Genomic DNA, 53,149 nt, shown 5'->3' with positions numbered 1-53,149 from the left:
GCTTCGCGAGCAGCGAGGAGACGTAGTTCTTGACCGTCTTCTCAGCGAGGTGGAGCTCTCGCGCGATCTGCCGGTTGGTCATGCCCTGGCCGATGAGGTCGAGGATCCGTCCCTCCTGGTCCGTCAGCGACTCGAGCTCCTTGTTGACCGGCGGACCCGACCGGATCCGGTCGAGGACCTGAGCGGTCACCGATGGATCGAGGGTGGACTGGCCGGCGGCGACGCGTCGGACGGTGTCGAGAAGGTCGTTGCCACGCACCTGCTTGAGCACGTAGCCCGCCGCGCCGGCCATGATCGCGGAGAAGAGCGCGTCGTCGTCGTCGTACGACGTCAGGATCAGTGCCTTGATCGACGGATCCTGGGAGCGCACATCGCGGCACACGTCGATCCCGGACCCGTCGGGCAGCCGCCCGTCGAGGATCGCAATGTCCGGCCGCAGGGCTGGAATCCGCCGCGCCGCCTCGGCGGCCGAGTCTGACTCGCCGACGACCGCGATGTCGCCCTCGCTCTCGAGGAGGTCACGAATGCCACGACGGATCATCTCGTGATCGTCGAGCAGGTAGACGCGGATCTGCTGGGCATCCTCGCGGACAACTTCCTCGCTCACACCGCCCACGGTATCCCGACCAGCCGGCACGCGGCGGGGACTGCGCACCTGCGGGTTCAGGACCTTGTGCTCTGCACGTCACGGCGTCCGGGACGAGACGGTGGAGGTCAACGAGCGACGAGGAAGGCAGCGACATGAGCGGTCGACTCGGTACCCGACCTGAGCAGGCACCGCCTGCGGTGATCGAGCGCCTCGTGTCGCTGGCCTGCCTTGCTCCGAGCGTGCACAACACCCAACCCTGGCGCTGGCGGTACGACGCCGGCGCACTCGAGTTATGTGCTGACCTCACCCGACGGCTTCCGGCCGAGGACCCGCGCGGGCGCAATCTCACCATCAGCTGCGGCGCGGCACTGCATCACCTCCAGTTCGCCGCCCGGGCCTTGGGCTGGGAGACGAGTGTCGCGCCTCTTCCCGCAGGGGGGCCCGACACCCTCCTCGCCCGCGTTGCCGTCTTCCGGACAGTGCGCCACGGCGTGGCGCGAGGCGACATCGACCTGCTGCGGTCGCGCTGCACCGACCGGCGCCGATTCACCGCGTGGCCGGTCCCTGCGGACCGGCTGGACGATCTGTGCGACCGCGCTGGTCCGTGGGGCGTGCACGCAGAGCCGGTCACCACAGACGCGGCACGATTCCGCCTGGAACTGCTCGCGAACCGAGCGCTGAGCTTCCTCGAGGTCGAGGGCCGCCGCCTCCTCGAGCAGGACCGGTGGATCGACCGCGACGGTCCGGACGGCATCCCGCTGGAGCTGCTGCCGGACGCCCCGGAACCCCTGCACGCCCGCTCCCGGTTCCGGACGGGCGTTCTCGAGGACACCCGCCTCGTCATCCACAGCGGCGATCGGGTGATTGCGCTCGGCGGTGCGCGCGACGACGTCGGCAGTTGGCTGCGCACCGGTGAGGCGCTGAGCGACCTGTGGCTCGAGGCGACCCGGGCCGGGATGTCGGTCATCCCGATGAGCCAGCCGATCGAGGTCGAGAGCACGCGTCACGAGATCGCCAGGACGGTGCTCACCTCCCGGTTCGAGCCCCACGTCCTGGTCCGAGTCGGCTGGCAGGCGATCGGACGACGGGATCTCCCCCGTACGCCCCGTCGTCCGTTGCACGACGTCTTCCTGCGATGAGGCTGACCTGGCCCGGCGCGAGCGACGCTGGCCTCACCGGCGCGGAGCGCATGCCTGCTCCCTGCTCGCCGAGTACCCGGCCCTGCAGTTCGATGATCCGACCGCGCACCTCGCCCACCCGCACGACGGAGGCAATCGCGTAGGAACTGCTGGCCGGTAGGGTGACCGCGCGGGCTGTGGATCGTCCGTGGCGCCGCGGGCTCGACCTGGTCGACCGGACGGTCCGGCTGAAACCGCGGGTCGAAGGTCCCTCCCGGTCCGGGGCATCGGCCCGTACCCCAGCGAGCGGCGCCGGACGACGCTCGACGCATGACCACTGACTCCAGCGACACCGTCGCCACGAACAGCATCGTCGTCGCCACCGACGGCTCCGACGATGCGGACCGCGCCGTCCGCTGGGCGGCCGAGCAGGCCTTCCTCGAGCGGCGGCCACTGACCGTCCTCTCCGTCGTGCACGGCCCCGAGGTGCCGACTGCTGCCTGGAACGGCATGAGTCCCGTCTACTCCTGGGATCCCGCCCAAGCCCTCGACGAAGCCCGGGCAGTGGCCCGCGAGGCCGCCGACGTCGCCCTGCACCTGCACCCGGGCCTGGACGTGTCGGTAGCGGCACGTTTCGGGCGACCGCGTCAGGTGCTCGTCGAAATCTCCCGCGACGTCACGCTTCTCGTCCTCGGCTCCCGTGGTCGAGGCGTCCTGCGCAGCAAGCTGCTCGGCTCGGTCAGCGCCGCGGTCAGCCGCGACGCTGGCTGCCCGGTCGTGGTGTGTCGCCCCCAGCGTCACCCGGAGCGGGCCCAGCAGGGCATCCTCGTCGGCGCGGACGGCACACCGGAGTCGCTGCCCGTCATCGAGTTCGCCTTCCAGCAGGCCTCGCTCATGGATCTGCCGCTCACCGTCGTGCACGCCGTGTGGGACGAGGTCGGGGCCGTGGAGGGCCCCGTGATGGTCTCGCCACGGGAAACGGGCTTGGAGCAGTACCGGGTCCTTCTCGGGGAGAGCGTGGCCGGGATCTCGCCGAAGTTCCCTGAGGTGCGTGTCGACCTCCGCCTCGCCCGCGGGATGGCCGAGGACTGTCTGAGCGACACCAGCGCGCTATGGAACCTGATCGTCGTCGGCCGACACCCCGTCGACTCCCTGCTGCGCCTGGTCACGGGCGCGGTCGCCACATCTGTCATCGAGCGGTCGCACACGACTGTGACCGTCGTACCGCAGGCCGACGCGCCGACCGAGAGCTGAGGAACTGAGATGAGCACCACCATCCGACCGGGCAGCATCATCGTCGGCGCCGACGGGTCCAAGCACGCCGCCCGCGCGATCGCCTGGGCCGCGGAGCAGGCCACCCTCGAACGACGCCCCCTCGTCGTGCTCAGCGCCGACGAGGGCACCGTGCACCGCATCAACGCCGAAGCCGTCCGGCTGGCGCGCGAGATAGCGCCGAACGTCGAGGTGGTCGGCCTGACAGCGGCCGACGACCCTCGCGGCACCCTGGTCGAGCTCTCCCGCGAGGCGCACCTGCTGGTCGTGGGCTCCCGGGGACGCGGCACCCTCCGCAGCATGCTTCTGGGCTCGACCAGTGCCACGGTCAGCAGGCTCTCGTACTGTCCCCTCGTCGTATGCCGGCCGAGGGCCGAGGAGCACCGCGGCAAGGGCGTGCTCGTCGGCGTCGACGGCACAGAGTCCTCGCTCGCCGTCCTCGACTTCGCCTTCGCACAGGCGTCGTTGCGCAAGCAGGCACTGACCGTCGTGCACTGCGTTTGGGACGTCGTCGCGGCCGTCGCCGGCCTCCGCAACGTGCGCGTCGAGGACGTCGACCTCGGACCCGAGGACGAGGCCCACCTGCTGCTCGCCGAGACCGTCGCCGGCTTCGGCGAGAAGTACCCCGACGTCGCGGTCGCCCTCCGGGTCACCCACGGGCTGGTCGACGAGGTGCTCGGCGGCCGCTCCGCCGCATGGGACCTCGTGGTCGTCGGACGACACCCTCTCGAGACCGTCGGCCGGATGGTCACCGGCTCGATCGCGACCGCCGTCGTCGAACGGGCACACACGACGGTCGCCGTGGTGCCTGAGCCCATGATCGTCCGGCCGTCATGAGCCGGCAGGTCCCCAGCGCGCTCGTCGTCTACGAGTCGCTCTTCGACAACACCGCCCAGGTGGCGCACGCGATCACCCGCGGCCTGCGCGACGCGGGCTTCGAGGCACACAGCGTCCCGGTGACCTCGCTGGCATCGACAGGCCCCGTCAGCGTCGACCTGCTGCTGCTCGGCGCCCCCACGCACGCCTTCTCACTCAGCCGCCCCGCGAGCCGGGCCGGTGCCGTCCGTCAGGGCGCGCCGCCGGACCGGGCGCGGATCGGTGCCCGGGAGTGGATCTCACACGTCGGCCCCGGCCGATTCGGGACCACCCTGGCCGCCGTCTTCGACACCCGGGTGGCGAGGGTACGCGGCTGGCCGCTGGCTGCCGGCACTACCGCTGGCCGGCTTCTGCACCGCCGCGGCTTCCGCCTGTTGCGCAAGCCCGCTGCGTTCCTGGTCGACGGCACCCAGGGCCCACTGCTTCCGGGCGAGGAGGCCCGCGCGGAGCGTTGGGGCCAGCTCATCGGCGCCGCCTGCCGCGACGAGCTCGAGCGCGCGGCCTGATCTCGCTGAGATCGCCCGAGGAAACAGGATGCGCAGGAGTGCGGGCTCCACCATGTCGTTCGCCGGGTGCCGCCTGGGGCAGACGCGCACGTGGCCCCTGCCTGCGTTTCCGCTGGTCAGGGGCCACATCACGATGGTGTCCGAGGGGGGACTTGAACCCCCACGCCCTAATACGGGCACTAGCACCTCAAGCTAGCGCGTCTGCCAATTCCGCCACCCGGACGAGTGCGGAGAAACCGTAGCAAAGGCGGGCCGAAGTCGCCGCATCGGGACCCCCTTCCGTCCGGCGGGCGGACGCCGCGCGGCGCTGTCGACACGCCCGGTGCCCTTGAACGAGGTCCGGTCACCTGCAACGGTGGGAAAGGTCTCTGACCTCAAATGAGAAGGCAAGCCATGCTCACCCTCACCGAGAACGCCTGCACGATCGTCAAGCAGATGACCGACGCTCCCGACGTACCCGACTCCGCGGGACTGCGCATCACCCAGGCCGAGGCCGGCTTCGCCGTCGCCGCGGCGGAACAGGCCGAGCCCGGCGACCAGGTCGTCGAGCAGGACGGCGCCACCGTCTACCTGGACGAGGACGCTGCCACCCAGCTCGACTCGATGGTGCTCGACGCGGGCATCGACGACACCGGAACCCTGCAGTTCGGGCTGATGACCCAGGCCTAGATTCACGTCCGCGGGCCGCTCTGGGATCGTGGGCGCATGCAGGACCTGCGCATCGCCTTCGCTCCCGGAGTGACCCCCGACAAGTGGGCGCGGGCCTGGCGGGAGCGCAACCCGCGGATCCGCCTCCACCTCCTCCCCATCGAGGAGGAGCAGCAGCGGGCCGTCCTCGACGACGGCACCGCAGACATGGCACTGGTGCGGCTGCCGGTCGACCTCGAGTCGCCGGCGCCGCTCCACTGCGTTCGGCTGTACGACGAGGTGCCGGTCGTCGTCGCCGGCCGCGAGCACTTCATCGCCGCCGCGGACCCTGACACCCCGATCCCTCTCGCCGATCTCTCTGACGAGCAGCTGGTCCTCCCCCACCGTTCGGGCTGGACGCCCGCGGTGGAGCAGCTGCCGTTCCCGGAGATGCCGGTCAAGGACGCGATCGAGGTCGCCGCCTCCGGCAGCGGCATCGTGATCGTCCCGATGTCCATCGCGCGCCTGCACCACCGCAAGGACGTCGTCCAGCGCCCGGTCGAGCTCGACCCGACCACGGTGGCCCTCATCTGGCTCCGCGACGCCGACAGCCCTGTGCACCAGGACTTCGTGGGCGTCGTGCGCGGACGCCGGGCCAGCAGCAGCCGCTGAGTCCGCCGCGCTCACGCCAGGTGCGTGGCCGCCCACTCCCCCAGGATCCGGGCGCTGCGGTCGACCAGGGCCACCCACTCGAGGGCGCTCTCGTCGGCGTTGTCGGACACGTGCTTGACCAGTCGGACCGGTACACCGAACTCCTGGGCGACGTACGCCACCGCGTAGCCCTCCATGTCGACCAACTGCGCGTCGGCGGCGAGCCGGGCCCGCACGACGGGATCGGTCACGAACACGTCCCCGCTGGCGAGGACCGTCTCCCCCGCGCCGACGACCAGCCGTTCACGCGGGTCGTAGCCGAGGGCGCGGATGGCGTCGGCGTTGATGTCGTGGTTGAGCACGGTGCCGATCTCGTAGAGGCCGTGCTCGGCGTCGAGCCCGTCGTGCAGGCCGCCGGCCGTGCCGAGGTTGACCACCTCGAGATCGGCGAGGTCGCCCCGGCTCGCGAGATGACGAGCCAGGGCGGTCGCCGCGGCGGTCTTGCCGATGCCGGTGAGGAGCACCTCGAGCCCGGAGGGGACGTGGGCGGCCTCGGCGCGGGTGGCGGCGACGATGAGGGGGCGGGGCACGGCCGTCACCCTAGTGTGGCCCCGTGCACTCCCCTCGCGAGACCGTCGCGACCGCCCCCGGCCGGGTCAACCTGATCGGTGAGCACACCGACTACAACGGCGGCCTGTGCCTGCCGTTCGCCATCCGGCTGCGCACGACCGCGAAGGTGACGCCACGCAACGACGGCCGGCTCGTCGCGATCAGCGACCAAGCCGACCCCGCCGACACCGGATGGCTCGCGTACGTCGCGGGCGTGGTCGCCGAGTTGCGGCGGATCGGCTGGGACGTGCCCGGCCTCGACGTCGAGGTCGTCTCGACCGTGCCGCTCGGCGGAGGTCTGTCCAGCTCGGCGGCGCTGGAGTGCGCGGTGGCGACGGCCGTCGCCGGACTCCTCGGGATCCCGCTCGACGACAGCATCCGCCGGAGACTCGCCGAGGCGTGCCGGCGCGCGGAGACCGACCACGTGGGCGCACCCACCGGCGGAATGGACCAGCTGGCCGTCATGCTCGGCAGCGAGGGGCACGCGCTGCTGATCGACTTCGCCGACCCGGTCCGGCCGGCGACCACGCCGGTCCCGCTCCCGGTCGCCGAGGACGGGCTGGCCCTCCTCGTGACCGACACTCGGGTCCGGCACGCGCTCGCCGACGGCGACGGCGGCTACGCGCAGCGGCGGCGGGAGTGCGAGGCCGGCGATCCGCGCCGCCTGCGCCACGTGCGCACCGAGAACGCCCGCGTGAGTGCGGCGGTCGAGGCGCTCGGCTCCCGGCGCTGGGACACGTTGGGCGAGTTGATGACCGCCTCCCACGTGTCGCTGCGTGACGACTTCGAGGTCTCGATCCCGCAGCTCGACGTGGCCGTCGACGCCGCCACCGGCGCCGGGGCGCTGGGGGCCCGGCTGACCGGTGGCGGCTTCGGAGGCTGCACGATCACGCTGGTGGCGGCGGACCGGGTCGACGACGTACGCGAGGCGGTGGACACGGCGTACCGCAGCCGGGGCTGGGCACGGCCGGTCCACCACCTCGTCGGGCCGGGACCGGGAGCTCAGCTCACTTGAGCTCGGCGCTGGACAGACCCAGGACGCGCCTGGCGACGATGAGCTGCTGGATCTGCTGGGTGCCCTCGAAGATGTCGAGGATCTTGGAGTCGCGCGCCCACTTCTCGAGCAGCTCCTCCTCGCTGTAGCCGACCGAGGCGCACAGCTCGACGCACGACAGGGTGACGTCGGACCCGACCCGGCCGGCCTTGGCCTTGGCCATGGACGCCTCGAGCGAGTTGGGCTTGCGGTTGTCGGCCATCCAGGCCGCCTGGAGGGTGAGCAGGCGCCCGGCCTCCCAGTCGGCCTCCAGCTGCAGGAACCTCGCAGCCGCGGCGTGCTGCAGGATCGCGGGCCGGTCGTAGTCGACCTCGATGCCGGCCTCCTTGAGCAGGTCGCGGGTCAGGTCGAGCGACGCCCGGGCGCAGCCGACAGCCATCGCGGCCACCAGCGGGCGGGTGTTGTCGAAGGTCGCCATCGCGCCGGCGAAGCCCTGCTCGACGTTGACCTCCGGCGAGCCGAGGAGGTTCTCCTTCGGGACCCGCGCGTCGGTGAAGGTGATGACCGCGGTGTCGGAGGCGCGGATGCCGAGCTTCTCCTCGAGCCGCTCCACCTTCACGCCGGGGGTGCCCTTCTCGACGACGAACGACTTGATCGCCGCACGCCCCAGGGACTTGTCCAGGGTCGCCCAGACGACGATGCAGTCGGAGCGCTCGCCGGAGGTGACGAAGATCTTCTCGCCGTTGATGACGTACTCGTCGCCGTCGAGCACCGCGGTGGTCGAGATGGCGGCCGAGTCCGAGCCGAAGTGCGGCTCGGTGATCGCCATCGAGGCCCACCGGCCCTTGAAGCGCTCGAGCTGCTCGTCGTTGGCGACCGAGGCGATCGCCGAGTTGCCGAGGCCCTGACGGGGCATCGAGAGCAGCAGGCCGGTGTCGCCCCAGCACATCTCGGCGACCGAGGTGACGGAGGCGAGGTTGGCGCCGTTCTTGACCTTGCCCTTGTCGTCGTCGCCGCCCTCGCGACGTACGCCGGTCGCGCCGGCACCCTCGCTGGCGCCGGACTCGGAGAGCCCGTCGATCATCGCCGCGAGCATGTCGAGCTCCTTGGGATACTCGTGCTCGGCGATGTCGTACTTGCGGGAGATCGGTCGCAGCATGTTCATCGCGACCTGGTGGGCCTGGTCGACCAGGGCCCGGTGCTTCTTGGGCACCTCGAGATTGATGGCCATCAGACCAGCACCGTTCCTTCCATGATCCCGATGGCACGCAGGTCGCGGTACCACCGCTCGACCGGGTGCTCCTTGACGAACCCGTGGCCACCGAGCAGCTGGACGCCGTCGAGGCCGATCTGCATGCCCTTGTCGGTGCAGGCCTTGCGGGCGAGGGCGACCTCGCGGGCGAAGTCCTTGCCTGCGGCGGCACGCGATGCGGCGCGGTAGGTCAGCAGGCGCATGCCCTGCAGCTCGATCGCGATGTTGGCGACCATGAACGCCACGGACTGGCGGTTGGCGATCGGCTCGCCGAAGGCCTCGCGCTCCTTGACGTAGGGCGTCACGTAGTCGAGCACGGCCTGGCCGGTGCCGATCGCGAGAGCGCACCAGGCGAGGCGCGAGAGGCGGACGCATTCGGTGTACGTCGAGCCGTCGGTCTCGCCGAGGACGGCGTCGGCCGGGACCTTCGCGTCCTCGAGGAGCAGCTTGGTCATGGACGCGGCTCGCACGCCCATGGCCGGGTCGCCCTCGACGGAGAGGCCCTCGGTCGAGGACTCGACGAGGAAGAGCACGGGCTTGCCGTCCAGGCTGGCGCCGACGACGAACAGCTCGGCGCTGTCGCCCCGGGCGACGAGGCTCTTGGTGCCGTTGAGGACGTAGCCGTCGGCCGTCCTGGTCGCCGTGGTCGACGGCTGGAGCACGTCGAAGAGCACGGTCGGCTCGTTGAGCGCGAGCGCCGCGGCAGGCACGGTGCCGTCCTCGGCGCTGAACGCGGGGAGGTAGGTCTGCTGCTGGGCGTCGGTGCCCCACAGGCCGATGGCGGTGGCCACCGACCCGGGTGCCAGGGTGGCGACGGCGAGGCCCATGTCGCCCTTGGCCAGGGCCTCGGCGACCAGTGTGCCGGCCATCGCGGAGCGCTCCTCGGACACGCCGCCCAGCGCCTCGGGCAGGCCGAGGATCGGCAGTCCGATCTCCAGGCTCGCCTTGAGCACGTCGTCGGGGGCCGCGCAGGCCTTGTCGGCCTCGAAGGCGGCCGGCCGCACGATCTCGTCGGCGAACTCGGAGACCAGGTCGACCAGCATCTGCTCGTCCTCGCCCGGCGTGAGGTCGAAGACGCCGCTCGCTGCGGCGGCCTTCGGACGGGCGCCGGGCTGGCTGCCCTTGCCCGCCTTGGCGAAGGTGCGGCTGGCGTTGGTCATGGTCTTGAACCCGGTCCGGGTCACCGAGAAGACCGCCTGCTCGGCCGGCTTGCGGAGGCGGACCTTGTCGAGGAGGTCGGTCTGGGCGAGGCGGTTCAGGCCGGCGACGAGGTAGCCGATCGGGTCGCGGCTCTCGCTGCTCGGGACCCCGTGCTTGCCGCCCGGCTTGAGGTTGCTGATCAGGGACATGCGGTAACTGTAACCGTGAGTTACACACTGCGCTACACAAGGGCCGGATCCGCGCAGTGTGATCCTCGCCCCTACGATGCCCGGCATGGAGGAACCCGCCGACATCGTCATCACACCGCACGGTCCGCTGCCCCGCGGAGGCCGCGTCCGGCCGATGACGCGCTGGGGGACGCCGGTCATGCACCGTCCGCAGGCGCGGGTCGAGGTCTACGACGACGCGCTGCGCGACCTGGCCGCCGACATGGTCGCCACGATGTACGCCGCCGACGGGGTCGGCCTGGCCGCGTGCCAGATCGGCGAGGACGTCGCCATGTTCGTCTTCGACTGTCCCGACGCCGAGGGCGATCGTGTGGTGGGCGTGGTCTGCAACCCGGTGCTCGTCGAGCCCGAGGGCGAGTCGCGACGGCTCGACGACAGCCCGGAGGGGTGTCTGTCCTACCCGGGGGCGTTCGTCGACTGCGCCCGCCCCGACTACGCGATCGTCGAGGGCACCGGACTCGACGGCAAGCCCGTGCGGTTCGAGGGCGACGGCCTGCTCGCCAAGTGCCTCCAGCACGAGACCGACCACACCCGCGGCACGGTGTTCGGCGACCGGATCTCTGCCAAGGCGATGAAGAAGCTGCGCAAGCAGCATGACGCCGCCGCCGAGGACTACCCGGCCGACTGGCCCACCTGACCGGCCGACCTGACGGCCGATCGTCCCCCATGCAGTACCCACAGGCCTTCCCGCCCGCGCCCGGCCCTCCGCCCCGACGTACCGGGATCGGATGGTGGCTGGCGGGTTGCGGCTGCCTCGGGCTCGTCGGCGTGTTCATCGTGGCCGTGGTCGTCCTCGCCGTCGTGGGGGCGACGCTCTCGTCGGACGGGGGACGCCCGGGCAGCGGACCATCGACCGCGGATCGCCCGGTCGACCCCGCGGTGGCGGAGCATCTCGCGACCTTCGCGAGGGAGCGGGACAGGTACTACCAGCTCGCCACCGAGCTCGACGGCAATCCCGCGGCGCCGCTCGTGGCGGACCCGGCGAGGTTCCAGCGGCTCGAGGAGAACGCCAAGGATCCGCAGCTGAGCAGATTCTCGGCGCAGACGGTGGCCCACCACGCCGGGCTGTATCGCGCGGAGCTGGAGAAGCGGGTGGAGGCGGCCCGGAAGCGTCGTGTCAACCGGACCGGCTCCGTGACCGAGGGCATCGTCGATCAAGCCGGAGACGGGTTCATCGACATCCGCTGGGATGCCGCGTCGGCCTGCCCTGCCTCCAAGCGCAAGGGCTGGCAGACGTCCGGCTGCGTCACCAAGGGCGACGCGCTCACCGTCCATCTGCGCCCGGAGAGCGAGTACCACGCCGAGTGGGCGCGGCGGATGGTCGTGCTCCACGAGCTCGCTCACGTCTATCAACGTGCGGACCGCAGGACGTTCGAGGATCGTCGCGGGCGCGTGGACCGGCTGCTCGCTCGCGGTCTCTTCCAGGGCAGCGAGGAGAAGATGGCCGACTGCTACGCGCTGACCCACGAGGATCGGTGGTCGCTCTCGGACCAGTACGTCGAGACCGGCTACGGCTATGTCTGCAACAGGTCGGAGCGCAGGGCGATCCGGAGGTGGGCGGCGAGGATCGACGCTCCCCTGCCCCGGTGAGGCGGCTCAGCGGCGCGCGGTCACGTAGCAGGCGACAGCGGTCGCGGCCGCCACGTTGAGCGAGTCCACACCGTGTTCGACGGTGCGTGCCATGGGGATGATCGCGCGCCGGTCGGCGGACTGCTGCCAGCGAGCCGAGAGCCCGTGGCCCTCCGAGCCGAGCACCAGCGCCACCTTGTCCTCGCCGGCGACGGCCTCCTCGATGGGTACGGCGTCCGCCGCGAGCGTCAGCGCGACGGTGGTGAACCCGCGGGCGCTCAGCGACGGCAGGGCGTCGTGCCAATCGGGCAGGCGCGTCCACGGCAGGGCGAAGACGGCGCCCATCGCGACCTTGATCGCCCGGCGGTAGAGCGGGTCCGCGCACCGCGGCGCGAGGAGGACGGCGTCGAAGCCGAGCGCCGCGCCCGAGCGCAGGATGGCCCCGACGTTGTTTACTTTGTTCTACTCGTTTCCGGATTCGTCACGAGCGAACTCCTGAAGACTATCGGTCTTCATCATATCACTATATAGGCCCTCTAGTGTGTTTTCAAAATCGGGGCCACGGAGGGCCGCGTAGTTCACCCCGTAGTCAGACAGCCTGGCCAACCGCAGCCGGTAAAGCGCGCCCTCTCGGCTCACGATACCGAGCTCAACTAGACCCTCGAGCGCCACATGGAACACCGGATTACTACCAACGATTATACGGTCGACGAACTCGCTGAAAGCGCTCGGATCTGCGGTCGCGCTTGCCTGAAAACTCGTGAGCAAACGCCGCAGGCCAAACATCAACTGCCATGCCGCGGCCGGCGGGAGGCCCGAAATGCTGCCAGGCGCAAGTTTGAGGACGTGCCCAAGCCATTGATAGCTAGGGTTGCTCCAGAAAATTGCTAGAGCGGTCGCGGGATAGACCGACAACTTCATCTCAGGGTCGCTGTCGACGGATCCTCGCGCAATGAGGGTGACTCGCCCGTCGTTGTCACTCGAGTCGCCGATGGTCGAGCCCATGGCGCTCGAAACGCCAATTCTCTTTCCGACAAACTGGATGTCTTCAGCGAAGACGCTGAGGTCAGGCCCTAGCTGAATCTCGTCAGCAACGCCAGAGATCACCACACTTCCTCTAGTAATGACTAGCCCGCGCCCAAGGGGGCTCGTTAGTTCAACCACGCCAGACCGTTCGGATATGGTGAACTTGAGGACGTCCGATGGCCCCGTCGGATGGTCCACTCCTTCACCCAGGAAAAGGCGGGTCTGGTCCGGATTGTCCGAGTACACGAAGTTGGAGGGGTCGATGCAGCCAGCCGAATACGACTTCAGTACCGCATCGATACAAGCCTCACGGAGGACTGCCACCTCGTCACCATCGACTCTCGAGGTCGCCGACATCGCGTGAACGAAGTGCGCGAAAAATGGACCGACGCTGGTCGCATTGGGAGCCGAATTAGTGGTGCCGTGAACTTGCACCGTGTCGGCCAGCGTCTCATATGCCAAGACGTAATCCGAGAACACCACGTTCTCAAAACCGCTTCCTCGAAGAAAAGGGTGATCGGGGAGGAAGTTCTCTATCTGGTCCTGATAAATTGCATTCTCGTCGGGCGACAGAGAACCCGGCAGCGCGATCTCGCGGCCGCCGCCACGGGAGCGCTGCAAGAGGCGAACAATCTGTTCCTCGCGGGAGTACAGAACGCCCAGTCGAGGGTCACTCGGCTCCAAGCCGAGTGCGGGCCTCAACTGGTCTCGAACCTTGGCGCTCTCGCGATCTAGAATCTCCTCGACCACTTCTCGCAGGAGGCCACCCCGCGTGGAGCCGGAAGTTCGTGGCGCAGTCGACGAGTTGAGCGCTGCGGGATTGTCGATCACGAGGTGTCGCCCGAGAACTCGGACAACGGGAGGGTAACCGAGAAAGCCGCCCACGCTTTCCCAGGCAAGCTGCACTGTTTGCGCATCGGATCCGAGTGCTCTTGCCATGTCGAGGAGAACTGCGTCTCTATGCTGTCCGAACGGGACCGAGTGCTGACGATGGAGATCGTAACTTCGCCCCTGGTGAACGATGTCATCCAGGACGAGGTCGATAAGTTCGCATGTCTGGCCGTAGGCGAGCGGCGAAATCGACACCTGCTGGGCTTCAACTCCATACTCCGCCAAAGCGAGATACGCGGATTCCATCGTGTCTCGCCGACCGAAGATCACTACCTGCGAGTTGGAAGATCCCTGCCCGACAAGCTCCACCACGTTCTTCATGAATGCCAGGAAGTGAGCGCGTCCCGCAGCCAGATGTGCTTCGTCTAGGCTATCAAGGACGAGTGAGGCCGTGCCGCGTTGTAAGCTTGTCACGAACTGGGGCGCTTGAGTCCAACCCAGTACGCGAGTGAGAAGTCCTGTCAAGCCGTCCCCGCCGATGGCCACCTTCGCAAGGTCCACAAGCGGGGAACCCAGCCGATGGGCGGTGGCACGAGCAGCGACGGACTTTCCCATCGCCCCGGGGGCAGTCACCAGCAGCACGGGCGACGCGTGCTTGTCGTCGTCGACGATGACATCGGGCCACACATAGCTGGCTGGAGCCACTGGGTGCGCGAAAAACGAGCTGTCGATCGACTGTTCGACGAGCCCACCGATGGCGTTGCGAGGAAGCGAGTCAACTAGGTCGCGAAGGGCTGCTCGGGACGACATGCTAGGCACCATAGCGGGTTACACGAGAGCGCCTCGGCCGGTTCCACACCAGTGAGTCACACCGACCGGGAGACGATCCTGGTTGCGTAAAAGGCTACCGCCGAAGCCGCAGCAACATTGAGTGAGTCGATGCCCGTCTGCATCGGGATTCGAACGAGGACGTCGCACTCCGCCAGAGCACGTCGCGTCAGTCCGTGACCCTCAGTTCCGAACATGATCGCGATGTTCTGTTCGACAGTGTTGGAAAGCTCATCCAAGGTGATCGCGTCATCAGAGAGGGCCATGCCAGCGATGAGGTAACCAGCGTCTCGAAGCTGCTGCAGACCTCGTGGCCAAGGTTCAAGCCGAGTCCATGGAAGCTGGAGCGTCGCTCCCATCGAGACCTTGATTGCCCTTCTGTACAAGGGATCAGCGCACCGTGGCGAGAGCACCACAGCATCGATACCGAGAGCCGCGGCATTGCGGAAACCGGCTCCGACGTTCGCATGATCGACCAGATCCTCGAATACTGCGATCCTGCTAAGAGGGGGCTTGCGGTTGATCAGAAGGTCGCTGGTCCGAGCTGTCTGATCGATCTCGTACATCGAACAGACATTGGTGTGGTCGACGATGTCCTCGAGGACCAGCACCGAGCGCGCTCCCGCGAGGACCTCGTCGACGGAGGGCAGCGGCCGGCGCTCGAGCGAGGCGAGAGCGCCCCGGTGGACGTGGAAGCCGGTGACCTCCTCGGCCAGGGCCTCGGAGACGACGTAGCAGGGCGCCTCGGAGCGGTCCAGGACGTCGGCGAGCCCGTCGAGCCAGCGGGGGGCCATCAGGAAGGACCGTGGCGCGTAGCCGGCCTCGACCGCGCGGCGTACGACCTTCTCCCCCTCCGCGAGGAAGAGGCCGTGCTCGGCCTCGAGATGCTTGCGCAGCTCGACGTCGCGCAGGTCGCGGTAGTCGCCCAGCCGGGGATCGGCGGGGTCGGTGATCTCGACGAGCACAGCCATCAGGTCGCCACGATTCAGTCCTCAGACAGTCGTCAGAAGGCGCTCGGGTGCGCCACCGCGACGACGTCGCCGATGACGACGATCGCCGGCGGCTTCACGCTCTCCTCCGCCATCCGCTCGGCGAGGGTGTCGAGCGTGGCGAGCACGGTGCGCTGGGTGGGCATGGTGCCGTCGCAGATCACGGCCACGGGAGTCGAGCCGGCGCGTCCGCCGGCGACGAGGGCTGCGGCGATGTGCGGCGCGTTCTCGACGCCCATCATCACAACGACGGTGCCGCGCATCCGTGCCAGCGCCTCGTAGTCGACCAGTGACTCCGGATGGCCGGGCGGCAGGTGGCCGGAAACGACGGTGAACTCGTGGGTGACGCCGCGATGGGTGACCGGGATGCCGGCGATGCCGGGGACCGAGACCGGGGAGGTGAGGCCGGGGATCACCGTGACCGGTACGCCGGCCTCCCGGCAGGCGATGATCTCCTCGAACCCGCGGCCGAAGACGAAGTTGTCGCCGCCCTTGAACCGGACGACCCGCTTCCCGGCGAGCGCGCGCTCGACGATGATCCGGTTGATCTCCTCCTGCTGCGCCGAGCGTCCCCGCGGCAGCTTCGCGACATCGACGAGCTCGACGTCGCTGGGCAGGTCGCCCAGCAGCTCCCGGGGCGCCAGGCGGTCGGCCACGACGACATCGGCGGCCATCAGGGCCTTGCGCCCGGCGATGGAGATGAGCTCGGGGTCACCGGGCCCGCCCCCGACCAGGGTCACGCCCGGGGTCCGCTCCGGCGTGTCGTCGCGGTGGTGCGGGGCGGCGATGGTGCCGTCGCGCAGCCCGGCGACGATCTCGTCGCGCACCGAGGCGGACCGGCGGGGGTCGCGGTTGCCCACGACGGCCACGGTGATGCCGGCCTCGCGTCCGACCGCAGGGGTCCAAGCGGTGCCGAGCGTGGCGTCGTCGGACCGCACGCAGAACACCCGCTCGAGCTCGCAGAGGGTCGAGATGTGGTCGTTGACCGCGCGGTCGTCGGTCACCGCGATGACGTACCAGGCGCCGTCGAGGTCGGCGTCCTCGAAGGCGCGCTCGTGCCAGGTGATCTCGCCCGAGCCGACCAGCCCCTCGATCGAGGGCGTCACCGTCGGCGACACCACGTGGACGTCGGCGCCGACGGCGATCAGCTGCGGCACACGGCGCTGGGCCACGTGGCCACCACCGACCACGAGGACGCGGCGGCCGGCCAGACGCAGACCGGACGGGTACGGCGGGAAGTCGCTCACGGGGACCATTCTTCCGACAGCCACCCTCCCGGCGTTGGCGCGGGCCAACCACCGGACTACCTTGTCGTGACATGAGTCTCGATCGCCCCGTGTCCCCGGACCCGTACCCGCTCCTGCCGGCCGCCGCCACCTTCGGGGTCACCAGCACCGATGTCACCGACGGCCAGCCCCTGAAGGACGACCAGGTCTACGCCCTGGGCAACACCTCGCCCCAGCTGTCCTGGGAGCCGGGCCCGGAGGGCACCCAGAGCTATGTCGTGACCTGCTTCGACCCGGACGCCCCCATTCCCAGCGGCTTCTGGCACTGGGTCGTGGTCGACATCCCCGCCGACGTGACGAGTCTCGACACCGGGGCCGGCGCGTCCGACGCCACGCTGCCCGGGGGCGCCTTCCACGTGCGCAACGACTTCGGCACCCCCGACTACGCCGGCGCCGCGCCGCCGGAGGGCGACCAGGTGCACCGCTACTTCTACGTCGTGCACGCGGTCAAGGAGGCCGAGCTGGGCGTCGACTCCTCGGCCACGCCGGCCGTGGTCGGCTTCAACCTCGCCTTCAAGACGCTCGGCCGCGCGATCGTCACCGGCACCTACCAGCACTGATCCGGGGCCGGGCCGCCGCGGCCGGTCTCAACGGACCGACCGGCCACCCGCCTCCCGCAGGAGCTGCTCGAACGGGGCCGGCGAGGCGAACTCGTCCGCGACGAAGCGACGCTCCGTCGCGGCCGGCGCGTGCGCAGCAGGCCCCGTCAGCAGTGCGGCCAGCTCGCCGGCCGCCCGCTCGGCACGCTTGTCCAGCGAGCCGTCGTCGGTGGCTCCGAAGTCCTCGCTCGCGGCGAAGACTCCGGTGGGCACGACGACCGCGCGCAGGTAGGCGAACAGCGGGCGCAGGGCGTGGTCGAGCACGAGGCTGTGCCGCGCGGTGCCGGCCGTCGCCGCGATGACGACGGGCTTGCCGTCGAGCACGCCTGGCTCCAGGACGTCGAAGAAGGTCTTGAACAGCCCGGAGTACGACGCCGAGAACACCGGTGTGACGACGACGAGCCCGTCGGCGCGCGCGACCCGGTCCAGGGCGTCGGCCAGGTCGCCGGTCGCGAACCCGGTGAGCAGGTGGTCGGCCAGGGCGTGCGCGAGCGGCCGCAGCTCGACGTGGGCGACCTCGACCTCCTCGCCGCGGGCGACGACCGCCCGCTCGACGGCCGTGCCGAGCCTGTCGGCGAGCAGCCTGGTCGTGGACGGGACCGAGAGCCCCGCCGAGACCACGACGATCGTGCGCATGTCAGATCTCCTGGCGGTCGGTGGTGCCGGTGAAGGTGTCCTGGACGTGGGCGGCGCCGTCCTCGGTGCCGTCCTCGGTCCTGTGCTCGGCACCGCCGGCGGCTGCCACCAGTGACGCGTGGGTCGGGGCGTCGGGGACGTGCGCGGGCCGGCCCTCGGCGAAGCCCCTGCGCATCTCGGGCAGGATCTCGCCCAGCAGGTCGAGCTGCTCGAGCACCGTCTTCAACGGCAGGCCCGCGTGGTCGACGAGGAACAGCTGGCGCTGGTAGTGCCCGGCGTACTCACGGAAGGACAGGGTCCGCTCCAGGACCTGCTGGGGCGAGCCGACCGTCAGCGGCGTCTGCGACGAGAAGTCCTCGAGCGAGGGGCCGTGTCCGTAGACGGGCGCGTTGTCGAAGTAGGGACGGAACTCCCGGACCGCGTCCTGGCTGTTGGGCCGCATGAAGAACTGTCCGCCCAGCCCGACGATCGCCTGGTCGGCGGCGCCGTGGCCGTAGTGCTCGAAGCGCTCGCGGTAGAGCCGGATCATCTGCGCCGCGTGGGCCGGCGGCCAGAAGATGTGGTTGTGGAAGTAGCCGTCGCCGTAGTAGGCGGCCTGCTCGGCGATCTCGGGGCTGCGGATCGAGCCGTGCCACACGAACGGCGCGACGCCGTCGAGCGGGCGCGGGGTGGAGGTGTAGCCCTGGAGCGGCGTACGGAAGCGGCCCTCCCAGTCGACGACCTCCTCCGACCACAGCCGGCGCAGCAGCGCGTAGTTCTCGATGGCCAGGTTGATGCCCTGGCGGATGTCCTTGCCGAACCACGGATAGACCGGACCGGTGTTGCCGCGGCCCATCATCAGGTCGACGCGACCGTCGGTGAGGTGCTGGAGCTTGGCGTAGTCCTCGGCGATGAGCACCGGGTCCGTGGTCGTGATCAGCGTGGTGGCCGTCGAGAGGATGATGCTCTCGGTCTGGGCGCCGATGTAGGCCAGGGTCGCGGTCGGGTTGGACGCGATGAACGGCGGGTTGTGGTGCTCGCCGGTCGCGAACACGTCGAGGCCGATCTCCTCGGCCTTCCTCGCGATGGCGACGGTGGCCTTGATCCGCTCGTGCTCGGACGGCGTCCGTCCGGTGGTCGGGTCGGTCGTCACGTCGCCGACGGTGAAGATGCCGATCTGCATGGTCCGCTCCTGGGGGTCTGCGTGCTGTCACCGAGAGTAACCGGTGACATGTCAACCATATTCCCCGCGTGGCGGCGCTCAGCAGCGGGCCAGGATCAGCACCGCACGGTCGTCGTCGCCGCGGTCGACCCGGTCGATGATCCGCTTCGCCGCGCCCTCCCAGCCGGTCAGGTACGACGCCCGGCCGGTCTCCTGCAGCCAGGCGATGCCGATGTCGATGTCCTCACAGCGCGACTCGACGACGCCGTCGGTGTAGAACATCAGCGCGTCGCCGTGCCCCAGCACGCCGGTCGTCTCCTCGAGCTCCGGCGTCTCGCTGACCCCGAGCGCGGTGCCTCGGGCGCTGTCGACCTGCCAGGTCCTGTCCGCGGCCGACCACACCAGTGCGGGTGGGTGGCCGGCGCTGCGGATGAGGTAGCGCCCGGTCGCCAGCTCCAGATCGAGCTGCACGGCGGTCGCCATGCTCTCGTCGGAGGGCTGGCGCAGCAGGTAGGTGTTGGCGTCGAACAGCAACTCGTCGCCCGGCACCACCGAGATCAGGCTCTCCAGCGCCCCCGCGAACTGCAGGGCGGCCGGCACCGCCGACTCGCCGCTGCCGCACACGTCCACCAGCACGGTGCGCAGCAGCCCCTCGGACTCCTGCAGGTCGGCGACGATGAAGTCGCCGCCGTACGCATAGCCCTGGGCCGACAGCATCGCCGACTGGTGCCGCCACCCGGCGGGGAGGGCCGGCATCCGACCGCGGGCGAGGAGCCGCTCACGGATCCGGGCCCAGGCAGCGGCGTCGTCCATCGCCACAGCGTAGGGCTCGCTCGCGCCCGTCCTGCGGGAACCTAGACTTTCGCCGTGACCGACGCGACGACCGACATCCTGGGCGAGCCGTGGATCGCGGAGACCCTTCGCCTCGAGGACGACTTCGAGGGCGAGGTCGTCGCGACGCTGGTCCAGCGCGCGGCGCCGGAGCCGACCGGAGCGGCGACCCTGCACGTGCACGGGTTCTCCGACTACTTCTTCCACACCGAGTACGGCGAGTGGTGGCTCGAGCGCGGACACGCCATGTACGCCCTCGACCTGCGCAAGTACGGCCGCTCGCTGCGTGAGCACCAGTCGGCGACCTATGTGGCCGACCTGAGCGACTACTTCGACGAGCTCGACGCGGCCTGGGAGCGGATCACCGTCCGCGACGGTCACCGGCGGGTGGTCCTGTCCGGTCACTCCACGGGGGGCCTGATCGTCGCCTTGTGGGCGCACGAGCGGCAGCCGGCCGAGCTGGCCGGACTGCTCCTCAACTCGCCGTGGCTCGACCTGCAGGGCAAGGCCTGGATGCGCTCCCCCGTCGCCAACCGGCTGATCGACCAGGCCGGTCGCCGCCGTCCCCTGGGCGAGCTGCGCCGCGACGTCAGCGGCTACTACGCCCGCAGCCTCCACCGCGACCACGAGGGCGAGTGGGACTTCGACCTCACCTGGAAGCCGGTCGACTCCTTCCCGGTCCGCCTCGGCTGGCTGCGCGCGGTCCGCCAGGGCCACGCGCGGCTCCAGGCCGGGCTCGACGTGCCGGCGCCCGTCCTCGTGCTCTCCTCCGACCGCAGCGGCCACCCCCGCGGGATGGACGAGGAGGTCTTCTCCACCGACATCGTGCTCGACGTCGACCAGATCCGCCGATGGTCGGTGGCCGTCGGGCGGCACGTCACCTACGCGGCCGTCCCGGGTGCCGTCCACGACGTCGTGCTCTCGCGCAGCGAGCCGCGGGCGCGCGCCTACGGCGAGATCGAGCGCTGGCTGACGGCGTACGTGCGACGCGAGATCGCATCCACGCCCTAGAGGTTCCGCCTAGTCTCTCCCCATGCCTGCTCTCAGCCTGGACCCCGTGACCGGACTCTCCCTCGGCCGCATCGTCATCGGCGCCGGCGCGCTCGCCGCTCCCGCGAGCACCGCGCGGGTGTTCGGGCTCGATCCGGCTGCCAACCCGCAGCTGGCCTACATGGGCCGGATGTTCGGCGCGCGCGAGATCGCCCTGGGCGCGGTGACGATGGCCTCGCGCGGGGCGCTCCGGCGTCGGCTCGTGCTGGTCGGCGTGGCCGTCGACGGCGCCGACCTGGCCAACGGCGTCATCGAGCTGGGTCGGCGCAACGTCAGCAAGCTCGCGAGCGGGATGCTCATCGGCGCCGCGGCCGGTGCGGTCGGCTCCGGACTGCTGGCCTGGGGCCGGGGCCGCGCGACGGATCGGTGACGGCGCTCAGCTGACCAGGACGACGACGGCCGTCAGGCCGACCACCACGATCGCCGTGCGCAGGGCCAGCGGCGGGAGTCGGCGGCCGACCGTGGCCCCGAGCAGCCCGCCGCAGACCGAGCCGACGCCGATCAGCAGCACGATCAGCCAGTCGACCCGCACACCGGAGCCGAGCAGGCCCAGTTGAGCGGCGAGCACGAACACGAGCCCCGCCACGGCGTTGACGACCGCGGCGAGCACGTTCTTGACGCCGTTGAGTCGCTGGAGGGTGTCGGCGATCCCGATCCCGAGAACCCCCATGAGCAACACGCCCTGGGCGGCTCCGAAGTAGCCGCCGTACACGCCGGTGGCGCAGATCGCCAGGGGGACCCACCAGGACTGCTCGACCGTGGCCGCGCGGCGCTCCGCCCGGGCCGCGACGGCCCGGGAGATCCGCGGCTGGAGCACGACGAGCGTCACGCCCAGCAGGATCAGGACGGGGACGATCGTCTCGAACGCGCCGGGCGGCAGGACCAGGAGCAGCACGGCGCCCAGCACCCCGCCCGCGGTGGAGAACGCCAGCAGTCGCAGCGTCCGCTCGCGCTGACCCTCCAGCTCCCGGCGGTAGCCGTAGGCCCCCGCGACCGACCCCGGCACCAGGCCGAGGCTGTTGGACATGTTCGCGGTGACCGGCGGGACGCCGAAGGCGAGCAGCGTGGGGAAGGTGATCAGCGTCCCGGAGCCGACCACCGCGTTGATGGTGCCGGCGCCGACGCCGGCGAGCAGGACGGCGACGGCCTCGAGCGGGCTCACTCCGCCGGGGGCTGGCCCGGACCCGTCGGGGGCTGGCCCGGACGGGCCGCGCTCTCGGCCTCGGCGATGGCCTGCTGGACCGCGGCGCTGGTGCCGGTGTCGGTGACCGCCGGCTCGCTCGGGCCCATGTCGACCCGCTTGGCCGGGCCGGAGGTGGTCCTCGGGATGCCCGCCACCTCGTGGATCGAGGAGCCGAGGCCCTCGAGCGCCTTGGTGATCTCCGAGGGGATCACCCACACTTTGTTGGCGTCGCCCTCGGCGATCTTCGGCATCATCTGGAGGTACTGGTAGGCGAGCAGCGACTGGTCGGGCCGTCCGTCGTGGATCGCCTGGAAGACCGTCTGGATCGCCTGGCCCTCACCCTGGGCCCGCAGGATCTGCGCCTCGCGGTCGGCCTGGGCACGCAGGATCTGCGACTCGCGCTCGCCCTCCGCGTTGAGGATCGCGGACTGCTTGTTGCCCTCCGCGGTGAGGATCGCAGACTGCCGCTGGCCCTCGGCCGTGAGGATGAAGGCGCGCTTGTCCCGCTCCGCGCGCATCTGCTTCTCCATCGCGTCCTTGATCGACGGCGGCGGCTCGATGCCCTTGATCTCGACCCGCTTGACCTTGATGCCCCACCGGCCGGTGGTCTCGTCGAGCACGGCGGACAGCCCGCTGTTGATCGACTCGCGGCTGGTCAGCGTCTGCTCGAGGTCCATGCCGCCCACGACGTTGCGCAGGGTGGTCATGGTGAGCTGCTCGATCGCCTGGATGTAGTTGGAGATCTCGTACGTCGCCGCGATCGGGTCGGTGACCTGGAAGTAGATGACCGTGTCGATGTCGACCGTCAGGTTGTCCTCGGTGATGGCGGCCTGGGGCGGGAAGCTGACGACCTGCTCCCGCAGGTCGATGACGTAGTGGACCTTGTCGATGAACGGCACGACGAAGTTCAACCCGGCCGGCAGCGTCTCCTTGTACTTCCCGAACCGCTCGACGATGCCGGTGTAGGCCTGCGGGATCACCCGGATCGACTTCGCGACGATCGTGATCACGAACAGCAGGACGAGCGCGAGCAGGACGAGCAGGATCATCGGAGTTCCTCGAGAGGGGGTTCGGAGGCGGGGCGGACGTGGGCCGTGGCGCCCGCGATGGAGACGACCTCCACCGTCGCACCCACCGCGAGCTCGGTCGTCGGCGGCTCGGCGACGGCCAGCCAGGACTCGCCGCCGATCTTCACCCGGCCGGGCCGGTGCTCGGCGACGGTCTCGGTGACGATCCCGCGACGACCGACGAGGCCGGCCGGACCCAGCACGAGGTCGGGACCGCCGTGGAGCCGGCGTACGAGCGGCGGACGGACGGCGCCGAGCAGGAGGACGGCGGTCGCGGACGCGACGAGTACCTGCGCCACGACGTTGTCGGTGACCAGCGCGGTCAGCACGCCGGCCACCGCGCCGCCGGCCAGCATGAGCAGGAACAGGTCGAGGCTGACCAGCTCGGCCAGGGCGAGCACGATCGCGGCGGCGAGCCAGGCCTCCCACAGGTGGTCGCGGAGCCAGTCCATGCGACGACCCTATCCGCGGTGGTGTTGCTTGCGGCGCGCGGCGTACCGGCCGTCGTGGTGCTCGAGGACCAGCGGCATCCCGAAGGTGGCCGACAGGGCCTCCGCGGTGAGCGTCTCCTCGAGCGGTCCCTGCACGACCACGCGGCCGTCGCGGAGCATGAGCACGTGCGTGAAGCCCGGCGGGATCTCCTCGACGTGGTGCGACACGAGGACCGTCGCGGGCGACAGCGGGTCGTAGGCGAGGACCGAGAGCGTGGAGACGAGGTCCTCGCGCCCGCCGAGGTCGAGGCCGGCCGCCGGCTCGTCGAGCAGCAGCAGCTCCGGGTCGGTCATCAGCGCCCGGGCGATCTGGACCCGCTTGCGCTCGCCCTCGCTGAGGGTGCCGTAGGTGCGGTCGGCGAGTCCCGCGACACCGACCTCGCGCAGCAGCGCGTCGGCGCGCTCGTGGTCGACGCCGTCGTAGCTCTCGCGCCAGCGGCCCAGGACGGCGTACGACGCGGTCAGCACCAGGTCGCGGACCGTCTCGTCGCGCGGGATCTGCTCGGCGATCGCGGCGCTCGAGACGCCGATCCGCGGCCGCAGCTCGAAGATGTCGACGGTGCCGAGGAGCTCGCCCAGCAGCCCGACCGCGCCGGACGTGGGGTGCAGCTGCGCGCCCGCGATCTGCATCAGGGTGGTCTTGCCGGCGCCGTTGGCACCGAGCAGGACCCAGCGCTCGCCCTCGCGGACGACCCAGCTGACCCGGTCGAGCAGGCTCGCCTGCCCACGACGCACGGACACCTCGGCGAGCTCGAGCACGGCGGACATGCGAGCCACCTTAACGAGTACTCTCCGGCGGGTGAGCGCGCTCCCTGCATCCGCCCGGCTGGCGTGGTGGGGTACGGCGTGGCTGCGCGGGCGGGTCGGGCCCGACGACGTGCTGGACGCCGTCCAGGGCGAGGACGTGACCCATGTGGTCGGCGGACCGGACGGGCCCTCGTCGCTGCTGCTCGAGCTCGCCGCCGCCCGCAACCACGGCGCCGACCAGGTCGCGGCCGCCTTCCCCGCGCCGGGCGACCCGGCCGGTCTGCGCGGGCCCCGGGACCTGACCCACGCCGCGGTCGAGGCCGGGGAGGTCGCCCTCCTCGCCGGGACCGGACTCGTGCCTCGCCAGGTCGGCCGGGCCGTGGAGTGGACGGTGCTGCCCGCGGAGCGCCGCCCGCCTCCCGACCTGGGCGAGGCCGACCGGCAGCTGCGCAGCACCCTGTTGACCGCGGCGAACGCTCTCGCGGACCTCGACGTCGCCCGCTGGCAGCCGCGGGTCGCCGACGAGCTGCTCGACCTGCGGGCCGGCGTACCCCTGGCGGCTCCGCCGGGCACGCCGCGACGGTGCGTCGACCTGGCCGGGCGGGCGCTCCATGTCGAGGCGGTCGTCGAGCTCGCTCTGCGCGACGACGGCGGCGCGCTCTCGGCCGGAGAGGCCCTCGCCCGGCGGGCGGCGCTCGACCCGCTGGAGCGTGCCGCCCGGCACGCCCTGACCGCCGCCTGCTCGCCCGACGGCTGGCCACCGGAGCCCGACGAGTCCGCGCACCGGTAGCCTGCAACCCGCCATGAGCCCTCACGACGCAGCGGACGACACCCTCCTCATCACCGTCACCGGCGCCGACCGGCCCGGCGTCACCTCCCGGGTGCTGGACAGCCTCGCCGGGTCCGGGGTCAGCGTGGTGGACCTCGAGCAGATCCTGATGCGGGGCCGGCTCGTCCTCGGCGTCCTCGTCACCGCGCCCCGCGATCGCAAGCGGCTGCGCCGACGGCTCGATGCCGCGGTCGAGGACCTCGGCATGACGGTCGAGGTCGAGAAGGGGTCGGGCGACAACCGCTCCCGGCACCGCGACCGCGCCCACGTCACGGTCATCGGCGCACCGCTCAAGGCCTCGGCCATGGCCGCCATCGCCGGCCGGATCGCCGACTGCGGCGGCAACATCGACCGGATCGAGCGGATGGCCCGCTACCCCGTCACCGCCCTCGAGCTCGACGTCTCGGGCGCCCAGCCCGACCGGCTGCGCCAGCTGCTCGCCGTGGACGCCGCCGCCCAGGGCATCGACGTGGCCGTCCAGCCGGCCAACCTGCTGCGCCACGGCGTCCGCCTGATCGTGATGGACGTCGACTCGACCCTCATCCAGGGCGAGGTGATCGAGATGCTCGCCGAGCACGCCGGGTTCGGTGCCGAGGTCGCCGACATCACCGAGCGTGCGATGCGCGGGGAGCTCGACTTCGAGCAGTCGCTGCGTGCCCGGGTCAAGCTGCTGGCCGGGCTCGACGCCTCCGCGATCGACGATGTGTACGGCGCGATCGTCGTCAACCCGGGCGCCCGGACATTGGTCCGCACCCTGCGCCGCCTGGGCTACCGGTTCGCGATCGTCTCCGGCGGGTTCAGCCAGATCACCGACCGCCTCGCCGCCGACCTCGGCATCCACCGGGCGCGAGCCAACACGCTCGAGATCGTCGACGGCCGGCTGACCGGGGAGCTCGCCGGCCCGGTCGTCGACCGCGCGGGCAAGGCGACGGCGCTGCGGGAGTTCGCCGCGGACCTCGGCGTGCCCATCGACGCGACGATCGCGATCGGCGACGGCGCCAACGACCTCGACATGCTCGCCGCGGCAGGTCTCGGCATCGCCTACAACGCCCGGCCCGTCGTACGCGAGGCGGCCGACACGGCGCTCAACGTGCCCTACCTCGACGCGATCCTCTACCTGCTCGGCATCACCCGCGAGGAGATCGAGGCGGCCGACGCGGCGGCGGGGTTCGTGACGCCCGCTCCCCCGCTGCCCTGAGCCCCGAGCCGGCTCGGTCAGGCCCGCCCGACGTGGAAGGCGCGCAGCCGGCAGCCCATCGGGGCGAGGTCCTCCCACGTGGCGTCGACCTCGAACACGGCGGCCGCACCGGTCGGGAACGTGCCGAGCTCGACGGAGTCGGTCGCCTCCCCGTCGCCGTCGTCGAGGAGCTGGGTCAGCATCGCCATCGTCGGGTTGTGGCCGACGACGACCACGGTCGACGCGTCCTCGGCAGTGGTGCGGACGATCTCGAGCACCCCCTCCTCGTCGGTGGCGTAGAGGTTGCCGTCGATCTGGGGCGCGAGGCCCCAGCCGGCTCCGCGGGACACGGCCTCCCACGTCTCGCGGGCGCGCGCGGCGTACGACACGTAGGCGACGTCCGGCGCGATGCCCTCGGCCGCCAGCCAGGCGCCGAGCGCCTGTCCGTCTCCGCGGCCGCCGGCGGTGAGCACGCGATCGGCGTCGGAGGGGGCGAACGCCTCGGCCTTGGCGTGTCGGACGACGACGAGCAGCCGCTGCTTCTCCACCGGTGCATCGTAGACCTGTGATCCAGTACGGTCCCACCCACCTCGCGCCGCTGGCCGTGTTCCTCGTCGGGGCGGTGGCTGCGGTCGTGCTCGGGCGCCGACATGCGTCCCGGGGGCGACCGACCCGGTTCAGCCGGACCTGCGCCGTGCTCGTCCCCGTCGCGACCGTGCCGCTCCAGGTGGTCGACCTCCTGGTGAACTTCGACCTCCGGGTGACCCTGCCGCTCCACCTGTGCGACCTGGCCTGGGTCGCGGCCACCTGGGCGCTGTGGAGCCACCGGCCGTTCCCGGTCGCTCTCACGTTCTTCTGGGGACTGACCCTGACGATCCAGGGGATCGTCACGCCGTCGCTGAACGAGGACCTGCCGCACCCGCGCTACTTCGCGTTCTGGGCGCTGCACCTGCTCATCGTGTGGGCGGCCGTCTACCTGGTCGTCGGACTGCGCCTGGTGCCGCGCTGGCGCGACTACCGGGCGGTCGTCCTCACGACGCTGGTCTGGGCCGCGGCGACGTACGTCTTCAACGTCGTCGCCGACACCAACTACGGCTACCTGATGCGCAAGCCGGGCAGGTCGATCCTCGACCTGCTCGGACCGTGGCCGTGGTACGTCGTCGAGGAGATCCTCATCGTCCTGGCCGTCTGGGCGCTGATGACCCTGGCCGCCCGCAGGTGGATCGGGTCAGGCGCCCATCGCGTGGAAGCCGCCGTCGACGTGGACGATCTCCCCGGTGGTGGACGGGAACAGGTCTGAGAGCAGTGCGCAGACCGCCTTGGCCGTCGGCTCCTGGTCGGTGTTGTCCCAGCCGAGCGGAGACTTGGTGGTCCACATCGACTCGAGGTCCTCGAAGCCGGGGATCGCCTTGGCGGCGAGCGTGCGCAGCGGGCCGGCGGAGACCAGGTTGACCCGGATCCCGTCGCCGCCGAGGTCGCGGGCGAGATAGCGAGCGGTCGACTCCAGGCCGGCCTTGGCCACGCCCATCCAGTCGTAGACCGGCCAGGCGACGCTCGCGTCGAAGGTGAGGCCCACGACCGAGCCGCCCTCGGACATCAGCGGACGACAGGCGACGGCCAGGGACTTCAGGGAGTACGCCGAGACCTGGACGGCCTGCGCGACGTCCTCCCACGGCCCGTCGAGGAACTTGCCGCCGAGCAGCGTCTCCGGGTTGCCGTAGGCGATGGAGTGCACGACGCCGTCGAGCCGGGCGTCCGGGCCGAGAGCCTCGCGGACGGCGTCCGGGAGCGCGGCAAGGTGCTCGGCGTCGGTCACGTCGAGCTCGATGACCTCGGGCAGCTCGGGGAGGCGCTTGACGATGCGGCGGGTGATCCGCAGCGCCTGGCCGAAGTTGGAGACGAGGACCGTCGCACCCTGCTCCTGGGCGAACTTCGCCACCGCGAAGCCGATCGAGCTGTCGAGGGTGACCCCCGCGACGAGGATGTTCTTGCCGGCGAGGATGCCGTTGCTGTTGATCGTCATGTCAGTGCCCCATTCCCAGTCCGCCGTCCACGGGGATCACCGCGCCGGTCACATAGGCCGCCTCCGGGCTGGCCAGCCACAGCACCGCGCCCGCGATCTCCGTCGGGTCGGCGTACCGGCCCAGCGGGACCTGGGTGCGGATCCCTTCCTTCTGCTCGTCGGTCAGCACCGCGGTCATGTCGGTGTCGACGTATCCGGGCGCCACGACGTTGGCCGTGATCGAGCGCGGCCCGAGCTCACGCGCCATCGAGCGGGCCATGCCGACCAGGCCGGCCTTGGAGGCGGCGTAGTTGACCTGGCCGGGCGAGCCGAGCAGGCCCACCACGCTGGAGATGAAGATGATCCGGCCCTTCTTCTGGCGCAGCATGCCCTTGGCGGCACGCTTGGCCAGCCGGAAGGAGGCGGTCAGGTTGGTGTCGATGACCGACGACCAGTCGTCCTCCGACATGCGCAGCAGCAGGGTGTCCTTGGTGATGCCGGCGTTGGCGACGAGCACCTCGACCGGGCCGTGCGCCTGCTCGGCGGCCGCGAAGGCCGCCTCGACCGCGACCGGGTCGGTGATGTCGGCCTTGAGCTCGAGCGCGCCCTCGGGCGCACCTCCGCTCCGGGTCGTGACGGCGACCTTGTCGCCCGCGGCGATGAAGGCCTCGGCGATCGCACGGCCGATGCCGCGGTTGCCTCCGGTGACGAGAACGGAACGTGGTTGGCTCACGCTCTGTGACGCTAGTGGTGCCGGTCCTCCCGGCTCGCCCGCGGTGGACACCAAGATCCTCGCTGTGTGTTGTAGGACCCCGACAAACGGGTCTGGATGGGTCGGCCGGCACCTGTCACCCGGCCGCGGAGGCGAACCCAACAACGGCCGTCACCGGGAGCGGAGTCGGCCTACTCGTCGTCCTCGAGCCGGAAGCCGATCTTCATGGTGACCTGGAAGTGCTCGACGGCGCCGTCCTTGACCTGGCCGCGCACCTGGGTGACCTCGAACCAGTCGAGGTGGCGCAGGGTCTGGCCGGCGCGCTCGACGCCGTTGCGGACTGCCTGGTCGATGCCGTCGGGAGAGGTGCCGACGATCTCGCTGACGCGATAGGTGCGGTTGGACATGTCTGCAGCGTACTCACGACGCGGCCCGCGTGGGGCGGGCGTAGGGTGAGGGCATGGACGCCATCCGGATCACCACGGCCGGCTCCAGCCCGCGTGACGACCTCGCCCGGCGCCAGAAGAAGTACGTCATCGCGATGACGATCCGCACCCTGTGCTTCATCGGGGCGGCGATCACCGGCGCCGCCGGCATCCACTGGCTCTGGCCGATCCTGATCGCCGGCGCGATCGTCCTCCCGTACGTCGCGGTGGTGATGGCCAACGCCGAGGACAGCCGCGCGACCTCGCTCCCCCTGACCGGCGGCGGCGACCCGCAGCGCCAGCTCGAACAAGGTGAGCATGGAGCCTGACATCTGCTCGGCCCGGGGCTGTCGCGAGCCGGCCACCTGGCAGCTGCTGTGGAACAACCCCAAGCTGCACACCCCCGATCGTCGCAAGACCTGGCTCGCGTGTGACGCCCACCGCGAGTCCCTCGAGGCCTTCCTGGGCGCCCGCGGGTTCCTCAAGGAGACCGTCCCGCACCGTTGAGTTTCCCCGAACTCACCGTCGAGTTGCCCCGAACTCACGGTCGAGTTTCCCAGCGCCGCGTCCCACCCGTCACCCTGGTGGTCAACAGAGCCGTCGATCGTCCACAGACGGTTCCGGCACGGCACTCCGTCCCCAGGCCGACGCGCCTGGACGGCTTCCGCCGCCCGGATCGACGATCGTCGGCGGATGGACATCGACCTCTATCCGACCAGACCGTTCCACGTGCGCGAGGCCACCGAGCTCGGCCTGACCCGCACCCAGATCTGGCGCGCGGCCGCCGCTGGCCTGCTCGTCCGGATCGGGGCCGGGACCTATCGGCGCATCGACACACCCGACTCCGTCTCGCTTCGGGTGCACTCATTGCGGTGCTCGGTGGCGGCGCACCAGATCGTCGTCGATCGAACTGCCGCCTGGGTCCACGGCGTCGACGTGCACACCTTCGCCGAGCACGATGCGATCGCGGCCGTCGAGACGTGCTCCCTGCGTGGCCGCCATGCCACCCGGCGCCGCGAGCTGAGCGGGCGGCAACGCGACCTCCTTCCGACTGACATCGTCGAGATCGAGGGCGTCCGCGTCACCTCCCCCTTGCGCACTGCTCTCGACCTCGGCTGCAATCTCCAGCGTCGCGAGGCGTACGCCGCGATGTGCCTCCTGGCCCGCCATCACGGATTCACCAGCATCGACCTCCTGCGGCAGGAGCCGAGGTTCAGACGTCGGCGGGGCGTGGTGCAGTGTCGACCGCTCGCGGCACTCGTCGATCCGCGGGTGGAGTCGCACCGCGAGGCGTGGGTGCTGCTGGAGATCCTTGACGAGGGTCTGCCCAAGCCCGAGCCACAGTGGTGGATCGAGATCGACGGAGTGCCGACGTACCGGCTCGACTTCGCCTATCCGGCGGCGCGGGTGTGCGTGGAGTACGACGGCGAGGAGTTTCACGACCTGCTCGAGGAGCAGCGCGAGTACGACGCGGAGCGGCGCCGGTGGCTGCGCGATCACGGTTGGGTGGTGATCGTCGTCAAGCGCGGAGACTTCACCGGCGCGGCTCGGACGCGGTGGATCCGCGATCTGGAGGAGGCCCTGGCGCCGTCGTACTCGAACCGGCGGTGGTCGAAGTGGTGACTCGACGGTGAGGATCCGGAAACTCGACGGTCAGAAAGTGGCAACTCGACGGTGAGAAGGGGGCAACTCAACCGCCGATGGCGGACATGGGGCGGTCGGGCTGGAGGAAGGTCGGGTCGTCGATGCCGTGGCCGGGGAGCTTGCCCCACATGGCGGCGCGCCAGCGGTCGGCGAGCTCGTCGTCGGTGGCGCCGGCGCGCATCGCGTCACGCAGATCGGACTCGGAGCGGGCGAAGAGGCAGTTGCGGACCTGACCGTCGGCGGTGAGCCGGACGCGGTCACAGTCACCACAGAAGGGGCGGGTCACCGAGGCGATGATGCCGACAGTGGCCGGGCCGCCGTCGACGTGGAAGAGCTCGGCCGGTGCGCTGCCCCGGGGCTCGGAGGCCGGCTCGAGGCGGTACGCCGCGGACAGCGAGGCGAGGATGTCGTCGGCCGTGACCATCGAGGCACGGTCCCAGCCGTGCTGGGCGTCGAGCGGCATCTGCTCGATGAAGCGCAGCTGGTAGCCGCGGTCGAGGCACCAGGCCAGCAGCTCGGGGGCCTCGTCGTCGTTGACCCCGCGGAGCAGGACGGCGTTGACCTTCACCGGGCCAAGGCCGGCCGCCTCGGCGGCCGCCAGGCCCTCGACGACGTCGGCGAACCGGTCGCGGCGGGTGATCTCGTGGAACACCTCGCTGCGGACCGTGTCGAGACTGACGTTGGCCCGGTTCAGACCGGCCTCGGCGAGCGCGTGGGCGGTCTTCGCCAGACCGAGGGCGTTGGTGGTGATCGACATCTCGACCTCGGCGTCCAGCGCGCGCACCTGGCGCACGATGTCGACCAGGCCGCGTCGTACGAGCGGCTCGCCGCCGGTGAACCGGACCTCGCGCACGCCCAGCCGCTGGACCGCGACGCCGATCAGCCGGACGACCTCGTCGTCGGTGAGCTGCTCGTCCGTCGGCATCCAGTCGAGACCCTCGGGCGGCATGCAGTAGGTGCAGCGCAGGTTGCAGCGGTCGGTCAACGACACCCGGAGGTCCGTCGCCACCCGCCCGTGCTGATCGACCAGTGTGTGCACCATGCCAGCATAGGCCGCGTGCGTTCGTGGCTGACCTCGTGGCGATTTCTGCTCAGTCGCCGCTGGGTGCTGTTCTTCCTGGCGATCATCCTCGTCGGGTGGGCGACCTGGTGGCTCGGTGAGTGGCAGTTCGGGCGGCTCGACGATCGCAAGGAGCGCAACGCGATCGTCCAGGCCAACGAGCACCGCGACCCGGCCGCTGTCGCCGACGTGCTGGCTCCCGGACGTGAGGTCGCCGAGGCCGACGAGTGGCGGCTGGTCACGGCGCGCGGCGAGTACGCCCGCGACGACACGGTCGTGGTGCGCTACCGGACGCGCAACGGCTACCCGGGCGTGGAGGTCGTCGTCCCGCTCGTCACCGCGGACGGTACGGCGCTGCTCGTCGACCGCGGCTGGTACGGGACCGACGACCCGCGGATCGAGGCCGACGAACTGCCCGCTCCCCCGGCGGGTGAGGTCACCGTCACTGGGTGGGTCCGGGCCGACGGCGCCGGCGGCAGCACCGAGGTCGACGACCACTCGACGCGCGCGATCGCGAGCGGCCCGATCGGCCGGGCGATCGACCGCGAGGTCTTCGGCGGCTTCCTCGCCCTCAAGGCCGAGGACCCGGAGCCGGAGAAGGAGCTCGCTCCGGTCGAGCTCCCCGAGCTCGACGAGGGCCCCCACTTCTTCTACGGCCTGCAGTGGTGGTTCTTCGGGGTCCTCGCCATCGGCGGGTTCGCCTACCTGGCCTGGGACGAGCGCAGGCTGGGCCCGCGCGGCGAGCGCCTCGGCACGAAGCGCCGCTCCGGAGGCCCGTTCTCACGGCGGGCGCGACCCGAGGATCAGAGCGCGCGGACCATGCCACCGTCGACCGGCAGCATCACCCCGGAGAGGTACGACGCCGCGGGCGACAGCACGAACGCCGCGACCCGACCGAACTCCTCGGGCAGTCCGTAGCGCCGCAGCGGGATCTGCGCCGAGGCCGCCTCGCGCACCGCGGCGGCGTCACCGCGGGCCGCGTCCAGCTCGGCGACCCGCTCGGTCGCGAGCCGTCCGGGCAGCAGGCCGTTGACCCGGATCCCGCGCGGGCCGAGCTCGTCGGCGAGGGTCTTCGCCGCCATCGCCAGCCCGGGGCGCAGGCCGTTGGAGATGGCGAGGTCGGGGATGGGCTGGCGCACGCTGCTGGACAGCACGAAGGCGATCGAGCCGCCGTCGGGTGATCCGGCGAGGACGGCTCCGACCTCGCGCGCCAGCCGGACCGCTCCGAGGAACACCGAGCCGAAGGCGCTGGTCCATTGCTCGTCGGTCATGTCGGTGATCCGCCCGGCCGGCGGCCCGCCGACGCTGACGAGCGCCCCGTCGACCCGCCCCCACGCGTCCTGGGCGGCGCCGATCAGAGCGGCCGGGGTCGCCGCGTCGGCGTTGTCGGCCACCACGCCGCGCGCCCGGTCCGGCCCGCCGAGGTCGGCGACGGCCGCCTCGACCGTGTCTGCGTGCCGCCCGGAGACGACCACGCGGGCGCCGTCGGCGACGAGCGCCTCGGCCGTGGCGCGACCGAGGCCTCGCGTGGCGCCGGTGAGCAGGTAGACGCGGTCCTTCAGCTGCAGGTCCATCAGGGGATCTCCATCGACTCGTTCTGCTCGGCCGGCTCCTCCGCCGGCTCCCCGACGGCACGGGACACGGGGACGACGTCCGGTGCGCCCTTGCGTGCCGCGTCGGCGGTGTGGTCGTCGGGCTGTCGCTGGCTCTCCCGCTCGGCCTCGACGCGCTTGAGGTAGTGCTGCAGTTCGCGGGTGTGCTGGTCGGAGTCCCAGCCGAGGTGCCCGCGGACCAGGTCGGCGACGTACGGCGCCGCCGCGACCCCCCGGTCGAAGGTCTCGAACGAGACCCGCAGCCGTCGGGTGAGGATGTCGTCGAGGTGGCGGGCGCCCTCGTGGGTGACGGCGTAGACGGCCTCGGCCATCAGGTAGTCCTCGGCGCCCGGCAGCGGCTCGCGAAGGTCGGGCTCGGCGGCGATCAGATCGAGCACCTCGAGCACGAGCGAGCCGTAGCGTTCGAGCAGGTGCTCGACGCGGTTGATCGCGAGCCCGGACTGGGTGGCCAGCGCGCGGCGCTGGTTCCACAGCGCCTGGTAGCCGTCGGCGCCGACCAACGGGATGTGCTCGGTGACGCACTCCCCCACCTTGCGCCCGAGCACCGTCTCCAGACCGTGCACCGCCTCGTCGACCGCGTCGGCGGCCATCACCCGGTACGTCGTGTACTTCCCGCCGGCGACGACGACCAGGCCCGGCACGCTGTGCGCGACCGCGTGCTCGCGCGACAGCTTCGAGGTCGCCGCGGACTCGCCCGCGAGGAGCGGGCGGAGGCCGGCGTACACGCCCTCGACGTCATCGCGGGTCAGCGGCACCTCGAGCACGCCGTTGACGTGCTCGAGCAGGTAGTCGATGTCGCTGCTGCTGGCCGCGGGGTGGTCCTTGGAGAGCTCCCAGTCGGTGTCGGTGGTGCCGATGATCCAGTGCCGCTTCCACGGGATCACGAACAGGACGGACTTCTCGGTGCGCAGGATCAGTCCGGTCTCCCCGCGGATCCGGTCGCGCGGCACCACGAGGTGGATGCCCTTGCTGGCCCGGACCTTGAACTGGCCGCGCTCGCGGGCCATGGCCTGGGTCTCGTCGGTCCACACGCCGGTGGCGTTGATGACCTGCGAGGCGCGGATCTCGAAGCGGTGGCCGGTCTCGAGGTCGACCACCTCGGCTCCGACGACGCGCTCGCTCTCCTTGATCAGCCCGACGACGCGGGTGCGGGAGGCGACGACGGCGCCGTACGTCGCGGCCGTGCGGGCGAGGAACATCGTGTGCCGGGCGTCGTCGACCTGGGCGTCGTAGTAGCGGATGGCGCCGACGAGCGCGTCCTTGCGCAGCGACGGGAACGCCTTGCGCGCGCCGCGGCGGGTGAGGTGGCGGTGGACCGGGATCCCGTCGCCGTATCCGCTGGCCTTGGACATCGCGTCGTACATCGCGACACCGGAGCCGGCGTACCACCGCTCCCAGGCGAGACCGGTGAGCGGGTAGAGGAACGGCACCGGCCGCACGAGATGGGGGGCGAGCCGCTGCATGAGCAGACCGCGCTCCTTGAGCGCCTCGGCGACCAGCCGGAAGTCGAGCATCTCGAGATAGCGCAGGCCGCCGTGGATCAGCTTGGAGCTGCGGCTCGACGTGCCGGAGGCGAAGTCGCGCGCCTCGACCAGGCCCACGGAGAGCCCACGGGTCGCGGCGTCGAGAGCGGCACCGGCGCCGACGACCCCGGCACCGATGACGAGGACGTCGAGCTGCTGGGTGGCGAGCCGCTTGAGCGCGGCGGAGCGGGCACGCGGGGAGAGCGGGGCGGTCTTCATCGATCGCCCACCTCGACCCAGTCGAGGGTGCGGGCGACGGCCTTCTTCCACTGGGCGTAGCCGGCCTCCCGGCGTTCCTCGTCCCAGTGCGGATCCCAGCGGGTGTCCTCGCGCCAGTTCTGGCGCAGCTCGTCGGTGTCGTGCCAGTAGCCGACCGATAGCCCGGCGGCGTACGCGGCGCCGAGGGCCGTCGTCTCCGGCACGACCGGCCGGGACACGGGTACGCCGAGGACGTCGGCCTGGATCTGCATGCACAGGCCGTTGAGGGTGACCCCGCCGTCCACCTTGAGCACCTCCAGCGCCACGCCGGAGTCGGCGCACATCGCCTCGACCACGTCGCGCGACTGGTAGCAGATCGCCTCCAGCGTGGCCCGCGCGAGATGGGCGTTGGTGTTGAACCGCGACAGGCCCACGATGGCTCCGCGGGCGTCGGAGCGCCAGTAGGGCGCGAACAGCCCGGAGAACGCGGGCACGAAGTAGACGCCGCCGTTGTCGTCGACCTGCCGGGCCAGCGACTCGGACTCCGCGGCCCCGCTGATGATGCCGAGCTGGTCGCGCAGCCACTGCACGGCCGAGCCGGTGACGGCGATGGACCCCTCGAGTGCGTACACACAGGGCTCGTCGCCCAGCTGGTAGGCCGGTGTCGTGAGCAGGCCGGCCTTCGAGCGGACGATCTCGGTGCCGGTGTTGAGCAGCATGAAGTTGCCGGTGCCGTAGGTGTTCTTGGCCTCGCCGGGCGCGAAGCACACCTGCCCGACGGTCGCCGCCTGCTGGTCGCCGAGGATGCCGGTGATGGGGACCTCGCCGCCGAACGGGCCGTGGCGCCGGGTGACGCCGTAGGGCGTGGTGGCCGAGGACTCCCTGATCTGCGGCAGCATCGCGCGCGGCACCCCGAAGAGGCCGAGGAGCTCGTCGTCCCAGTCGAGCGTCTCGAGGTCCATCAGCATGGTGCGACTGGCGTTGGTGACGTCGGTGACGTGGACGCCCCCGTCCGAGCCGCCGGTCAGGTTCCACAGGACCCAGGTGTCCGGTGTGCCGAACAGCGCGTCGCCGCGCTCGGCCGCCTCCCGGACGCCGGGCACGTTCTCCAGGATCCACTGCAGCTTGCCGCCGGAGAAGTACGTCGCCGGCGGGAGTCCGGCGCGATGGCGGATGACGTCGCCCGGTCCGCCCGCGCCGTCGCGGTCGAGCGCGGCAGCGATGGCGTCGGTGCGGGTGTCCTGCCACACGATCGCGTTGTAGAGCGGCCGTCCGCTCCGGCGGTCCCACACGATGGTGGTCTCCCGCTGGTTGGTGATCCCGATCGCGGCGAGATCCTCCGCGCCGAGCCGCGCCTTGCCGAGCGCGGTCTGCACGACCGAGGACGTCCGCTCCCAGATCTCGACGGGATCGTGCTCGACCCAGCCCGCGCGGGGTAGCAGCTGGGTGTGCTCGAGCTGGTGGCGGGCGACCTCGGCGCCGTCGTGGTCGAACACCATGAAGCGGGTGCTCGTGGTCCCCTGGTCGATCGCCCCCACGAAGCGTGCCTCAGCCATGACCCCACCCTAGGGACGATCGGGGGCCGGGTCGGGGACATTCCGGATGCGGGTCGTCGGAACGCTCTGTCAGGGTGGGGCCATGACGACCCCAGTCGCGGCACGGGCGATCGACCTCCACAAGCGCTACGGGACCGGCGACTCCGAGGTGCGGGCGCTCGACGGGGTGTCCCTCGACATCGGGGCACGCGAGTTCACCGCGATCATGGGCCCGTCGGGGTCGGGCAAGTCCACCCTCATGCACTGTCTCGCGGCCCTCGACACTCCGACCTCCGGCGAGGTACGCATCGGCGACGTCACCTTGTCGCGACTGCGCGACAAGGCGCTCACGGCGCTGCGGCGCGAGCAGGTCGGGTTCGTGTTCCAGGCGTTCAACCTCGTGCCCACGCTGAGCGCGCGCGAGAACATCCTGCTGCCGCTGAGCCTCGCCGGCCGCAAGCCCGATCAGGCGTGGTTCGACACGGTGGTCGACACGATCGGGCTGCGCGACCGCCTCGGGCACCGGCCGTCGCAGATGTCGGGAGGCCAACAGCAGCGGGTGGCCTGCGCGCGGGCGCTGGTCGCCAAGCCGTCGATCGTGTTCGCCGACGAGCCCACCGGCAACCTCGACAGCACCTCCGGAGCGGAGGTGCTCGGCTTCCTGCGGCGCAGCGTCGACGAGTTCGACCAGACCATCGTGATGGTGACGCACGACGCCGTCGCGGCGTCGTACTGCGATCGCGTGGTGTTCCTCGCCGACGGCCGGGTGGTCGACGAGATCCGCGAGCCGACCCGTGAGCTCATCCTGGAGCGGATGACATGCTTCGCCTGACCCTGCGCAACCTGCTCGCCCGCAAGGTCCGGCTCGCGATGAGCGGGCTGTCGGTGATCCTGGGCGTCGCGTTCCTGTCCGGCGTCCTGGTGTTCAGTCATGGTCTGTCCGCGACCTTCGACGGGATCATCCACGGCTCGACGCCCGACGGCGTCGTCCGCGCCGCGAACACCGAGGCGTTCGACGGCGGCGTCTCCGGCCAGACCAGCCGGGCGCTGACCCCCGACGACGTGGCCGAGCTGAAGGCTCTGCCCCAGGTCGCGCGAGCCGACGGCGACGTCGCCGGGTTCGGCATGAGCCTGCTCGCCAGCGACGGCACCCTCGTGGGCGGCACCGGCGCCCCGACGCTCGCGTTCAACCACACCGACGGCCCCAACATGGACGGCGAGAGGGCGCTGCTGCTCACCTCCGGTCGCTGGCCGGCCGGTCCCGGCGAGATCGTCCTCGACGAGGGCGCCGCGAAGGCCGGCGACTACCGGGTCGGCGACGAGGTCAGGCTGCTCGCGCCGTTCGGCACGCTCGAGCGGACCGCCGAGCTGGTCGGCACCGCCGAGTTCAACGGTGGCGGTACGGCGGGCGCGACCCTGCTGGTCTTCACGACGGCCGAGGCCCAGGAGCTCTTCCTCGGAGGCCTGGACGTCTACAACCAGATCAGCCTGACCGCGGCCGACGGGGTGTCGCAGCAGCAGTTGGCCGACGCCGCCGACGCGGTGCTGCCGGACGGGTTCGAGGCGGTCACCGGTGACCAGGTGGCCGAGGAGTCCCAGGACGCCGTGGGCTCCTTCCTCGGCGTGATCAGCACCTTCCTGCTCGTGTTCGCGATCATCGCGGTCATCGTCGGCGGGTTCATCATCGTCAACACCTTCTCCATCCTCGTGGCCCAGCGCACCCGTGAGCTCGCGCTCCTGCGGGCGCTCGGCGCCGGGCGCGGCCAGGTGACGCGGTCGGTCCTGCTGGAGGCGCTCGTGCTGGCCCTCGCCGCCACGACACTCGGGATCGGGCTGGGGCTGGTCCTCGCCCGGGGCCTGGCGGCGATGTTCCGCTCGGTCGGGCTCGACATCGCGAGCGACGCGCTCGACCTCACCTCACGAGCCGTCGTCACGAGCTATGTCGTGGGGGTCGGCGTCACGATGGCGGCCGCCTATCTGCCCGCCCGTCGCGGCGCGAGGGTGGCCCCGGTGGCGGCGATGCGGGCGGACGTCGTGCCGGAGCGCGGGTCGCTGCGCCGCCGTACCCTCGTCGGCGCGGTGCTCCTCGTCATCGGCGCGGGTCTCGCCGCGGTCGGCGTCGCCGGCGCCCCGGGCTCGGACGCGGCGTGGATCGGCGTCGGGTCGGTCATCTGGATCCTCACGGTCGCGGCGATCAGCCCCGTGGTCGGCAGACCGGTGCTGGCGCTCTCCCGACGGGTCTTCGGCGTGCTGTTCGGCACCACCGGTCGCCTCGCCGGGGAGAACGCGCTGCGGGACCCGCGGCGTACCGGCGCCACGGCGTCGGCCCTGATGATCGGGCTGGCGCTCGTCTCCACCATCGGGGTCCTCGCCGCCTCCCTGAACGCGTCGGTCGACGACGTCGTGGACGAGCAGTTCACCGCGGATCTCCTCGTGCAGAACTCCAACTTCCTGCCCTTCTCGACCGAGATCGGCGACGAGGTCGCGGGCGTGCCCGGGGTCGACGTCGTCAGCCGCCAGCAGTGGACCGTCGCTCATGTGGCGTCCGGGCCGGCGGCGGACGAGACCGTCAGCGTCGCCGGCAACGACGACGCCTACGCGCGGATCTACGACGCCGACGTGGTCTCCGGCGTCGCCACGCCGACCGGCGCCCAGGCCGTCCTCTTCCGCGATCTCGCCCGCGAGCTCGGCGTGAAGGCCGGCGATCGGCTCGACCTGGCCTTCCAGGGCGGTACGACGCTGCACTTGACGGTGGTCGGCATCGTCGAGCCCACGGAGACGACCTCCGAGGTCAGCATCCCGCTCGACCAGCTCGTGGCCGCCGGAGTGCTGCGCCAGGACACCACCCTGAGCGTGCTCATCGACCCGTCGGCCGACCCCGGCCAGGTCCGCGACGCCGTCGACGCCGCGGCCGCGTCGGCCCCCATCGTCGGCGTCTACGACAAGGAGGGCTTCGCCGAGGAGATCCGCGGCCAGGTCAACCAGCTGCTCTACATCATCTACGGACTGCTGACCCTCGCCATCGTGATCGCGGTCATCGGCATCGTGAACACCCTCGGCCTGAGCGTGATCGAGCGGACCCGCGAGATCGGTCTGCTGCGCGCCGTGGGCATGAGCCGCGCCAAGGTGCGTCGCATGGTCACCCTCGAGTCGGTCGCGATCGCCGTTCTCGGCGCGGTCCTCGGCATGGTCCTCGGCGTCCTGATCGGCGTGCTGCTGCAGCGCTCCCTCTCCGACGACCTGAGCAGCCTGGGCGTCCCGACCGGCCAGCTGGTCGTGTTCCTCGTCGTCGCGATCGTGGTTGGCGTCCTGGCCGCCGTCATCCCCGCTGTGCGAGCGAGCCGGCTGAACGTGCTGGACGCGATCGCGACGGAGTAGCGCGCGTAGGCAGATCAGGCCAGTGCGACCAGGTCCGCGTAGTCCGGGCTCCACAGGTCCTCGACGCCGTCGGGGAGGATGAGCACCCGGTCCGGCTCGAGCGCGTGGACGGCGCCCTCGTCGTGGGTGACCAGCACGATGGCGCCCTCGTAGCGACGGATCGCGTTGAGCACCTCCTCGCGGGAGGCCGGGTCGAGGTTGTTGGTGGGCTCGTCGAGGAGCAGCACGTTGGCGGCCGACACGACCAGGGAGGCCAGCGCGAGGCGGGTCTTCTCGCCGCCGGAGAGGACGCCGGCGGGCTTGTGGACGTCGTCGCCGGAGAACAGGAACGAGCCGAGGACGGACCGGGCCTCGGTGTCGGTCAGGTTCGGCGCGGCCGACTGCATGTTCTCGAGGACCGACCGGCCGACGTCGAGGGTCTCGTGCTCCTGGGCGTAGTAGCCCACCTTGAGCCCGTGGCCGGCGACCACCTCGCCCGTGTCGGGCTTGTCCACGCCCGCCAGGATGCGCAGCATCGTGGTCTTGCCGGCGCCGTTGAGGCCCAGGATGACCACGCGCGAGCCCTTGTCGATGGCCAGGTCGACGGCGGTGAAGATCTCGAGCGCGCCGTACGACTTCGACAGGTCGTGCGCGGTGAGCGGGGTCTTGCCGCAGGCCGCCGGGGTGGGGAACTTGATCGCGGCGACCTTGTCGGACTGCCGCTCCCCCTCGACCCCGTCGAGGAGCTTCTCGGCACGCTTCAGCATCTGCTGCGCGGCGCTGGCCTTCGTGGCCTTGGCGCGCATCTTGTTGGCCTGGTCGGTGAGCGTCTTCGCCTTGTTCTGGGCGTTCATCAGCTCGCGCTTGCGGCGGGCCTCGTCCGTCTCGCGCTGGGTCAGGTAGTTGCGCCAGCCCATGTTGTAGACGTCGATCACGGAGCGGTTGGCGTCGAGGTGGAAGACCTTGTTGACGGTCTCCTCGAGCAGCGCGTTGTCGTGGCTGATCACGATGAAGCCGCCCTTGTAGGACTTCATCCAATCGCGCAGCCAGGTGATCGAGTCGGCGTCGAGGTGGTTGGTCGGCTCGTCGAGCACGAGCACCTCGGCGCTGGAGAACAGGATGCGCGCCAGCTCCACACGACGCCGCTGTCCGCCGGAGAGCGTGCCGAGGGGCTGGTCCATGAGCCGGTCCGGGATGCCGAGGCTCTGCGCGATCTGGAGTGCCTCGGACTCGGCGGTGTACCCGCCTCCGGCGTCGAGCTCGTCCTGCGCGCGCTGGAACTTGCGGAACGCCTTGTCCCGCTCGTTCGGGTCGTCGGAGCCCATCGCGACCTCGGCGGCCCGCATCCGTCGTACGGCGTCGTCGAGTCCGCGCGCGGACAGGATCCGGTCGCGCACGATCACCTCGGGGTCGCCCACCCGCGGGTCCTGCGGAAGGTAGCCGAGCTCGCCGCTGTTGGTGACCGAGCCGCCGGCGGGGAGGACATCGCCCGCGAGGACCTTCGTGAGGGTGGTCTTGCCGGCGCCGTTGCGGCCGACGAGGCCGACCTTGTCGCCGGGGCCGACGCGGAAGCTGACGTTCTCCATGAGGAGTCGCGCACCGACGCGTACCTCGAGCTGGTGCACCGTGATCATGACGTGGCTCAGTCTCCCACGGCAGTTCGGCACCCCCTAAACGACGGAGCCGTGCCCTAGGGTGAGTGACGTGGTGCGATTCAATCCGAAGGCCCGCCTCGACCGGTCCCGGGTCCGCGATGCCGGCTCGGGGGGAGGCGGCGGCATGGGCGGCGGCCTCGGCGGTGGCGGCATGCGCATCCCGATCCCCACCGGACGCGGCGGCATGGGCGGCATCATCCTGCTGATCGTGCTGTTCGTCATCGCCCGCTGCGCCGGCATCGACCTCGGCCTCGGCTCGGGCGGCGGCGGGACGGGCGGGCTCGGCAGCGTCTACTCGCCGTCGCGCCTCTCCGACCAGCAGGAAGGCACCGACCGCTACGCGAACTGCCGGACGGGCGAGGACGCCAACAACAGCCAGGACTGCGCGCGGGTGGCGATCGAGAACTCGCTGACCGACTACTGGCAGTCCGAGCTCGGCGGCAAGTTCCGCCCCGAGCAGGCGATGGTCACCTTCACCGGCTCAGTGGACACCGCCTGCGGCGCAGCCTCCTCGGCGGTCGGGCCGTTCTACTGCCCCGCCGACGAGGCGATCTACCTCGACACCACCTTCTTCGACGACGTCCTCGAACAACAGCTCGGCGGACCCGACGGCAGCTTCGTGGAGTTCTACGTGCTCGCGCACGAGTACGGCCACCACATCTCCAACCTGCTGGGCTACATGGGCAAGGTGCGCAGCCAGCAGACCGGGCCGCAGAGCGACGGGGTGCGCCTCGAACTCCAGGCCGACTGCTACGCAGGGATGTGGGCCAAGCACGCCACGACCACGGAGGACGCATCGGGCGAGAAGCTGATCCTCGACCTCACCCAGGACGACATCAACCAGGCGATCGAGGCGGCCAAGTCCGTCGGCGACGACTACATCCAGAAGCGCAGCGGCGGTCGGGTCGACCAGGAGGCCTGGACGCACGGGTCGTCCGAGCAGCGCAAGAAGTGGTTCATGGTCGGCTTCACGGAGGGCAGCCTCGACGCCTGCGACACGTTCGCGGCCGCGAAGGTCTGAGCTAGAGCTGGAGCAGGGACTCCATGTGCCCGAAGGTCCGCTGCAGCGCGCGCAGGTGCGGCGCCACCGCGGGATGGCGGTACTTGCCGGCCAGGGCGCCCTCTCCGCCGGCGACCCGGGCGAGCGCCCACTCCGCCCGGTTGAGCGCGGTGTAGACCGCCACGATCTGCGCGCCGAGGACGACGCTGTCGCGGTCGGCGAGGCCGTCGGGAAGTCCGAGCACGTAGGCGTCGAGCAGCGGCTCGAACTCCTCGCGCGTGGACAGCGAGAGGTAGCCCAGGTCCCCGCCGACCGGTCCCACGCCGAGGGTCCCCCAGTCGATGGCGATCGCGTCGTCGTCCTCGCGTCCGGGCACGTTGTGCGGGGTCGGATCGCCGTGCTGCGGGACCTGCGGCAGGCCGTCGAGGAGGCCGAGCATCCGCTGCCGGTGGTTCCACAGGTGCTCGGCGACGTCGGCCACGGTGGTGCGCGCGAGGGTGGCCCACCCGCCCCTCCGGGCGACCCGGGCGACCCGGTCGGCGAGCAGCGAGGTGGCCAGGAAGGTGGGACGCCCGATCTCCGCACCGGCGAACCGGCCGAGGGAGAGCGCCAGGAACAGTCCGCTCGACGCGGCGTCCTCGACCCAGTCCCGCACGATGGTGACGCCCTCGTCGTCCTCCTCGACCGAGGCGCTCGCGCTGCGCAGGCCGGGCGTGGTCGTCGTCACCCCCGTCAGCAGGACGTCGGCCTCGCGCCGCCAGTAGCCGGCGTGGCTCCGGTCGGAGAGCGCGGGAGGGTCGCCGGGTGCCGGCGCGCCGAGTCGCTTCACCACCACGGGCCGCCCGCCGAGCGCAGTGCGCCACACGCCCACGGTCGAGGTACCGGACCCTCCGGGGAGCGCCACCCAGTCGGGCTCGGGCTGCCACATGATCGGCAAACTAGCCGATGTGGAGATCCATCTCGATGACCCTCGCCGGCCCGACGTCCTGGGGCTGCTCGAGGAGCACCTGACCGACATGTACGCGACCTCGCCGGCGGAAAGCGTGCACGCACTGGATCCCGACGCCCTGGCGGCCCCGTCGATCAGCCTCTGGACAGCGCGGGAGGACGACGTCCTGCTCGGCTGCGTCGCGCTCAAGCGGCTCTCAGACGAGCACGCCGAGCTGAAGTCGATGCGGACCGCGACCGCTGCCCGCCGCCGCGGCGTCGCGGCGGCGCTGCTCGACCACGTGCTGGCCGAGGCCCGCTCGCGCGGTCACGCCCGGATCAGTCTCGAGACCGGCACCGAGGACTACTTCGCCCCGGCCCGGGCCCTCTACGTCACACGCGGCTTCACCGAGTGCGCGCCGTTCGAGGGCTACGCCCTCGACCCGAACAGCGTCTTCCTCACCCTCGCGCTCTGATCGCCTCGCCGTCCCCCGCGTTGTGGACGCTCACCACGAGCGCCTGGGCGTCGCGCAGGGCCTGCTCGAGAACCACCCGCTTCGGGTCCGGTACGGCGAGCCAGGGCCCGACCACGCCGACCGACCGCAGCCGAGGGTCGGCCAGCACCTCGTCCACCGCGCTCCGGTCCCCACCGGTGACCACGACCTCGACGCCGGCGAGGATGGTCGCGGCGTGGTCGGCGGCCGCCTCGTAGGCGATCCGCGCCTGGTTGGCGCGCCGGCGCGCGAAGCGCTGCTGGGACTGCCCGCCGGCCTTGGTCCGGCCCTGAACGTGCCGTTGGCCGACCTTGCTCGCGACGACGGCGCCGGCCTCGACCCGCGCGATCGCGAAGCCGCCCTTGCGCACCAGCAGCACGCCCCATGCGCTCGGCACCACGACGTGATCGGCCAGCTCGTCCGGCTGACCGTCGTACGGACGGGAGAACGGCAGGCGGGCGGTGAAGGTGGACCCGTCCTGGGCCACCCCGCGGACCCCGCCGTCCACGACGGCCACGACCGTGCCGCCGTGTGAGGCGGCGAAGTTCTGCAGCCACCGCGGCCAGCGGGCGGGCGGGACGAGGACCTCGGGCACAGCGCGACAGTACCGGCGAGAACGTGTTCTACTCTCCCCATGGCCAAGGCGACCCTGATGCACCCCTGCGAGCGGGTCGGGATCGATTACGTCGACAGCGCGCCTCACCGGTTCACCAACAGCGTGGACCTCGCGATCACGCCGGAGCAGCTGTTCCAGGTCTTCGCCGACGCCGAGGCGTGGCCGCGCTGGGCCACGGTGATCCGGCACGTCGAATGGACCTCGCCGCTCCCGCCGGGCGTCGGCAGCACCCGGGTGGTCTCCATGCTGGGCGGCCTGAAGGGCGCCGAGGAGTTCCTGCTCTGGGAGCCCGGCCGGCGGATGGGCTTCCGGTTCAACGAGGCCTCGGAGCGGTCGATCCGCGCCTTCGCCGAGCGGTACGACGTGGAGCCGAAGGCGCAGGGCTGCCGGCTCACCTGGACCCTGGCGCTCGAGGTCAACGGGCCCGGGAAGCACCTCATGCCCCTGAGCGGCCTCGTCTCGAACCTGTCCTTCCGGTGGTTCCTGAGGCGCCTGCGCCGCTACACCGACGAGCGGTTCGCGACCGTTTCGTAAAATTCCTCAGCGATTCGACCACGCCGGCGAGCGGCGGACCCTAGCGTCGGATCATGCTCCCGCTCCCCCGCACCGTGCTCGTCCTGGTCGCCGCCCTGGCGGCGCTGGCCGTCACGCCGGGTGCCGTCGGCGCCTCCGCGGGCGGGCAGCGTCCGAGCGTCACCGTCAGCGCCGTCGGCGGCTCCGAGATCACCGCCGCCGTGCGCCTGTACTGCCGGACCTATCCTCCCGTCGTCAGCGCCGAGGGCTCGATCAGCGCCGCCACCTGCGTGCGCCGTACCGGCCGTGCGGTGCCCTCGATCACGCACCGCGGTGCTCTCCGGCTCCGGTTCGACCGACCCGGCTGGCGCTGGAAGGCACGCTACGAGAGCACCGGCACCTCCAGCCGGGCATGCCGGGCGACCCGAACGATGCGGACGCTCCGCGAGGGCGTCTTCCGCCTCCCGCGGCCACCCCACCCCGGCACCTACCGGGTCACCCTGGTCGGGCGGGGAGCCGAGGGTCGCGTCGTCGCGGCGATCACCTGGCGCTACGGGACCGGACGCTGCTCCTGAGTCGACCCACCACTCGGGCTCGGCCGGCCGCGCTCCGGTCAGACGTTGAAGCCGAGGGCGCGCAGCTGCTCGCGACCGTCGGGGGTGATCTTGTCGGGGCCCCACGGGGGCATCCAGACCCAGTTGATCGCGACGTCGTTGACCAGGCCCTCGAGCGCGGAGTTGGTCTGGTCGGTGATGACGTCGGTCAGCGGGCAGGCCGCGGAGGTCAGCGTCATGTCGAGGACCACGTTGGTGCCCTCGTCGACGTGGATGCCGTAGACCAGGCCGAGGTCGACGACGTTGATGCCGAGCTCGGGGTCGACGACGTCCTTCATCGCCTCCTCGATGTCCGCCAGCGCCACGTTGCTCGACGCGTTGGACGACTCCCCCGTCAGGCCGCCGGCCTCGGGGACCTCGGGCAGGTCGCTGTTGTCGATGGTCTCGCTCATCAGTTGTCTCCCTCTCCGGCCTTGCCTGCGACGCCGCCGGTGCCGATGACACGGGCCGTCGCGTCCTTCCACGCCATCCACGACAGCAGCGCGCACTTCACCCGGGCGGGGAACTTCGCCACGCCGGCGAACGCGATGCCGTCCTCGAGCACGTCCTCGTCGGGCTCCACCGTGCCCTTGCCCTGCATGAGGGTGAGGAACTCCTGGTGGATCGCCATCGCCTCGTCCACGCTCTTGCCGACCACGAGGTCGTGCAGCACGGACGCGGAGGCCTGCGAGATCGAGCAGCCGAGCGCGTCGTACGACACGTCGTCGACGACGCGGCCGTCGGCGCCGTCGCTGAGGTGGACCCGCAGGGTCACCTCGTCGCCGCAGGTCGGGTTCACGTGGTGCACCTCGGCGGTGTCGGCCGACGCGCCGTCGCCCCGCAGGCCCTTGCCGTGCGGGTTCTTGTAGTGGTCGAGGATGATCTCCTGATAGAGGGCATCCAGATCCTGTGCGGTCATCCTCAGTCCAACTTGAAATAGGAGCGCGTGTATTCCAGCGCCTCGACGAGGGCGTCGATCTCCCGCGGCTCGGTGTAGAGGTACGACGACATCCGCGTCGAGCTCTGCACGCCGAAGCGGGCGTGCGCGGGCTTGGCGCAGTGGTGGCCGGCGCGGACGGCGATGCCGCGGCTGTCGAGCACCTGGGCGATGTCGTGCGGGTGCACGCCCTCGAGCTCGAAGGAGATCGCGCCTCCGCGGTCGGCCGCGGCGAGGGGGCCGAGCACGGTGAGGCCCTTGACCGTCTGCAGACCCTCGAGGGCATAGCCGGTGATCGCCAGCTCATGGGCGTGGATCGCGTCGAGTCCGATGTGGCCGAGGTACTCCACGGCCGCGCCGAGACCGATCGCCTCGACGATGGGCGGGGTGCCTGCCTCGAACTTGTGCGGGATGCCGGCGTACGTCGAGCCCTCCATGCGGACGGTCTCGATCATCTCGCCGCCACCGAGGAACGGCGGCAGCGCGTCGAGCACGGCCCGCGCACCCCAGAGCACGCCGATGCCGGTCGGTCCGACGACCTTGTGGCCCGTGAAGGCGAGCAGGTCGGGGCGCTCCTCGGCCGGCATCGCGGCGAGGTCGATCGGGAGCTGGGGCGCCGCCTGCGCGGCGTCCACGACGACGATCGCACCGACCTCGTGCGCCCGCCGCGCGATCTGCGCGATCGGGTTGACCGTGCCGAGCATGTTGGACACCCAGGCCACGGAGACGACCTTGGTGCGCTCGTTGATCAGCTCGTCGATGTCGGACAGGTCGAGCCGGCCCTCGTCGGTGAGGCCGAACCACCGCAGCGTCGAGCCGGTGCGCTGGGTGAGCAGCTGCCACGGCACGATGTTGGAGTGGTGCTCCAGCTCGGTGATGACGACCTCGTCGCCCTCGCCGACCTGGTGCTCGCCCTTCCACGCCAAGGTGTTGGCGACCAGGTTGAGCGCCTCGGAGGCGTTCTTGGTGAAGATCACCTCGTCGCGCTCCGGCGCGCCGATGAACGCGGCGACCTTGTCCCGCGCGGCCTCGAACGCCTCCGTCGACTCCGCGCCGAGCTGGTGCATGGCGCGGGCGATGTTGGCGTTGTGGCGCTCGAGATGGTCGACCATCGTGTCGATGACGACCTGCGGCTTCTGCGAGGTGTTCGCGCTGTCGAGGTAGACCAGCGGCATCCCGCCCGCGAGCGTGCGCTCGAGGATCGGGAAGTCCTTGCGGATCACCGCCAGCTCGGGGAGCAGCCCCTCGAGCGCGCCGGTCGAGCCTGGCGAGACCATCAGACCGCCGCGGTCAGGAAGCGCTCGTAGCCGTTCGCCTCCAGCTCCTCGGCCAGCTCGGCGCCGCCGGACTCGGCGACCCGGCCGGCCACGAAGACGTGGACGTGGTCAGGCTTGATGTAGCGCAGGATGCGCGTGTAGTGCGTGATCAGCAGGACGCCCTTGCCGTCGCGCTCCCGGAACCGGTTGACGCCCTCGGAGACGACCTTGAGCGCGTCGATGTCGAGACCGGAGTCGGTCTCGTCGAGGATCGCGACCTTCGGGTCGAGCAGGTCGAGCTGGGCGATCTCGTGGCGCTTCTTCTCGCCACCGGAGAAGCCCTCGTTGACCGAGCGCTGCGAGAACGTCGGGTCGAGGTTCATCCGCTCGAGGACGGCGTTGACGTCCTTGACCCAGGTGCGCAGCTTCGGCGCCTCGCCGTCGATGGCGGTCTTCGCGGTGCGCAGGAAGTTGGCGACCGAGACGCCCGGGACCTCGACGGGATACTGCATCGCCAGGAACAGGCCGGCGCGGGCGCGCTCGTCGACCGACATGGCCAGGACGTCCTCGCCGTCGAGGGTCACCGAGCCGCCGGTGACCTCGTAGCGGGGGTGCCCGGCGATGGAGTACGCCAGGGTCGACTTGCCCGAGCCGTTGGGGCCCATGATCGCGTGGGTCTCGCCGTCGTTGATCGTCAGCGTGACGCCCTTGAGGATCTCCTTGGGACCGTCCTCGGTGTTGACCTGGACCTGCAGGTCCTTGATCTCCAGGGTGCTCATGTGGGGTTGACTCCGTTCAGGGTGGTCGCCACGTCGACGTACACGTCGCCGTCGCGGACTTCGACAGGGAAGGTGGCGACAGGCTCGGTCGCCGGGAAGTTCGTGGGCTTGCCGGTGCGCAGGTCGAAGCAGGAGCCGTGGAGCCAGCACTCGATCGTGCCGCCGTCCACCTCGCCCTCGCTCAGCTGCACCGCGGCGTGCGAGCAGAGGTCCTGCAGCGCGAAGACCTCGTCGCCGTCGCGGGCGATGGCGACGTCGTACCGGTCGACGGTGACGCCGAGCGCCTCGCCCTCGGGTACGTCGGCCAGCGACGCCACGCGCTCGAACGTCACTGCGCGCCCTCGAGGACGTTCTTCGCGAGCTCCGCCTCCACGGTCGCGGCGAGGCTCTCCTCGAGCTCCGGGACGCCGATCTGACGGATCAGGTCGTTGAAGAAGCCGTGCACGACCAGGCGCTGGGCCTCCTTCTCGGAGATGCCGCGCGAGCGCAGGTAGAACAGCTGCTCGTCGTCGAACCGAGCGGTCGCGGACGCGTGGCCGGCGCCCTCGATCTCACCGGTCTCGATCTCCAGGTTGGGGACCGAGTCGGCCTGGCAGCCGTCGGTGAGGACGAGGTTGCGGTTCTCCTCGTAGGTCTCGATGCCCTCGGCGACCTTGCGGATCAGCACGTTGCCGATCCACACGGTGTGCGCCTTCTCGCCCTGCAGCGCGCCCTTGTAGACCACGTGTGACTTGGTCTTGGGGGCGGTGTGGTCGCCGAAGAGCCGGTGCTCGATGTGCTGGCCGGCGTCGGCGAAGTAGAGGCCGAGCATCTCGACCGCGCCACCCGGACCGGAGTAGTCGGCGGTGGTGTCGTGGCGGACCACGTCGCCGCCGAAGGTGATGTCGACGTGCTTGAACTGCGCGTCGCGACCCACCCGGACGTGGCGGTGGCCGACGTGGACGGCGTCGTCGGCCCAGTCGTCGATCGACACGACCGCCAGTTGGGCGCCGTCCTCGACCACGATCTCGACGTTGTCGGCGAGCGTCATCGAGCCCTCGAAGCGGAGCACGACGGTGGCCTTGCTGAACTTCTCGGCGCGGATCACCAGGTGCGCGGCGGTCGCCTCGTCGGTGCCGGTGCCCCTGATGGTCACGAAGACCGGGCGCTCGAGCACGGCCTCGGCCGGGATCGTGACGGCGAGGCTCGACTTCGCCTCGGCCAGCGCGCGGGCCGAGATCCGGTCCCACGGCACCAGTCCGGACACGCCCTTGAGCGACCCGTCCTCGAGTCGGTCGGCGCGAACGCTCGCGGGGGCGTCGAAGGACGCCGTGAACGACGTGCCCGCGAGCGGCGCGTCGGCATGGATGCCGCGCAGCCGCTTGAGCGGCGTGAACCGCCAGATCTCCTCTCGACCGGTCGGCACCTCGTGGGCGTCGACGTCGAAGGATCCTTCGGGGTGGAGGTGGCTCTCGACCTTCTCGAGAGCACCTTCAAGAACTTCGGCGGTCATCAGCCGACGGCACCTTCCATCTGCAGTTCGATCAGTCGGTTGAGCTCGAGGGCGTACTCCATGGGGAGCTCCTTGGCGATCGGCTCGACGAAGCCGCGCACGATCATCGCCATCGCCTCGTCCTGCTCCATGCCCCGAGACATGAGGTAGAACAGCTGGTCGTCGGAAACCTTCGAGACGGACGCCTCGTGGCCCATCGACACGTCGTCCTCGCGGATGTCGACGTAGGGGTAGGTGTCGGAGCGGCTGATCTGGTCGACCAGCAGCGCGTCGCACAGCACGTTGGACTTCGAGCCGTAGGCGCCCTCGTTGACCTGGATCAGCCCGCGGTACGACGTCCGCCCGCCACCGCGCGCGACCGACTTGCTCAGGATCGAGCTGGAGGTGTGCGGCGCGGCGTGGACCATCTTGGCGCCGGCGTCCTGGTGCTGCCCCTCGCCCGCGAAGGCGATCGACAGGGTCTCGCCCTTGGCATGCTCGCCCATGAGGTAGACGGCGGGGTACTTCATCGTCACCTTGGAGCCGATGTTGCCGTCGACCCACTCCATCGTCGCGCCGGCCTCGCAGACCGCGCGCTTGGTGACGAGGTTGTAGACGTTGTTGGACCAGTTCTGGATGGTCGTGTAGCGGCAGCGGCCGCCCTTCTTCACGATGATCTCCACGACCGCGGAGTGCAGCGAGTCGGAGGAGTAGATCGGCGCGGTGCAGCCCTCGACGTAGTGCACGTAGGCGTCCTCGTCGACGATGATCAGCGTCCGCTCGAACTGGCCCATGTTCTCGGTGTTGATCCGGAAGTAGGCCTGCAGCGGGATGTCGACGTGGACACCCTTCGGGACGTAGATGAACGAGCCACCCGACCACACGGCCGTGTTGAGCGCGGCGAACTTGTTGTCGCCGACCGGGATGACGGTGCCGAAGTACTCCTTGAAGAGCTCCGGCTGCTCCTTGAGCGCGGTGTCGGTGTCCAGGAAGAGCACGCCCTGGGCCTCGAGGTCCTCGCGGATCGAGTGGTAGACGACCTCGGACTCGTACTGCGCGGCGACACCGGAGACCAGGCGCTGCTTCTCCGCCTCGGGGATGCCGAGCTTGTCGTAGGTGTTCTTGATGTCCTCGGGGAGGTCGTCCCAGGTCGCGGCCTGCTTCTCGCTCGAGCGCACGAAGTACTTGATGTTGTCGAAGTCGATCGCCGACAGGTCCGAGCCCCACGTGGGCATCGGCTTGCGGCCGAAGAGCTTGAGGCCCTTGAGACGCAGGTCGAGCATCCAGTCCGGCTCGCTCTTCTTGGAGGAGATGTCGCGCACGACGTCCTCGTTGAGGCCGCGCTTGGCGTTGGCACCGACGTCGTTCTTGTCGGACCATCCGAACTCGTAGCGACCGATCCCCTTGAGCTCGGGGTTCAGCTCTTCGATCGAGGTCATGACGTGACCTGCTCCTTCTTTGTTGAGGGGATGCACGTGGTGCACACCCCGTCGCCGTGGGCGATGGTGGCCAGGCGCTGGACGTGGGTGCCGAGGACCCGACCGATGGCCTCGGTCTCGGCCTCGCACAGCTGGGGGAACTCGTGGGCGACGTGGGAGACCGGGCAGTGCTGCTGGCACAGCTGCTCCCCCACGACCGGCAGCTGACGGACGGCGGCGGCGTACCCCTCGTCGGAGAACACCATCGCCAGGACCTGGGCGGGGGACGCCTCGGGATGGTCGTGCTGCACCGCGGGGAACCGCTTCTCGATGAACGACGCCCGGCGCTCGGCGAAGGCACGGACCGCCTCGTCGCCGCCGGTCTCGGCCAGGAAGCGCAGCGCCTCGGTGGCGAGGTCGTCGTACTGCTGGTCGAAGGCGTCACGGCCCCGCTCGGTCAGCGCGAACACCTTGGCCGGGCGGCCGCGCCCGCGCGAGCCCACGGGACGGGGGTCCCGGGCGACGACCTGGCCCTCGGCCAGCAGCTGGTCCAGGTGCCGGCGTACGGCGGCCGGGGTCAGCTCGAGCCGCTCCGCGAGCGCCGCCGCGGTGGACGGGCCGTTGACCAGGATCGACCGCGCGACGCGCTGACGCGTCGGCTGATCGGTCTCGGTCGCCATTTCCACAACATCAGTGTGCCGTTAATGGGAGCCGGCGTTCAAGCAAGGGTCACCTTACTGCGGCGTCCGGCCGCGAGAAGGCGCGTGGTTCGGTCCCCCACCGCAGCGATTCGGCGCGGAATGGTGCGGTTCGGGACCGAACCGCACCACGTCCGACGCCCCCGCGGCCTACGCGCGTTCCGGACTCGTGTGCCGCAGCCAGGCCAGCCCCGCGAAGGGCAGCACGAGGGGCAGGAAGCCGTAGCCCTGACCGAAGTGCGACCAGACGGTCCTGTCGGGGAACAGGTCGGTGGCGAGGTAGCTGAGCGCGCCGACCGAGAGCACGCCGAGCAGCTCGATCGTCACCGCGATGCCGGCGACCCGCCAGCCGGTGGCGCCGCCGAGCAGGAGACAGGTGGTGGCGACCAGGTAGAGCACCGCGGCGACCAAGGACAACGAGTAGGCCAGCGGCGCCCTCTCCGGCTCCAGGCCGAGCTGGACCGCCGAGCGGCCGGTCGCGGCGACGGCGAAGAGCCCGTAGACGAAGACGAGGGCACGTCCCCATCCCTCGGCGAGGGCCTGGCTCGGCTGCCCGGGACG

General features: G+C 70.9%; 59 protein-coding genes, 1 tRNA gene and 2 pseudogenes (1 of these 62 running past the window's edge). 25 read left to right on the top strand and 37 right to left on the bottom strand.

All coding sequences use genetic code 11. From position 1 onward, the window contains the following. Positions 1-607 carry the 5' portion of a response regulator gene (locus FHP29_RS12515; protein ID WP_275669441.1) on the bottom strand. The gene continues 65 nt to the left of window position 1, outside the view, so only the first 607 of its 672 coding nucleotides appear in the window; it begins with the start codon at positions 605-607; its stop codon lies beyond the left edge, outside the window. A gap of 134 nt (positions 608-741) precedes the next feature. Here FHP29_RS12515 and FHP29_RS12510 point away from each other — a divergent pair, with 134 nt between their 5' ends. The 4 genes from FHP29_RS12510 (at position 742) to FHP29_RS12495 (ending at position 4,361) form a co-directional block, all read left to right on the top strand. Next, positions 742-1,728 (top strand): Acg family FMN-binding oxidoreductase, encoded by a 987-nt coding sequence (locus tag FHP29_RS12510; protein ID WP_139623174.1) that lies wholly within the window; start codon positions 742-744, stop codon positions 1,726-1,728. A gap of 309 nt (positions 1,729-2,037) precedes the next feature. After that, positions 2,038-2,961 carry a universal stress protein gene (locus FHP29_RS12505; protein WP_139623173.1) on the top strand — a complete coding sequence of 308 codons (924 nt, stop codon included), beginning with the start codon at positions 2,038-2,040 and terminating at the stop codon, positions 2,959-2,961. A 9-nt stretch (positions 2,962-2,970) separates the two neighbouring features. Continuing rightward, the gene (locus tag FHP29_RS12500; protein ID WP_139623172.1) at positions 2,971-3,816 is read left to right on the top strand and encodes a universal stress protein; all 846 of its coding nucleotides are present in this window, start codon (positions 2,971-2,973) and stop codon (positions 3,814-3,816) included. Then, on the top strand, positions 3,813-4,361 hold the full coding sequence (locus FHP29_RS12495; protein WP_139623171.1) for a flavodoxin family protein: 549 nt from the start codon (positions 3,813-3,815) through the stop codon (positions 4,359-4,361). Before FHP29_RS12500 ends, FHP29_RS12495 begins: the two co-directional genes overlap by 4 nt. 134 nt (positions 4,362-4,495) lie before the next feature. Here the strand turns inward: FHP29_RS12495 and FHP29_RS12490 are convergent. Further along, positions 4,496-4,584: transfer RNA gene (locus FHP29_RS12490), tRNA-Leu, on the bottom strand. Between the two features lie 170 nt (positions 4,585-4,754). On the opposite strand from FHP29_RS12490, the gene FHP29_RS12485 reads away from it, so the two are divergent. Together FHP29_RS12485 and FHP29_RS12480 are read left to right on the top strand one after the other, a co-directional pair. After that, on the top strand, positions 4,755-5,030 hold the full coding sequence (locus FHP29_RS12485; RefSeq protein ID WP_139623170.1) for a Fe-S cluster assembly protein HesB: 276 nt from the start codon (positions 4,755-4,757) through the stop codon (positions 5,028-5,030). A 36-nt stretch (positions 5,031-5,066) separates the two neighbouring features. Further along, positions 5,067-5,660, top strand: coding sequence for a LysR family transcriptional regulator substrate-binding protein (locus FHP29_RS12480; RefSeq protein ID WP_139623169.1), 594 nt, complete (start codon positions 5,067-5,069; stop codon positions 5,658-5,660). Positions 5,661-5,671: 11 nt separating this feature from the next. On the opposite strand, the gene FHP29_RS12475 is transcribed toward FHP29_RS12480, so the two are convergent. Further along, positions 5,672-6,229 carry a nucleosidase gene (locus tag FHP29_RS12475; protein WP_139623168.1) on the bottom strand — a complete coding sequence of 186 codons (558 nt, stop codon included), beginning with the start codon at positions 6,227-6,229 and terminating at the stop codon, positions 5,672-5,674. 23 nt (positions 6,230-6,252) lie between these two features. Here FHP29_RS12475 and FHP29_RS12470 point away from each other — a divergent pair, with 23 nt between their 5' ends. Further along, complete coding sequence (locus tag FHP29_RS12470) at positions 6,253-7,263, top strand: galactokinase (protein ID WP_139623167.1); 1,011 nt, start codon at positions 6,253-6,255, stop codon at positions 7,261-7,263. Here the strand turns inward: FHP29_RS12470 and FHP29_RS12465 are convergent. Beyond that, positions 7,256-8,473 carry an acyl-CoA dehydrogenase family protein gene (locus FHP29_RS12465; RefSeq protein WP_139623166.1) on the bottom strand — a complete coding sequence of 406 codons (1,218 nt, stop codon included), beginning with the start codon at positions 8,471-8,473 and terminating at the stop codon, positions 7,256-7,258. The genes FHP29_RS12470 and FHP29_RS12465 overlap by 8 nt on opposite strands. Then, on the bottom strand, positions 8,473-9,843 hold the full coding sequence (locus FHP29_RS12460; RefSeq protein WP_139623165.1) for an acyl-CoA dehydrogenase family protein: 1,371 nt from the start codon (positions 9,841-9,843) through the stop codon (positions 8,473-8,475). Before FHP29_RS12460 ends, FHP29_RS12465 begins: the two co-directional genes overlap by 1 nt. Before the next feature lie 85 nt (positions 9,844-9,928). On the opposite strand from FHP29_RS12460, the gene def reads away from it, so the two are divergent. Both def and FHP29_RS12450 read left to right on the top strand, forming a co-directional pair. Further along, positions 9,929-10,519 (top strand): peptide deformylase, encoded by a 591-nt coding sequence (gene def / locus FHP29_RS12455; RefSeq protein WP_139623164.1) that lies wholly within the window; start codon positions 9,929-9,931, stop codon positions 10,517-10,519. A 29-nt stretch (positions 10,520-10,548) separates the two neighbouring features. Beyond that, positions 10,549-11,472: a hypothetical protein gene (locus tag FHP29_RS12450; protein ID WP_139623163.1), complete on the top strand. Its 924-nt coding sequence runs from the start codon at positions 10,549-10,551 to the stop codon at positions 11,470-11,472. Positions 11,473-11,478: 6 nt separating this feature from the next. Here FHP29_RS12450 and FHP29_RS12445 read toward each other — a convergent pair. The 5 genes and pseudogenes from FHP29_RS12445 to cobA form a co-directional block, all read right to left on the bottom strand. Continuing rightward, positions 11,479-11,901, bottom strand: a pseudogene (locus FHP29_RS12445) (TrmH family RNA methyltransferase); the annotation flags it as partial. A gap of 12 nt (positions 11,902-11,913) precedes the next feature. Further along, positions 11,914-14,118 (bottom strand): hypothetical protein, encoded by a 2,205-nt coding sequence (locus FHP29_RS12440; RefSeq protein ID WP_139623162.1) that lies wholly within the window; start codon positions 14,116-14,118, stop codon positions 11,914-11,916. A gap of 56 nt (positions 14,119-14,174) precedes the next feature. Beyond that, positions 14,175-14,729 carry a TrmH family RNA methyltransferase gene (locus FHP29_RS23255; protein WP_420813420.1) on the bottom strand — a complete coding sequence of 185 codons (555 nt, stop codon included), beginning with the start codon at positions 14,727-14,729 and terminating at the stop codon, positions 14,175-14,177. Continuing rightward, positions 14,715-15,107 (bottom strand): annotated as a pseudogene (locus FHP29_RS23250) (TrmH family RNA methyltransferase); the annotation flags it as partial. The gene FHP29_RS23255 and the pseudogene FHP29_RS23250, both read right to left, overlap by 15 nt. Positions 15,108-15,139: 32 nt before the next feature. Then, entirely contained in the window at positions 15,140-16,372 is a 1,233-nt protein-coding gene (gene cobA, locus FHP29_RS12430) for a uroporphyrinogen-III C-methyltransferase (RefSeq protein ID WP_240044474.1), read from the bottom strand. 71 nt (positions 16,373-16,443) lie between these two features. Here cobA and FHP29_RS12425 point away from each other — a divergent pair, with 71 nt between their 5' ends. Beyond that, positions 16,444-16,971 carry a YbhB/YbcL family Raf kinase inhibitor-like protein gene (locus FHP29_RS12425; RefSeq protein ID WP_139623159.1) on the top strand — a complete coding sequence of 176 codons (528 nt, stop codon included), beginning with the start codon at positions 16,444-16,446 and terminating at the stop codon, positions 16,969-16,971. 27 nt (positions 16,972-16,998) lie between these two features. Here the strand turns inward: FHP29_RS12425 and FHP29_RS12420 are convergent, their stop codons facing one another. The 3 genes from FHP29_RS12420 to FHP29_RS12410 all read right to left on the bottom strand — a co-directional run bounded on the left by FHP29_RS12420 (position 16,999) and on the right by FHP29_RS12410 (position 19,600). After that, positions 16,999-17,646 (bottom strand): FMN reductase, encoded by a 648-nt coding sequence (locus FHP29_RS12420; protein ID WP_139623158.1) that lies wholly within the window; start codon positions 17,644-17,646, stop codon positions 16,999-17,001. Position 17,647: 1 nt separating this feature from the next. Continuing rightward, the gene (locus tag FHP29_RS12415; RefSeq protein ID WP_139623157.1) at positions 17,648-18,808 is read right to left on the bottom strand and encodes an LLM class flavin-dependent oxidoreductase; all 1,161 of its coding nucleotides are present in this window, start codon (positions 18,806-18,808) and stop codon (positions 17,648-17,650) included. 78 nt (positions 18,809-18,886) lie between these two features. Further along, on the bottom strand, positions 18,887-19,600 hold the full coding sequence (locus tag FHP29_RS12410) for a PP2C family protein-serine/threonine phosphatase (protein ID WP_139623156.1): 714 nt from the start codon (positions 19,598-19,600) through the stop codon (positions 18,887-18,889). A gap of 54 nt (positions 19,601-19,654) precedes the next feature. Between FHP29_RS12410 and FHP29_RS12405 the strand changes: the two genes are divergently transcribed. Then, positions 19,655-20,629, top strand: a complete 975-nt coding sequence (locus FHP29_RS12405; protein ID WP_139623155.1) for an alpha/beta hydrolase — start codon at positions 19,655-19,657, stop codon at positions 20,627-20,629. Between the two features lie 22 nt (positions 20,630-20,651). Further along, the gene (locus FHP29_RS12400) at positions 20,652-21,038 is read left to right on the top strand and encodes a hypothetical protein (RefSeq protein WP_139623154.1); all 387 of its coding nucleotides are present in this window, start codon (positions 20,652-20,654) and stop codon (positions 21,036-21,038) included. Between the two features lie 6 nt (positions 21,039-21,044). Here FHP29_RS12400 and FHP29_RS12395 read toward each other — a convergent pair whose 3' ends face one another. From FHP29_RS12395 to FHP29_RS12380, 4 genes are read right to left on the bottom strand one after another with little or no spacing between them, the layout of a single operon-like run. Beyond that, entirely contained in the window at positions 21,045-21,830 is a 786-nt protein-coding gene (locus FHP29_RS12395) for a sulfite exporter TauE/SafE family protein (RefSeq protein WP_139623153.1), read from the bottom strand. Next, positions 21,827-22,900, bottom strand: coding sequence for an SPFH domain-containing protein (locus FHP29_RS12390; protein WP_139623152.1), 1,074 nt, complete (start codon positions 22,898-22,900; stop codon positions 21,827-21,829). The genes FHP29_RS12395 and FHP29_RS12390 overlap by 4 nt, the downstream gene beginning before the upstream one ends. Next, positions 22,897-23,370, bottom strand: coding sequence for an NfeD family protein (locus FHP29_RS12385; RefSeq protein WP_139623151.1), 474 nt, complete (start codon positions 23,368-23,370; stop codon positions 22,897-22,899). Before FHP29_RS12385 ends, FHP29_RS12390 begins: the two co-directional genes overlap by 4 nt. 9 nt (positions 23,371-23,379) lie before the next feature. Continuing rightward, on the bottom strand, positions 23,380-24,177 hold the full coding sequence (locus FHP29_RS12380) for an ABC transporter ATP-binding protein (RefSeq protein ID WP_139623150.1): 798 nt from the start codon (positions 24,175-24,177) through the stop codon (positions 23,380-23,382). Between the two features lie 31 nt (positions 24,178-24,208). Here FHP29_RS12380 and FHP29_RS12375 point away from each other — a divergent pair, with 31 nt between their 5' ends. Both FHP29_RS12375 and serB read left to right on the top strand, forming a co-directional pair. Further along, a complete protein-coding gene (locus tag FHP29_RS12375; RefSeq protein ID WP_240044473.1) occupies positions 24,209-24,946 on the top strand; it encodes a hypothetical protein in 738 nt (245 codons plus the stop codon). 13 nt (positions 24,947-24,959) lie between these two features. Then, positions 24,960-26,183, top strand: a complete 1,224-nt coding sequence (gene serB, locus FHP29_RS12370; RefSeq protein WP_139623148.1) for a phosphoserine phosphatase SerB — start codon at positions 24,960-24,962, stop codon at positions 26,181-26,183. A gap of 17 nt (positions 26,184-26,200) precedes the next feature. Here serB and FHP29_RS12365 read toward each other — a convergent pair whose 3' ends face one another. After that, positions 26,201-26,710, bottom strand: a complete 510-nt coding sequence (locus tag FHP29_RS12365) for a SixA phosphatase family protein (protein ID WP_139623147.1) — start codon at positions 26,708-26,710, stop codon at positions 26,201-26,203. A 17-nt stretch (positions 26,711-26,727) separates the two neighbouring features. Here FHP29_RS12365 and FHP29_RS12360 point away from each other — a divergent pair, with 17 nt between their 5' ends. After that, positions 26,728-27,462, top strand: a complete 735-nt coding sequence (locus FHP29_RS12360) for a YwaF family protein (protein ID WP_205014056.1) — start codon at positions 26,728-26,730, stop codon at positions 27,460-27,462. On the opposite strand, the gene fabI is transcribed toward FHP29_RS12360, so the two are convergent. The 3 genes from fabI to FHP29_RS12345 form a co-directional block, all read right to left on the bottom strand. After that, a complete protein-coding gene (gene fabI, locus FHP29_RS12355) occupies positions 27,391-28,185 on the bottom strand; it encodes an enoyl-ACP reductase FabI (RefSeq protein WP_139623145.1) in 795 nt (264 codons plus the stop codon). The genes FHP29_RS12360 and fabI overlap by 72 nt on opposite strands. A gap of 1 nt (position 28,186) precedes the next feature. Further along, a complete protein-coding gene (gene fabG / locus FHP29_RS12350; RefSeq protein WP_192904010.1) occupies positions 28,187-28,897 on the bottom strand; it encodes a 3-oxoacyl-ACP reductase FabG in 711 nt (236 codons plus the stop codon). Positions 28,898-29,067: 170 nt separating this feature from the next. Then, positions 29,068-29,283: a dodecin gene (locus FHP29_RS12345; protein ID WP_139623143.1), complete on the bottom strand. Its 216-nt coding sequence runs from the start codon at positions 29,281-29,283 to the stop codon at positions 29,068-29,070. A gap of 53 nt (positions 29,284-29,336) precedes the next feature. On the opposite strand from FHP29_RS12345, the gene FHP29_RS12340 reads away from it, so the two are divergent. The 3 genes from FHP29_RS12340 (at position 29,337) to FHP29_RS12330 (ending at position 30,924) form a co-directional block, all read left to right on the top strand. After that, on the top strand, positions 29,337-29,630 hold the full coding sequence (locus FHP29_RS12340; RefSeq protein WP_139623142.1) for a DUF3099 domain-containing protein: 294 nt from the start codon (positions 29,337-29,339) through the stop codon (positions 29,628-29,630). After that, on the top strand, positions 29,620-29,808 hold the full coding sequence (locus FHP29_RS12335) for an acetone carboxylase (protein ID WP_139623141.1): 189 nt from the start codon (positions 29,620-29,622) through the stop codon (positions 29,806-29,808). The genes FHP29_RS12340 and FHP29_RS12335 overlap by 11 nt, the downstream gene beginning before the upstream one ends. 186 nt (positions 29,809-29,994) lie before the next feature. After that, positions 29,995-30,924 (top strand): DUF559 domain-containing protein, encoded by a 930-nt coding sequence (locus FHP29_RS12330; RefSeq protein ID WP_139623140.1) that lies wholly within the window; start codon positions 29,995-29,997, stop codon positions 30,922-30,924. 67 nt (positions 30,925-30,991) lie between these two features. Here the strand turns inward: FHP29_RS12330 and moaA are convergent, their stop codons facing one another. Beyond that, complete coding sequence (gene moaA / locus FHP29_RS12325; protein ID WP_139623139.1) at positions 30,992-31,987, bottom strand: GTP 3',8-cyclase MoaA; 996 nt, start codon at positions 31,985-31,987, stop codon at positions 30,992-30,994. Positions 31,988-32,002: 15 nt separating this feature from the next. Between moaA and FHP29_RS12320 the strand changes: the two genes are divergently transcribed. Then, the gene (locus FHP29_RS12320) at positions 32,003-32,923 is read left to right on the top strand and encodes an SURF1 family cytochrome oxidase biogenesis protein (RefSeq protein ID WP_240044472.1); all 921 of its coding nucleotides are present in this window, start codon (positions 32,003-32,005) and stop codon (positions 32,921-32,923) included. Here the strand turns inward: FHP29_RS12320 and FHP29_RS12315 are convergent. From FHP29_RS12315 to glpK, 3 genes are read right to left on the bottom strand one after another with little or no spacing between them, the layout of a single operon-like run. Then, on the bottom strand, positions 32,809-33,579 hold the full coding sequence (locus tag FHP29_RS12315) for an SDR family oxidoreductase (RefSeq protein ID WP_139623138.1): 771 nt from the start codon (positions 33,577-33,579) through the stop codon (positions 32,809-32,811). The two genes, FHP29_RS12320 and FHP29_RS12315, sit on opposite strands and share 115 nt — an antisense overlap. Then, positions 33,579-35,360, bottom strand: coding sequence for a glycerol-3-phosphate dehydrogenase/oxidase (locus FHP29_RS12310; RefSeq protein WP_139623137.1), 1,782 nt, complete (start codon positions 35,358-35,360; stop codon positions 33,579-33,581). The genes FHP29_RS12315 and FHP29_RS12310 overlap by 1 nt, the downstream gene beginning before the upstream one ends. After that, positions 35,357-36,895 (bottom strand): glycerol kinase GlpK, encoded by a 1,539-nt coding sequence (gene glpK / locus FHP29_RS12305; RefSeq protein ID WP_139623136.1) that lies wholly within the window; start codon positions 36,893-36,895, stop codon positions 35,357-35,359. The genes FHP29_RS12310 and glpK overlap by 4 nt, the downstream gene beginning before the upstream one ends. An 82-nt stretch (positions 36,896-36,977) precedes the next feature. Here glpK and FHP29_RS12300 point away from each other — a divergent pair, with 82 nt between their 5' ends. Both FHP29_RS12300 and FHP29_RS12295 read left to right on the top strand, forming a co-directional pair. Then, positions 36,978-37,706, top strand: coding sequence for an ABC transporter ATP-binding protein (locus FHP29_RS12300; RefSeq protein ID WP_139623135.1), 729 nt, complete (start codon positions 36,978-36,980; stop codon positions 37,704-37,706). Beyond that, positions 37,694-40,252, top strand: a complete 2,559-nt coding sequence (locus tag FHP29_RS12295) for an ABC transporter permease (protein WP_139623134.1) — start codon at positions 37,694-37,696, stop codon at positions 40,250-40,252. The genes FHP29_RS12300 and FHP29_RS12295 overlap by 13 nt, the downstream gene beginning before the upstream one ends. A gap of 14 nt (positions 40,253-40,266) precedes the next feature. Here the strand turns inward: FHP29_RS12295 and FHP29_RS12290 are convergent, their stop codons facing one another. Then, positions 40,267-41,865 (bottom strand): ABC-F family ATP-binding cassette domain-containing protein, encoded by a 1,599-nt coding sequence (locus tag FHP29_RS12290; protein WP_139623133.1) that lies wholly within the window; start codon positions 41,863-41,865, stop codon positions 40,267-40,269. A 73-nt stretch (positions 41,866-41,938) separates the two neighbouring features. Here FHP29_RS12290 and ypfJ point away from each other — a divergent pair, with 73 nt between their 5' ends. Beyond that, positions 41,939-42,907, top strand: a complete 969-nt coding sequence (gene ypfJ / locus FHP29_RS12285) for a KPN_02809 family neutral zinc metallopeptidase (protein WP_139623343.1) — start codon at positions 41,939-41,941, stop codon at positions 42,905-42,907. A gap of 1 nt (position 42,908) precedes the next feature. Here ypfJ and FHP29_RS12280 read toward each other — a convergent pair whose 3' ends face one another. Beyond that, a complete protein-coding gene (locus tag FHP29_RS12280) occupies positions 42,909-43,814 on the bottom strand; it encodes a phosphotransferase family protein (protein ID WP_139623132.1) in 906 nt (301 codons plus the stop codon). A 19-nt stretch (positions 43,815-43,833) separates the two neighbouring features. On the opposite strand from FHP29_RS12280, the gene FHP29_RS12275 reads away from it, so the two are divergent. After that, positions 43,834-44,289, top strand: a complete 456-nt coding sequence (locus tag FHP29_RS12275; protein ID WP_240044470.1) for a GNAT family N-acetyltransferase — start codon at positions 43,834-43,836, stop codon at positions 44,287-44,289. Here the strand turns inward: FHP29_RS12275 and FHP29_RS12270 are convergent. Next, the gene (locus FHP29_RS12270; protein ID WP_139623130.1) at positions 44,273-44,902 is read right to left on the bottom strand and encodes an acVLRF1 family peptidyl-tRNA hydrolase; all 630 of its coding nucleotides are present in this window, start codon (positions 44,900-44,902) and stop codon (positions 44,273-44,275) included. The two genes, FHP29_RS12275 and FHP29_RS12270, sit on opposite strands and share 17 nt — an antisense overlap. A 39-nt stretch (positions 44,903-44,941) precedes the next feature. Between FHP29_RS12270 and FHP29_RS12265 the strand changes: the two genes are divergently transcribed. Together FHP29_RS12265 and FHP29_RS12260 are read left to right on the top strand one after the other, a co-directional pair. Next, complete coding sequence (locus FHP29_RS12265; RefSeq protein ID WP_205014055.1) at positions 44,942-45,457, top strand: SRPBCC family protein; 516 nt, start codon at positions 44,942-44,944, stop codon at positions 45,455-45,457. 53 nt (positions 45,458-45,510) lie between these two features. Beyond that, positions 45,511-46,011 carry a hypothetical protein gene (locus FHP29_RS12260; RefSeq protein WP_139623129.1) on the top strand — a complete coding sequence of 167 codons (501 nt, stop codon included), beginning with the start codon at positions 45,511-45,513 and terminating at the stop codon, positions 46,009-46,011. A 38-nt stretch (positions 46,012-46,049) separates the two neighbouring features. Here FHP29_RS12260 and FHP29_RS12255 read toward each other — a convergent pair whose 3' ends face one another. From FHP29_RS12255 to FHP29_RS12215, 9 genes are all read right to left on the bottom strand, one after another. Continuing rightward, complete coding sequence (locus FHP29_RS12255; protein ID WP_139623128.1) at positions 46,050-46,442, bottom strand: metal-sulfur cluster assembly factor; 393 nt, start codon at positions 46,440-46,442, stop codon at positions 46,050-46,052. Next, a complete protein-coding gene (gene sufU / locus FHP29_RS12250) occupies positions 46,442-46,948 on the bottom strand; it encodes a Fe-S cluster assembly sulfur transfer protein SufU (RefSeq protein ID WP_139623127.1) in 507 nt (168 codons plus the stop codon). The genes FHP29_RS12255 and sufU overlap by 1 nt, the downstream gene beginning before the upstream one ends. 2 nt (positions 46,949-46,950) lie before the next feature. Next, on the bottom strand, positions 46,951-48,243 hold the full coding sequence (locus FHP29_RS12245; RefSeq protein WP_139623126.1) for a cysteine desulfurase: 1,293 nt from the start codon (positions 48,241-48,243) through the stop codon (positions 46,951-46,953). Then, positions 48,243-49,001, bottom strand: coding sequence for a Fe-S cluster assembly ATPase SufC (gene sufC, locus FHP29_RS12240; RefSeq protein ID WP_139623125.1), 759 nt, complete (start codon positions 48,999-49,001; stop codon positions 48,243-48,245). The genes FHP29_RS12245 and sufC overlap by 1 nt, the downstream gene beginning before the upstream one ends. After that, complete coding sequence (locus FHP29_RS12235; RefSeq protein WP_139623124.1) at positions 48,998-49,333, bottom strand: non-heme iron oxygenase ferredoxin subunit; 336 nt, start codon at positions 49,331-49,333, stop codon at positions 48,998-49,000. Before FHP29_RS12235 ends, sufC begins: the two co-directional genes overlap by 4 nt. Further along, positions 49,330-50,493: a Fe-S cluster assembly protein SufD gene (sufD, locus tag FHP29_RS12230; protein ID WP_139623123.1), complete on the bottom strand. Its 1,164-nt coding sequence runs from the start codon at positions 50,491-50,493 to the stop codon at positions 49,330-49,332. The genes FHP29_RS12235 and sufD overlap by 4 nt, the downstream gene beginning before the upstream one ends. After that, positions 50,493-51,911, bottom strand: a complete 1,419-nt coding sequence (gene sufB, locus FHP29_RS12225; protein WP_139623122.1) for a Fe-S cluster assembly protein SufB — start codon at positions 51,909-51,911, stop codon at positions 50,493-50,495. Before sufB ends, sufD begins: the two co-directional genes overlap by 1 nt. Next, entirely contained in the window at positions 51,908-52,570 is a 663-nt protein-coding gene (locus FHP29_RS12220) for a helix-turn-helix transcriptional regulator (RefSeq protein ID WP_139623121.1), read from the bottom strand. The genes sufB and FHP29_RS12220 overlap by 4 nt, the downstream gene beginning before the upstream one ends. A 168-nt stretch (positions 52,571-52,738) precedes the next feature. Next, positions 52,739-53,149: hypothetical protein (locus tag FHP29_RS12215; protein ID WP_139623340.1), on the bottom strand; the 411-nt coding region annotated here is incomplete at its 5' end.

The sequence above is a fragment of the Nocardioides albidus genome, from assembly GCF_006335005.1.
Taxonomy (GTDB): domain Bacteria; phylum Actinomycetota; class Actinomycetes; order Propionibacteriales; family Nocardioidaceae; genus Nocardioides; species Nocardioides albidus.
This window is presented reverse-complemented; position numbering and strand designations above follow the sequence as displayed.

Excerpts from the sequence above, each read along its gene's own strand:
- FHP29_RS12220 (WP_139623121.1), bottom strand. The coding sequence starts at position 52,570 with ATGGCGACCGAGACCGATCAGCCGACGCGTCAGCGCGTCGCGCGGTCG.
- FHP29_RS12450 (WP_139623163.1), top strand. The coding sequence starts at position 10,549 with ATGCAGTACCCACAGGCCTTCCCGCCCGCGCCCGGCCCTCCGCCCCGA.
- FHP29_RS12245 (WP_139623126.1), bottom strand. The coding sequence starts at position 48,243 with ATGGTCTCGCCAGGCTCGACCGGCGCGCTCGAGGGGCTGCTCCCCGAG.
- FHP29_RS12265 (WP_205014055.1), top strand. The coding sequence starts at position 44,942 with ATGGCCAAGGCGACCCTGATGCACCCCTGCGAGCGGGTCGGGATCGAT.
- FHP29_RS12480 (WP_139623169.1), top strand. The coding sequence starts at position 5,067 with ATGCAGGACCTGCGCATCGCCTTCGCTCCCGGAGTGACCCCCGACAAG.
- FHP29_RS12420 (WP_139623158.1), bottom strand. The coding sequence starts at position 17,646 with ATGCGCACGATCGTCGTGGTCTCGGCGGGGCTCTCGGTCCCGTCCACG.
- moaA (WP_139623139.1), bottom strand. The coding sequence starts at position 31,987 with ATGGTGCACACACTGGTCGATCAGCACGGGCGGGTGGCGACGGACCTC.
- sufC (WP_139623125.1), bottom strand. The coding sequence starts at position 49,001 with ATGAGCACCCTGGAGATCAAGGACCTGCAGGTCCAGGTCAACACCGAG.
- FHP29_RS12260 (WP_139623129.1), top strand. The coding sequence starts at position 45,511 with ATGCTCCCGCTCCCCCGCACCGTGCTCGTCCTGGTCGCCGCCCTGGCG.
- FHP29_RS12255 (WP_139623128.1), bottom strand. The coding sequence starts at position 46,442 with ATGAGCGAGACCATCGACAACAGCGACCTGCCCGAGGTCCCCGAGGCC.
- FHP29_RS12505 (WP_139623173.1), top strand. The coding sequence starts at position 2,038 with ATGACCACTGACTCCAGCGACACCGTCGCCACGAACAGCATCGTCGTC.
- sufU (WP_139623127.1), bottom strand. The coding sequence starts at position 46,948 with ATGACCGCACAGGATCTGGATGCCCTCTATCAGGAGATCATCCTCGAC.
- FHP29_RS12290 (WP_139623133.1), bottom strand. The coding sequence starts at position 41,865 with ATGATCACGGTGCACCAGCTCGAGGTACGCGTCGGTGCGCGACTCCTC.
- FHP29_RS12345 (WP_139623143.1), bottom strand. The coding sequence starts at position 29,283 with ATGTCCAACCGCACCTATCGCGTCAGCGAGATCGTCGGCACCTCTCCC.
- FHP29_RS12510 (WP_139623174.1), top strand. The coding sequence starts at position 742 with ATGAGCGGTCGACTCGGTACCCGACCTGAGCAGGCACCGCCTGCGGTG.
- FHP29_RS12280 (WP_139623132.1), bottom strand. The coding sequence starts at position 43,814 with ATGTGGCAGCCCGAGCCCGACTGGGTGGCGCTCCCCGGAGGGTCCGGT.
- FHP29_RS12315 (WP_139623138.1), bottom strand. The coding sequence starts at position 33,579 with ATGGACCTGCAGCTGAAGGACCGCGTCTACCTGCTCACCGGCGCCACG.
- serB (WP_139623148.1), top strand. The coding sequence starts at position 24,960 with ATGAGCCCTCACGACGCAGCGGACGACACCCTCCTCATCACCGTCACC.
- FHP29_RS12330 (WP_139623140.1), top strand. The coding sequence starts at position 29,995 with ATGGACATCGACCTCTATCCGACCAGACCGTTCCACGTGCGCGAGGCC.
- FHP29_RS12460 (WP_139623165.1), bottom strand. The coding sequence starts at position 9,843 with ATGTCCCTGATCAGCAACCTCAAGCCGGGCGGCAAGCACGGGGTCCCG.
- FHP29_RS12295 (WP_139623134.1), top strand. The coding sequence starts at position 37,694 with ATGCTTCGCCTGACCCTGCGCAACCTGCTCGCCCGCAAGGTCCGGCTC.
- FHP29_RS12495 (WP_139623171.1), top strand. The coding sequence starts at position 3,813 with ATGAGCCGGCAGGTCCCCAGCGCGCTCGTCGTCTACGAGTCGCTCTTC.
- FHP29_RS12380 (WP_139623150.1), bottom strand. The coding sequence starts at position 24,177 with ATGTCCGCCGTGCTCGAGCTCGCCGAGGTGTCCGTGCGTCGTGGGCAG.
- FHP29_RS12410 (WP_139623156.1), bottom strand. The coding sequence starts at position 19,600 with ATGGACGACGCCGCTGCCTGGGCCCGGATCCGTGAGCGGCTCCTCGCC.
- def (WP_139623164.1), top strand. The coding sequence starts at position 9,929 with ATGGAGGAACCCGCCGACATCGTCATCACACCGCACGGTCCGCTGCCC.
- FHP29_RS12385 (WP_139623151.1), bottom strand. The coding sequence starts at position 23,370 with ATGGACTGGCTCCGCGACCACCTGTGGGAGGCCTGGCTCGCCGCCGCG.
- FHP29_RS12335 (WP_139623141.1), top strand. The coding sequence starts at position 29,620 with ATGGAGCCTGACATCTGCTCGGCCCGGGGCTGTCGCGAGCCGGCCACC.
- FHP29_RS12310 (WP_139623137.1), bottom strand. The coding sequence starts at position 35,360 with ATGAAGACCGCCCCGCTCTCCCCGCGTGCCCGCTCCGCCGCGCTCAAG.
- sufB (WP_139623122.1), bottom strand. The coding sequence starts at position 51,911 with ATGACCTCGATCGAAGAGCTGAACCCCGAGCTCAAGGGGATCGGTCGC.
- glpK (WP_139623136.1), bottom strand. The coding sequence starts at position 36,895 with ATGGCTGAGGCACGCTTCGTGGGGGCGATCGACCAGGGGACCACGAGC.
- FHP29_RS12425 (WP_139623159.1), top strand. The coding sequence starts at position 16,444 with ATGAGTCTCGATCGCCCCGTGTCCCCGGACCCGTACCCGCTCCTGCCG.
- FHP29_RS12440 (WP_139623162.1), bottom strand. The coding sequence starts at position 14,118 with ATGTCGTCCCGAGCAGCCCTTCGCGACCTAGTTGACTCGCTTCCTCGC.
- sufD (WP_139623123.1), bottom strand. The coding sequence starts at position 50,493 with ATGACCGCCGAAGTTCTTGAAGGTGCTCTCGAGAAGGTCGAGAGCCAC.
- FHP29_RS12300 (WP_139623135.1), top strand. The coding sequence starts at position 36,978 with ATGACGACCCCAGTCGCGGCACGGGCGATCGACCTCCACAAGCGCTAC.
- FHP29_RS12415 (WP_139623157.1), bottom strand. The coding sequence starts at position 18,808 with ATGCAGATCGGCATCTTCACCGTCGGCGACGTGACGACCGACCCGACC.
- FHP29_RS12390 (WP_139623152.1), bottom strand. The coding sequence starts at position 22,900 with ATGATCCTGCTCGTCCTGCTCGCGCTCGTCCTGCTGTTCGTGATCACG.
- fabI (WP_139623145.1), bottom strand. The coding sequence starts at position 28,185 with ATGACGATCAACAGCAACGGCATCCTCGCCGGCAAGAACATCCTCGTC.
- FHP29_RS12500 (WP_139623172.1), top strand. The coding sequence starts at position 2,971 with ATGAGCACCACCATCCGACCGGGCAGCATCATCGTCGGCGCCGACGGG.
- FHP29_RS12340 (WP_139623142.1), top strand. The coding sequence starts at position 29,337 with ATGGACGCCATCCGGATCACCACGGCCGGCTCCAGCCCGCGTGACGAC.
- FHP29_RS12400 (WP_139623154.1), top strand. The coding sequence starts at position 20,652 with ATGCCTGCTCTCAGCCTGGACCCCGTGACCGGACTCTCCCTCGGCCGC.
- FHP29_RS12485 (WP_139623170.1), top strand. The coding sequence starts at position 4,755 with ATGCTCACCCTCACCGAGAACGCCTGCACGATCGTCAAGCAGATGACC.
- FHP29_RS12465 (WP_139623166.1), bottom strand. The coding sequence starts at position 8,473 with ATGGCCATCAATCTCGAGGTGCCCAAGAAGCACCGGGCCCTGGTCGAC.